The 53,469-nt window shown below is 63.9% G+C and carries 50 protein-coding genes and 1 tRNA gene (1 of these 51 only partly in view); 34 read left to right on the top strand and 17 right to left on the bottom strand.

Annotation, left to right across the window (positions count from 1 at the left end; translation table 11 throughout):
- The first annotated feature begins 737 nt into the window (after positions 1–737).
- From SO156_RS22490 to SO156_RS22475, 4 genes are all read left to right on the top strand, one after another.
- Positions 738–1,448 carry a Crp/Fnr family transcriptional regulator gene (locus SO156_RS22490; protein ID WP_498536264.1) on the top strand — a complete coding sequence of 237 codons (711 nt, stop codon included), beginning with the start codon at positions 738–740 and terminating at the stop codon, positions 1,446–1,448.
- 184 nt (positions 1,449–1,632) lie between these two features.
- Complete coding sequence (locus SO156_RS22485) at positions 1,633–2,340, top strand: Crp/Fnr family transcriptional regulator (RefSeq protein ID WP_458148278.1); 708 nt, start codon at positions 1,633–1,635, stop codon at positions 2,338–2,340.
- Between the two features lie 65 nt (positions 2,341–2,405).
- A complete protein-coding gene (locus SO156_RS22480) occupies positions 2,406–2,780 on the top strand; it encodes an Hpt domain-containing protein (protein WP_458148277.1) in 375 nt (124 codons plus the stop codon).
- Between the two features lie 112 nt (positions 2,781–2,892).
- Positions 2,893–3,141: a hypothetical protein gene (locus SO156_RS22475; protein ID WP_458148276.1), complete on the top strand. Its 249-nt coding sequence runs from the start codon at positions 2,893–2,895 to the stop codon at positions 3,139–3,141.
- Positions 3,142–3,175: 34 nt separating this feature from the next.
- On the opposite strand, the gene SO156_RS22470 is transcribed toward SO156_RS22475, so the two are convergent.
- Complete coding sequence (locus SO156_RS22470) at positions 3,176–3,790, bottom strand: LuxR C-terminal-related transcriptional regulator (RefSeq protein ID WP_458148275.1); 615 nt, start codon at positions 3,788–3,790, stop codon at positions 3,176–3,178.
- Between the two features lie 339 nt (positions 3,791–4,129).
- Here SO156_RS22470 and SO156_RS22465 point away from each other — a divergent pair, with 339 nt between their 5' ends.
- On the top strand, positions 4,130–5,293 hold the full coding sequence (locus SO156_RS22465) for a hypothetical protein (protein WP_498536263.1): 1,164 nt from the start codon (positions 4,130–4,132) through the stop codon (positions 5,291–5,293).
- A 9-nt stretch (positions 5,294–5,302) separates the two neighbouring features.
- Here the strand turns inward: SO156_RS22465 and SO156_RS22460 are convergent, their stop codons facing one another.
- A complete protein-coding gene (locus SO156_RS22460; protein ID WP_458148273.1) occupies positions 5,303–5,482 on the bottom strand; it encodes a hypothetical protein in 180 nt (59 codons plus the stop codon).
- A gap of 152 nt (positions 5,483–5,634) precedes the next feature.
- Between SO156_RS22460 and SO156_RS22455 the strand changes: the two genes are divergently transcribed.
- From SO156_RS22455 to SO156_RS22445, 3 genes are all read left to right on the top strand, one after another.
- A complete protein-coding gene (locus tag SO156_RS22455) occupies positions 5,635–6,966 on the top strand; it encodes an MFS transporter (protein ID WP_498536262.1) in 1,332 nt (443 codons plus the stop codon).
- A 298-nt stretch (positions 6,967–7,264) separates the two neighbouring features.
- Complete coding sequence (locus tag SO156_RS22450; protein ID WP_498536261.1) at positions 7,265–7,690, top strand: hypothetical protein; 426 nt, start codon at positions 7,265–7,267, stop codon at positions 7,688–7,690.
- Between the two features lie 285 nt (positions 7,691–7,975).
- Positions 7,976–9,190 (top strand): EAL domain-containing response regulator, encoded by a 1,215-nt coding sequence (locus tag SO156_RS22445; protein WP_458148270.1) that lies wholly within the window; start codon positions 7,976–7,978, stop codon positions 9,188–9,190.
- Positions 9,191–9,808: 618 nt separating this feature from the next.
- Here the strand turns inward: SO156_RS22445 and SO156_RS22440 are convergent.
- Together SO156_RS22440 and SO156_RS22435 are read right to left on the bottom strand one after the other, a co-directional pair.
- Complete coding sequence (locus SO156_RS22440) at positions 9,809–10,180, bottom strand: hypothetical protein (RefSeq protein ID WP_498536260.1); 372 nt, start codon at positions 10,178–10,180, stop codon at positions 9,809–9,811.
- A 554-nt stretch (positions 10,181–10,734) separates the two neighbouring features.
- Complete coding sequence (locus SO156_RS22435; RefSeq protein WP_498536259.1) at positions 10,735–11,595, bottom strand: DMT family transporter; 861 nt, start codon at positions 11,593–11,595, stop codon at positions 10,735–10,737.
- Between the two features lie 117 nt (positions 11,596–11,712).
- On the opposite strand from SO156_RS22435, the gene SO156_RS22430 reads away from it, so the two are divergent.
- Entirely contained in the window at positions 11,713–13,122 is a 1,410-nt protein-coding gene (locus SO156_RS22430) for an aminotransferase-like domain-containing protein (protein ID WP_498536258.1), read from the top strand.
- Between the two features lie 150 nt (positions 13,123–13,272).
- Here the strand turns inward: SO156_RS22430 and SO156_RS22425 are convergent, their stop codons facing one another.
- Entirely contained in the window at positions 13,273–13,998 is a 726-nt protein-coding gene (locus SO156_RS22425) for a hypothetical protein (RefSeq protein WP_498536257.1), read from the bottom strand.
- Here SO156_RS22425 and SO156_RS22420 point away from each other — a divergent pair.
- Entirely contained in the window at positions 13,966–14,988 is a 1,023-nt protein-coding gene (locus SO156_RS22420) for an LLM class flavin-dependent oxidoreductase (protein WP_498536256.1), read from the top strand. The genes SO156_RS22425 and SO156_RS22420 overlap by 33 nt on opposite strands.
- Before the next feature lie 53 nt (positions 14,989–15,041).
- Here SO156_RS22420 and SO156_RS22415 read toward each other — a convergent pair.
- Both SO156_RS22415 and SO156_RS22410 read right to left on the bottom strand, forming a co-directional pair.
- A tRNA-Ser gene (locus tag SO156_RS22415) sits at positions 15,042–15,131 on the bottom strand.
- A 643-nt stretch (positions 15,132–15,774) separates the two neighbouring features.
- Positions 15,775–16,935: an ROK family protein gene (locus tag SO156_RS22410; RefSeq protein ID WP_498536255.1), complete on the bottom strand. Its 1,161-nt coding sequence runs from the start codon at positions 16,933–16,935 to the stop codon at positions 15,775–15,777.
- Positions 16,936–17,272: 337 nt separating this feature from the next.
- On the opposite strand from SO156_RS22410, the gene rplU reads away from it, so the two are divergent.
- From rplU to SO156_RS22395, 3 genes are all read left to right on the top strand, one after another.
- Complete coding sequence (gene rplU / locus SO156_RS22405) at positions 17,273–17,647, top strand: 50S ribosomal protein L21 (protein WP_458148263.1); 375 nt, start codon at positions 17,273–17,275, stop codon at positions 17,645–17,647.
- Between the two features lie 103 nt (positions 17,648–17,750).
- Entirely contained in the window at positions 17,751–18,020 is a 270-nt protein-coding gene (gene rpmA, locus SO156_RS22400) for a 50S ribosomal protein L27 (protein WP_027554523.1), read from the top strand.
- 140 nt (positions 18,021–18,160) lie between these two features.
- Positions 18,161–18,754 carry a GNAT family N-acetyltransferase gene (locus tag SO156_RS22395; protein WP_458148262.1) on the top strand — a complete coding sequence of 198 codons (594 nt, stop codon included), beginning with the start codon at positions 18,161–18,163 and terminating at the stop codon, positions 18,752–18,754.
- A gap of 79 nt (positions 18,755–18,833) precedes the next feature.
- Here SO156_RS22395 and SO156_RS22390 read toward each other — a convergent pair whose 3' ends face one another.
- Entirely contained in the window at positions 18,834–19,748 is a 915-nt protein-coding gene (locus SO156_RS22390; RefSeq protein WP_498536254.1) for a DMT family transporter, read from the bottom strand.
- 117 nt (positions 19,749–19,865) lie between these two features.
- On the opposite strand from SO156_RS22390, the gene SO156_RS22385 reads away from it, so the two are divergent.
- Complete coding sequence (locus SO156_RS22385; protein ID WP_458148260.1) at positions 19,866–20,345, top strand: MaoC family dehydratase; 480 nt, start codon at positions 19,866–19,868, stop codon at positions 20,343–20,345.
- 3 nt (positions 20,346–20,348) lie between these two features.
- Here the strand turns inward: SO156_RS22385 and SO156_RS22380 are convergent, their stop codons facing one another.
- Complete coding sequence (locus tag SO156_RS22380; RefSeq protein ID WP_498536253.1) at positions 20,349–21,347, bottom strand: ABC transporter substrate-binding protein; 999 nt, start codon at positions 21,345–21,347, stop codon at positions 20,349–20,351.
- A gap of 147 nt (positions 21,348–21,494) precedes the next feature.
- Between SO156_RS22380 and obgE the strand changes: the two genes are divergently transcribed.
- Both obgE and SO156_RS22370 read left to right on the top strand, forming a co-directional pair.
- Entirely contained in the window at positions 21,495–22,547 is a 1,053-nt protein-coding gene (gene obgE / locus SO156_RS22375; protein ID WP_458148258.1) for a GTPase ObgE, read from the top strand.
- A gap of 69 nt (positions 22,548–22,616) precedes the next feature.
- Entirely contained in the window at positions 22,617–24,248 is a 1,632-nt protein-coding gene (locus SO156_RS22370; RefSeq protein WP_498536252.1) for an alkaline phosphatase family protein, read from the top strand.
- A gap of 409 nt (positions 24,249–24,657) precedes the next feature.
- Here the strand turns inward: SO156_RS22370 and SO156_RS22365 are convergent, their stop codons facing one another.
- Both SO156_RS22365 and SO156_RS22360 read right to left on the bottom strand, forming a co-directional pair.
- Complete coding sequence (locus tag SO156_RS22365; RefSeq protein WP_498536251.1) at positions 24,658–26,943, bottom strand: xanthine dehydrogenase family protein molybdopterin-binding subunit; 2,286 nt, start codon at positions 26,941–26,943, stop codon at positions 24,658–24,660.
- The gene (locus SO156_RS22360; protein WP_084808318.1) at positions 26,940–27,431 is read right to left on the bottom strand and encodes a (2Fe-2S)-binding protein; all 492 of its coding nucleotides are present in this window, start codon (positions 27,429–27,431) and stop codon (positions 26,940–26,942) included. Before SO156_RS22360 ends, SO156_RS22365 begins: the two co-directional genes overlap by 4 nt.
- Positions 27,432–27,868: 437 nt before the next feature.
- Here SO156_RS22360 and SO156_RS22355 point away from each other — a divergent pair, with 437 nt between their 5' ends.
- The 3 genes from SO156_RS22355 (at position 27,869) to SO156_RS22345 (ending at position 29,859) form a co-directional block, all read left to right on the top strand.
- The gene (locus SO156_RS22355; RefSeq protein WP_498536250.1) at positions 27,869–28,654 is read left to right on the top strand and encodes an alpha/beta fold hydrolase; all 786 of its coding nucleotides are present in this window, start codon (positions 27,869–27,871) and stop codon (positions 28,652–28,654) included.
- Positions 28,655–28,657: 3 nt separating this feature from the next.
- Positions 28,658–28,996 (top strand): hypothetical protein, encoded by a 339-nt coding sequence (locus tag SO156_RS22350; protein WP_498536266.1) that lies wholly within the window; start codon positions 28,658–28,660, stop codon positions 28,994–28,996.
- A 191-nt stretch (positions 28,997–29,187) separates the two neighbouring features.
- Positions 29,188–29,859: a dienelactone hydrolase family protein gene (locus tag SO156_RS22345; protein ID WP_498536249.1), complete on the top strand. Its 672-nt coding sequence runs from the start codon at positions 29,188–29,190 to the stop codon at positions 29,857–29,859.
- Positions 29,860–29,881: 22 nt separating this feature from the next.
- Here the strand turns inward: SO156_RS22345 and SO156_RS22340 are convergent, their stop codons facing one another.
- Complete coding sequence (locus SO156_RS22340; protein WP_498536248.1) at positions 29,882–31,657, bottom strand: sigma 54-interacting transcriptional regulator; 1,776 nt, start codon at positions 31,655–31,657, stop codon at positions 29,882–29,884.
- Between the two features lie 418 nt (positions 31,658–32,075).
- On the opposite strand from SO156_RS22340, the gene SO156_RS22335 reads away from it, so the two are divergent.
- From SO156_RS22335 to SO156_RS22320, 4 genes are all read left to right on the top strand, one after another.
- Positions 32,076–33,551 carry a benzaldehyde dehydrogenase gene (locus SO156_RS22335; RefSeq protein ID WP_498536247.1) on the top strand — a complete coding sequence of 492 codons (1,476 nt, stop codon included), beginning with the start codon at positions 32,076–32,078 and terminating at the stop codon, positions 33,549–33,551.
- Positions 33,552–33,645: 94 nt separating this feature from the next.
- Positions 33,646–34,746 carry an NAD(P)-dependent alcohol dehydrogenase gene (locus SO156_RS22330; protein WP_498536246.1) on the top strand — a complete coding sequence of 367 codons (1,101 nt, stop codon included), beginning with the start codon at positions 33,646–33,648 and terminating at the stop codon, positions 34,744–34,746.
- 19 nt (positions 34,747–34,765) lie between these two features.
- A complete protein-coding gene (locus tag SO156_RS22325; protein ID WP_498536245.1) occupies positions 34,766–35,656 on the top strand; it encodes an alpha/beta hydrolase in 891 nt (296 codons plus the stop codon).
- A 101-nt stretch (positions 35,657–35,757) separates the two neighbouring features.
- Positions 35,758–36,240, top strand: a complete 483-nt coding sequence (locus SO156_RS22320; protein ID WP_458148248.1) for a hypothetical protein — start codon at positions 35,758–35,760, stop codon at positions 36,238–36,240.
- Positions 36,241–36,279: 39 nt separating this feature from the next.
- Here SO156_RS22320 and SO156_RS22315 read toward each other — a convergent pair whose 3' ends face one another.
- The 5 genes from SO156_RS22315 to SO156_RS22295 all read right to left on the bottom strand — a co-directional run bounded on the left by SO156_RS22315 (position 36,280) and on the right by SO156_RS22295 (position 39,789).
- Positions 36,280–36,945 carry an SGNH/GDSL hydrolase family protein gene (locus SO156_RS22315; protein ID WP_458148283.1) on the bottom strand — a complete coding sequence of 222 codons (666 nt, stop codon included), beginning with the start codon at positions 36,943–36,945 and terminating at the stop codon, positions 36,280–36,282.
- A gap of 109 nt (positions 36,946–37,054) precedes the next feature.
- The gene (locus SO156_RS22310) at positions 37,055–37,441 is read right to left on the bottom strand and encodes a contact-dependent growth inhibition system immunity protein (protein ID WP_458148247.1); all 387 of its coding nucleotides are present in this window, start codon (positions 37,439–37,441) and stop codon (positions 37,055–37,057) included.
- Positions 37,442–37,746: 305 nt separating this feature from the next.
- Positions 37,747–38,499 carry a polysaccharide biosynthesis/export family protein gene (locus SO156_RS22305; RefSeq protein ID WP_458148246.1) on the bottom strand — a complete coding sequence of 251 codons (753 nt, stop codon included), beginning with the start codon at positions 38,497–38,499 and terminating at the stop codon, positions 37,747–37,749.
- A 182-nt stretch (positions 38,500–38,681) separates the two neighbouring features.
- A complete protein-coding gene (gene msrA / locus SO156_RS22300) occupies positions 38,682–39,338 on the bottom strand; it encodes a peptide-methionine (S)-S-oxide reductase MsrA (protein ID WP_458148245.1) in 657 nt (218 codons plus the stop codon).
- 133 nt (positions 39,339–39,471) lie between these two features.
- Positions 39,472–39,789 carry a hypothetical protein gene (locus SO156_RS22295; protein WP_458148244.1) on the bottom strand — a complete coding sequence of 106 codons (318 nt, stop codon included), beginning with the start codon at positions 39,787–39,789 and terminating at the stop codon, positions 39,472–39,474.
- 387 nt (positions 39,790–40,176) lie between these two features.
- Here SO156_RS22295 and rpsT point away from each other — a divergent pair, with 387 nt between their 5' ends.
- From rpsT to SO156_RS22240, 11 genes are all read left to right on the top strand, one after another.
- Positions 40,177–40,443, top strand: a complete 267-nt coding sequence (gene rpsT, locus SO156_RS22290) for a 30S ribosomal protein S20 (RefSeq protein ID WP_458148243.1) — start codon at positions 40,177–40,179, stop codon at positions 40,441–40,443.
- Between the two features lie 1,312 nt (positions 40,444–41,755).
- Entirely contained in the window at positions 41,756–43,174 is a 1,419-nt protein-coding gene (gene dnaA, locus SO156_RS22285) for a chromosomal replication initiator protein DnaA (protein ID WP_458148242.1), read from the top strand.
- A 252-nt stretch (positions 43,175–43,426) separates the two neighbouring features.
- Positions 43,427–44,545 (top strand): DNA polymerase III subunit beta, encoded by a 1,119-nt coding sequence (gene dnaN / locus SO156_RS22280; RefSeq protein ID WP_458148241.1) that lies wholly within the window; start codon positions 43,427–43,429, stop codon positions 44,543–44,545.
- Positions 44,546–44,803: 258 nt separating this feature from the next.
- Positions 44,804–45,169: an endonuclease domain-containing protein gene (locus tag SO156_RS22275; protein WP_458148282.1), complete on the top strand. Its 366-nt coding sequence runs from the start codon at positions 44,804–44,806 to the stop codon at positions 45,167–45,169.
- A gap of 90 nt (positions 45,170–45,259) precedes the next feature.
- Entirely contained in the window at positions 45,260–46,396 is a 1,137-nt protein-coding gene (gene recF, locus SO156_RS22270; RefSeq protein ID WP_498536244.1) for a DNA replication/repair protein RecF, read from the top strand.
- A gap of 433 nt (positions 46,397–46,829) precedes the next feature.
- Positions 46,830–49,265 (top strand): DNA topoisomerase (ATP-hydrolyzing) subunit B, encoded by a 2,436-nt coding sequence (gene gyrB / locus SO156_RS22265; protein ID WP_498536243.1) that lies wholly within the window; start codon positions 46,830–46,832, stop codon positions 49,263–49,265.
- Positions 49,266–49,283: 18 nt separating this feature from the next.
- A complete protein-coding gene (murA, locus tag SO156_RS22260) occupies positions 49,284–50,579 on the top strand; it encodes a UDP-N-acetylglucosamine 1-carboxyvinyltransferase (protein ID WP_498536242.1) in 1,296 nt (431 codons plus the stop codon).
- Positions 50,580–50,800: 221 nt separating this feature from the next.
- A complete protein-coding gene (locus tag SO156_RS22255; protein ID WP_498536241.1) occupies positions 50,801–52,189 on the top strand; it encodes an MATE family efflux transporter in 1,389 nt (462 codons plus the stop codon).
- Positions 52,186–52,668 carry a DUF2867 domain-containing protein gene (locus SO156_RS22250; protein WP_458148236.1) on the top strand — a complete coding sequence of 161 codons (483 nt, stop codon included), beginning with the start codon at positions 52,186–52,188 and terminating at the stop codon, positions 52,666–52,668. Before SO156_RS22255 ends, SO156_RS22250 begins: the two co-directional genes overlap by 4 nt.
- Positions 52,668–53,318 (top strand): 2-hydroxychromene-2-carboxylate isomerase, encoded by a 651-nt coding sequence (locus tag SO156_RS22245; RefSeq protein ID WP_498536240.1) that lies wholly within the window; start codon positions 52,668–52,670, stop codon positions 53,316–53,318. Before SO156_RS22250 ends, SO156_RS22245 begins: the two co-directional genes overlap by 1 nt.
- A gap of 95 nt (positions 53,319–53,413) precedes the next feature.
- Positions 53,414–53,469, top strand: partial view of an SMI1/KNR4 family protein gene (locus SO156_RS22240; protein WP_498536239.1) — the start only. It continues 1,255 nt past the right edge of the window; only the first 56 of its 1,311 coding nucleotides appear in the window; its start codon is at positions 53,414–53,416; the stop codon falls past the right edge of the window.

The following is a 53,469-nucleotide window of genomic DNA, read 5'->3' as shown; positions in this document are numbered from 1 at the left end:
TCACCAGCTGATTGTCGACGGTGTCCAGGCTCTCGCTGGTCTCCGTCAAAAACTCCCGCAACAGATCATCCATGGAATACGCCTTACCAACCTCGGACTCGCTGCCGGCTTCCCGGCCTTGTTCGCGACTGCCTAACGGCCGCTCGCGACCGGCATCTTTGCCAGGCGGAGGGTGTCGTGGTGACGCCTGACCGCCTTCTCACGATCGGACGCAATGCCCTCCCCTCGATCGTTAGACATCGCATTTCACGGCCGCGTTAATTTCGGCCTCCGTGCTAATACGGATATTGAAGACAACTTTGTCGTTTGGCGCTGCGCCGTGGCGGCTTGCGACAAAAACCGGACGCTGGCGTCGCGGCACGCTCCGCAAAAGAAAGCCTCGGCGGTGAAAGGCGCTATGCCGGCGCCGCGCGGATGAATCAAATCATCAGCTTCCGTCACCGCCCATTAGGTCGGTGATTGCTGTCCCGCTCGCGACGCGTGCGATGGGCATTTGAGGTAAACAGACCCTTACCCCATGATGGTTCGCGCAGGATCCGACGCGCCTACTCCCCCGTTGCGATTCAGCAATCGGCGTAGCTTCTCATTTCCGTCGCAAATGCGGCGAGGCGACCTGCTCACCAACGTGTAAATAGACCAATACACAACTTGCGTTGTATCGTGGATCAGCCGTGCAACAGCACCACGACACGCAGCGCGCGGCGTGACGACGAACCGCAGCGCCGGATTGATTTCGCATGACTGCAAGCGGTCGCCCAGCCAATCAATTGCTCAGGACGCTCGATGCAGCAGACTTCGCGCTGCTGGAGCCCCACCTCGCGACCGTCAAGCTGGTCAGGGAGATGCTTCTGGGCGTGGACGGCGCTCGGCCAAGGCAGGTCTACTTCCCGCTTCGCGGCGCGGTCTCGATGACGGTCAATCTCGCAGAGGGGCAGACGATCGAGGTGGCGATGCTGGGCCGCGACAGCGTCATCGGCAGCGGCGCAGCGCTGGCCGGCTCGGCCGCGCTGGCGGACGCGTTCGTGTTGTTTCCTGGCACGGCGGTCAGCTTGGACTGCACTGCATTTTGCGCTATCGCCAATCAAAGCTCGCGGTTCCGTCGCCTGATGGTCCGGCACGAACAGGCGCTGCTGGCCCACGCACAACAATCGGTGCTGTGCAACACGCTACACCCAGCCGAAGCGCGCCTTGCGCGTTGGCTGCTGCGCGCCCGCGACCTCTGCGACAGCGCGACCGTTCCACTGACACAGGAGTTGCTGGCGCAGATGATCGGCGTGCGACGCAACGCGATCTCGCTGGTGGCGCATTCGTTGCAGCGTGCCGGCATCATCCGCTACAGCCGCGGCCAGATCGAAATCACGGACTCCCATGCGTTGGAGGCAACATGCTGTGCGTGTTACGGCGCGGTGAAACATGTCTATGGACGGCTGCTGGTATCCGCTCCATGAGCCGGCAGGCTGCGTCGTGGTGACGCAATTACATGTGCATGCCGACGTGCACACAGGCTGCTCACGCCCCTGGGAACGCTATATGCCCAATTGCCAACATATCCCGGAAGGCACATGATGCGCGCCATAAACCCCGTGTGAGGATGGCGGATGCTTCGCCGGCTGGGAACGACGGGAGGCAGTTATGGAAACGATGGTGCGTCCATCCAATGGTTTCCTGTCTGCTTTGTCGGCGGATGATTATGAATTGATCCGCCCGCACTTGCGCATCACCGATCTGGCTCATGAGGCCGTGCTGGTGGAGACGGGCGAAATACTCAAGCGCGCCTACTTTCCGCATCGCGGCGTGATCTCATTGGTCGTGGAACTCACCAGGGGCGAGCATGTGCAGGTCGCGATGATCGGCCGCGACAGCCTGCTCGGAGCATTTTCAGCGATGGGCGATGCGAGCGCGCTGAACGGCGCGGTGGTACTGGTCGGCGGCACGGCCTCGGTGATGGACCTCGACCGGTTGCAGGCGGCGGCCGACCGGAGTTCCTCATTGCGGACGCTGCTGACGCGCCACGGGCTCGCGGTCTATGCGCAGGTCCAGCAGACCGCCGGCTGCAATGCCGCTCATCCCGTGGAGTCGCGGCTGTCACGGTGCCTGTTGCAGATCCACGACCTGTCGGGTGACGTCAGGCTACTGCTGACCCAGGAGAACCTGGCGCAGATGATCGGCGCACGGCGCAACAGCGTCTCGCTGGTCGCCAACACGCTGCAACATGCCAATTTCATCCACTACAGCCGCGGCCACATCCAGATCAACAATCTCGACGGGCTGCGCCAGACCGCGTGCGAATGCTACGCCAGGGTGAAGGCACAGTACGACCGGCTGCTTGGGCCGCGATGATCCGAAAGCCGCCACCAGGCATGAAATTTTACAGGGCGTAGACATTCAGCTGCTAGAACCGTCTCATGCGCGAAGCTGCTGCCCTGCTCTCTGCCGAATTCTCCCCTGCCGACGAGCCGGCACTCGACCCCGGCGCCTTCCAGGCGCTGGTGCGCGAGATCGGAGAGGACGGGGCCGGCGAAGTCCGCGCCGTGTTCCGGAGCGAGACCGATGCGCGCCTGAAGCTGCTCGGCGGTCTCGACCTTGCGCAGCAGCGCGCTCGGATCGAACGCGAAGCCCATTCGCTGAAGAGCGCGGCGCGCAGCTTCGGCTATCAGCGGCTCGCGGCGCTCGCCCAGCAGCTCGAACGAGACGCGGCTGCGCTCGACGACGAGGCCTACCGCAAGCTGGTGGACATGATGGCGAAAGCCTACGCCGCAGCACGCGAGGCAGACGCCTGATCCCTCGCGCAAAATCCCGCCGTACTTCTACGGCTTGGGATTTTCACACATGGCTAATCAACATTTGGCTAATCATAGGTGGCGATCGTCGCGCGAGACCAGGAGGGTTTCCATGTTCACCTATGAAACCGCGGACCAGAAGGAAGTCCGCCGCTTCCGCATCGCTCAGTTCAACGGCCGCATGGCGACGGTGAAGTCGGGCGAGGAGACGGTGACCGGCTTCGTGCGCTCCGTGCTGGAAAAGGAATCGAGCATCCCGCCGTGCTGGACCATCACGATCATCCCGAGCGCGCCGAAGGACGAGATGAAGCCGTTGCGTCCGAGCTCGCGCGTGCGTCCCTTCGCAGACGACTATTACTGACATTGGGCTGGCAGCCGGCCCGCCGCCTCCCGCCTCAATCGATCGAATGCAGCAGCGCTGCGCGGACCAGATCCGCGGTGTTGCGCGCCCCGAGCTTGCGCATGGCCTCCGCGCGATGGCTCTCGAAGGTGCGGGGGCTGATCTGCATGCGCAGCGCGCCCTGCTTGTTCGAATAGCCTTCGCTGATCAGCCGCAACACCTCGCGTTCGCGCCGGGTCAACCGCTTCGAGCCGTGCGAGCCGGAGGGTTCGCTGCTGGCCGGGCGCAGGGCGAGCGGCGCGCGGGCGGCCTTCGCTTCGGCGTCGTCGGTCCCTGACACTCCGTTCCGCGGCGCGCCGCCGAGCTGCTTGACCAGCGAGCAGACACGCTCGGTCTGCGCCAGTGCATTCTCGACCACGCGCTGCAAATAGGCCCGATCGGCGGACACCGGGGAAAGCTGGTCGCTGTGGTGCTTGATCTCGCCCATATAGAGGAGAAGGGCGGTCAGGGGGCCGTTGAGCTCGAGGGCGATCGCAGTGGCGGTCTCCTCGGAGGCCTTGGCGCGGGCGGCGTTCAACCGGGCGAGTTCGAGCTCTTCGTGCGGAGAACTGCTGCTTTCGTACCAAGCCGGCGATCGCGAATCAGCGATCGGATCATTCTGATGCCCCATGTGATTCGTTTAGCGGAACCCGGGCCGAATCGTGGTTAACTTTTCGTTCCGTAAGACTACGGTGATTTTGACAGTTTTGTGCTAGATCCCGGGCGATGGCGCAAGTCATGCTTGCCGAGACGGGCAGCGGGCCGCGCGTCGGTTGCAAAACCTGCCTAAATCTCAGGCATCTTCCGGACTCCGCTGTTAACGTCAGAGCGGCGGCGGACGGCCATGCCGTACGACTTTACCAATTAATTAACAGTGACTTGCTTTTCTGGGGCGCAGTTGAGAGCGCGCAAATGCCTCCACGCGACGAACCAGTCACGGTTCCGGAAAAGTTGCGGAAAATTGCGTGCCATGAGTCAGGTCGAACAGCTCTGGGAATTTTTGCAGCGGCTGACGCCGCTGTCGCGAAGCTGTCTGCTCAGCGAGCTCGAGCGGCTGGAGCTGTGCGGCATCGATATGCCGGGCTCGCCCGACATCCAGGCGAAGCTGCGCGCCGAATTCCGCAAGGACGGCTCGACCCAGGCGCGCGCCACCAATCCGTCGCGCTCCTTCTTCGCTCCGCTCGAGCCGCTCTTGATGGACGGGGCGCCCGAGCACGCGAATCTGGGACGGATCTCGCGCAACACGCTGACGCCGATCTGGGAGTGGATCTGCCGCGACCTGCTGCCGACCATGGCGCGCGACTACATCAAGGCGATCAACGACCAGGTCGCCGCCAATAACCCGAAGGACGTGCAGAAGACTGCGACCGCGTTCCAGATCAAGGTCATCAAGGTCCTCGAGAACACGCTCGCTTCGCCCGACGGCACCGAGCTTGCCCGCGCCAAGCTCGGGCAATACACCGCCTCGCGCTTCGCCTTCGACGACGTGACCAAGATGCTGCAAGTGCTGCGCGCGAACGCCGCGCTGGTGAAATTCAACGAGAAGCTGCCCGAGAATTTCTCGAAGTTCGACGATGGCCAGGTGGCGCAGATCACCGCACGCCTCGATGCCTTCAGGAAGGCCAATCCCGAGGCCCTGCCCTTTGCGCTGGCGCTGGTGGCGCGGCGGCTGAAGACGCCCTGGCAGCTGATCCGCCTCGCCACCAGGGCCGCGCCGACCAAAACCGCCGCCGACATCGCCGCCACGCCCTATGCCATTACGGTTCCGATGGTACTCGACCGGCTCGACGACAAGCGCCTCGCGCTCCGGGTCGCGCTCAAGCATAACAGGGTGCTGATCGCACGCGACCTGCTCGCCGAGATCTATGACACCGAACATGCGCTCAAGGTCCGCATCGACGAGATCGAGCCGTCCGAGTGGGGCATCCGCCTCCAGCAATTGATGGATGCAATCGCTTCCCTCGTGGCCGCCGAGGTCAGCCGCTTCCCGGCCAATGTCGGCCATATCCTCGGTTCGCGCCGCCTGCGCAGCCATGACTCGCTTGCGGGCAAGCTGACCTACCTGGCCTGGAAGGGGCGCGATGCCGTGCAGGACGGTGCGGCGGCGTTCCGGAAGCTGATCGGGCAGAGCTGAGCTTTTCGGCTAGTTCCGCGGCCCGCGCGGCAGGCTCAGGAAACGATCGATAAATCGTCCCGACAGCACGAACCAGAACCACCACGTCATCATACGCCGCATCGTCATCGCTGCGATCCTCACGCAGCCCATCACCGCATGACCGCATTCATAGCGCAGGTGCGGCAAGACGCATGTGAGGTACTTCACACTCGGCCGCCCGCTGAACCGGGTTCCTCCATAAGTCGAACCCGACGGAGGCAATCGTCTTGGAACCGTGACGGCGGCTCGGAAGTTTTTTCGCCAAAACAACCCCATGCACAGTAGGGGCTCGGGGCGGCCTCCAAGGAAAGGCTCCCGCCATGTCCCTCTCCCATGTCGATCCGGTCTCGCTGCCCGACAGCGAGCATCAGCTTCAACTGCGCCGCGCCGTGATCGCCTCTACCATCGGCACCGCCATCGAGTGGTACGATTTCTTCCTCTACTCGACGGTCACCGGCCTCGTTTTCGCAAAACTGTTCTTTCCGCATTCCGATCCGTGGGTTGGCACGCTCGAGGCCTTCGCGATTTATGCCGTCGGCTTCGTCGCCCGTCCCGTCGGCGCGGCCATCTTCGGCCATTATGGCGACCGCATCGGCCGTAAATCGACGCTGATCGCCACGCTGCTTCTGATGGGGCTCGCCACCTTCGCTGTGGCACTGGTCCCGACCTATGAGAGCATCGGGATCTGGGGCGCGGTCCTCCTGACCGTGCTGCGCTTCATCCAGGGCGTCGGCGTCGGTGGTGAATGGGGTGGTTCGGTGCTGATGTCGATGGAATGGGCACGCAACGATCACTCGCGCGGCCTCATCGCCTCTTGGCCGCAATTCGGCGTGCCCTGCGGACTGTTCCTGGCAAACCTCGCCGTGCTCTCCTTCAGCCAGATGTCCGGCGAGCAATTCTTGGCATGGGGCTGGCGCGTGCCCTTTGCGCTGAGCCTCATCCTGGTCGGCGTCGGCCTCTACATCCGGCTCGGCATTATGGAGACGCCGGTGTTTTCCAGGCTGGTCGCGGAGCAAAAGGTCGAGCGCACGCCGATGCTGCAGGTGATCAAGGAGCATCCGAAGGAGATTTTGCTGTCGGCCTTTGCCCGCATGGCCGAACAGGCGCCGTTCTACATCTTCACAGCCTTCATCTTTGCCTACGGCGTCAAGACGCTGAACGTGTCGCGCGACTTCCTGCTCACCGCGGTGCTTGCGGCCTCGGTGCTGTCCTTCGTCTCGATCCCGCTGTTCGGGCATGTGTCCGATCGCATCGGGCGCAAGAACATGTACATGATCGGCGCGGCCGTGACCGGCGTGTTCGGCTTCATCTATTTCCGCATGCTCGATACCGGATCGGAGCCGGTCATCTTCCTCGCCATCATATTGTCGCTGATCCCGCATGACATGATGTACGGGCCGCAAGCCGCGCTGATCGCTGAAAGCTTCACCGGACGCCTGCGCTACAGCGGCGCCTCGCTCGGCTATCAGCTCGCCTCCGTCATCGCCGGCGGTCCGGCGCCCCTGATCGCGACCTGGCTGTTCGGCACCTTCCAGTCGGCAACCGCGATCGCCGCCTATGTCGCGCTGTGCGCCGTGATCAGCCTGATCGCGACCGCGGCGATGACCGACTACACCGGCAAGAACATCTCAGGCGAATACCGAACGAGCTGACGCGACAACGGAAATGGCCCCGTCATCCCCGCGCGAGCGCGTAGCGCTCGTCGCTGGAGGTGCGAGCAATGCAGTGCATCTGCACTGCGTTGCGAGCCTCGAAGGGATGAACGGCCCCAATGCTGCAGCCGGGCCGTCGCCCTTCGAGGCCTCCGCTGCGCTCCGGCACCTCCAGCGACAATGGCTTCGCCATTGCGCGGGGGTGACGGTGATAGACCTGTGCACACGATCCGCTACGTGCGAGAGACGTATGCATCGCCGAGAGACGTATGCATCGCCTGGAAGGAAGGAATTTCATATGAGATCAGTGAGAACGACGTTGACGATGGCCGCATTGCTGGCCGGCGCAGTGGCGATCAAGTCCGCGGCCATTGCACAGACAGCGCCGCCATCGGGCAACGCCGCGCCGACCGCCGACAATGCCGTCATGCTCACGGTGTTCTTCAAGCACGACCAGTCGCGTCCGCTGAGCGAGCTGAATGCCCAGCTCGAGAGCCAAGGTTACTACAAATCCTTCCCGCCAGCGGGCGTCGAGGTGGTGAGCTGGTACGTGATGATGGGCATCGGCCAGGTGGTCACGCTGCGCCTGCCGGCCTCGCGGCTGCGCGAGGTCAATCGCATCATCGAGGACAGCGCGTGGGGACCCTATCGGACCGAATTCTATCCGACCTACGATTACAAGGCGGTTGGCATGGCGCGGCACGACAAGGCTGCCAGCAACTGATACCGGCGTTATCCTATGAGGCGACATCGCGCGCGGTGTCGCCTCTTCACTGGGTCAGGTGAGTTGCCGCTTCGCGGGCACGACACCGCGGATATCACAACGATTGCAGCACCGCATGCGCGAGACAAACGCGAGTGTGAAGATTTCTTCAACGGCATTCGTACAATTTTACATATGATGAGGGCTTTAACGTTACCCAAATAATTCAACAATGATGCTGAAGCTCTCCATATTTGGAGCCGCGCTCACCGTTATGAAGCTGTCACGGAACGGGAGTGCTGTGCGATGGACGAGGGGCTGGGCGAGCTCGCCGGACGGAAGACTGTAACCTTTGGACGGCGGAAAGTGACGCCACGCGCCTGCGTGGCCGACGGGAAGCGGCACTTGCGCGCATTCATGAGCGAGGTGCTGGAAGATCTCGGCTTCGTCACCAGCGAATGCGGCAATGCCGACGAGCTCCGGGGCTTGCTCGCCACCGAGTTGCCTGACCTCATCCTGCTCGGCATTGCCGTCGACGGCATCGAGCCCGGGCGATTTCTCGAGATCCTGGTGCGCGAGGAGTTTGGCGGCAAGGTCTTGGCCGTCGGCGCGCGCGAGTCGATCATCGTCAAGGCGGTGCAGCAGGTCGGCGAGGAATATGGCCTTGCCATGCTGCCGCCGCTGACGACCCCCTTTGCCGCCGAGACGCTGCGCGACCGCATCGCGATGCTGCTGCCGGACGAACCGGCGCCGAGCCCTGCCGTACATGTCGGCGAAGCCTTGCATGCCGGCTGGCTCGAACTCTGGTACCAGCCGAAGATCGACGCGCGCACCTTGATCCGCTGCGGCGCCGAGGCGCTGGTGCGGATGCGGCATCCGACCTGGGGCGTGGTGCCGCCGGCCTATTTCATTCCTGAGGAGCGCGATCCGCACTTTCGCGAATTGTCCGAGTTCGTGATCGAACGCGTCCTGCAGGACTGGCATTATCTCGTCGAGCGGCAGAGCCCGGTCGATCTCTCGATCAACCTGCCGGCCTCTTTCCTGCGCGAGGGACAGGCCGTGCGCGATCTCTGCCGGCGCATGCCCACGCATCCTGCTTTTGGCGGGCTGACGATCGAGATCGAAAGCGCCGAGGTGATCCGGGATCTCGACCTGCTGCTCGACGTTGCCTCGGAGGTGCGCTTTCACAACATCGGGCTCGCCATCGACAATGTCGGCACCAACTGGCCGGAGCTGATGGGTCTCGACCGGTTTCCCTTCGTCAAGCTCAAGGCCGACCGCCATTTCGTCACCGGCAGCAGCAACGATGCGCTGAAGCGCACCGTGTGCCGCCACATCGTCGAGCTCGCCCGCGACTACGGCGCGCGCAGCGTCGCCGAAGGCATCGAAAGCCGCGCCGACCTCGTCGCCGCCAACGAGATCGGCTTCGACCTCGTGCAAGGCTATCTGTTCGGCAAGCCGATGCCGCTGAAGAAATTTGCCAGGAGCGCACTGACGCGGACGGTGATGGGACAGGGGTGAGGCTGCGGCCTCACGCCAACCGCCGCGCGAAGGCGACGCAGACGACCACGCGCGCGGTCGCCGCGTCGACCTCCCAGGGAAAGATCGTTCGCCTAGAGCATGTTCAAATAAGGTCTAGTTGCATCCGCAAAGTAAGTGCGCTCCCTCTCCCGCTTGCGGGGGAGGGCTGGGGTGGGGGTGTTTCCGCAATGGACACTCCCGATATGGAGAGAGCCCCCACCCGGCGCTTCGCGCCGACCTCCCCCGCAAGCGGGAGAGGCAGAGCGAGCCCGCGGCCAATCGATTCAACCAAAAGCATTCCGCTTCTAGCGACAGACCCATACGCCGTTGACCATCACGCGGGCGCAAGTTGGCGCCGCGACGGCGGCTCCAACCGTCGCTGCACCTACGGCCGCTCCACCGACCACGGCACGGCGCGTCGTTCGACGCGCGACGCCGGCGACGCTCACTGGCGTCGCGGGCCGCCCGACGCGGGCCTGCGCGCTCTGAATCGAGAATGAAAGTCCATCTCCTTCTGACCACTGCACAGAGCTTATCGCTGCACAGGCGATAACGGCGCCGGCAAACCACAGTCTCGTTCCGCATTGCATGACAGCCTCCCTTGTTGGTTCGACAGACCTACTTCGCGTCTCGCTTCTTGCTTGCTCGCCTCTGCGGGCCTCCGGACGGCGGACTCGCGGGGTCGCCTTCCTGGATACAAGTGAGGAGATCGACGTAGCTTTGAGCGAAGGCAATTGAAGTCGCCTCCTTTTCGCAGCGATCACGAACAGGACCGGCATTTGCCGACCAAAGAACATCCAGCTGCTGCTGAGCCTTCGTTTCATCGCTCATGCAGCTGTCGAAACTCTGCCCCAAGGCGATTCCATTCGCCTTGTCATCGGCCGCCGTGCCCTTGCAGAGCACCTCAACATTCAAATGGGGGACTCGATCGGAAACGGGCGTCACCAATTGGCCTCCGAGGAGTGCCGCCGACAACAGTGCGATCTTCATCTTGACCTCCCTCGGGTCCTGCTAAACCTTGATCCGCTCCTTCCACCGCTCCCGTTTGCCGGTCCTTTGCGGTCAGCTGCTCGCAACCTTCCTGACAGCCGGCGGAGACCAGGTGCCGTTGAGATAATCGAAGGCTCTTTCTCGTTGGGCCAATACATCCGCAGCATCAGAATGAACTTGCCGGCGGGTGCGGGCAGCCAGTTCGACTCCAAATTCAGTTGACTATGCATGCCAGCAACGATCGACGGATCACTTTCAGTCGTTCGAAAGGATCCGATTACTGCCTCACCCCGCCGCAGCAGCGAGACGTGCGGGGTAGTACTCTTTATGCGAATGCAGTGCTCATCATCGCAAAGGCAGCAACAGCAACGATGGGGACGTACGATGCATCGCCCCCGGTATTCGGCAACTCATGCAAGCAGCCACGACGTGCCAGAGCAGGCGTTGATCCAGATCAACGTTGGTGATCGCGTCGCAATGGCACCAGATGGCGGTGACCCGCATGAAGATCGCGCTGACGCGGACGGAGACGGTACGGGGGTAAGGCGACGGCCTCAGGCAAACCGCCGCGCAAACGCGACGCAGACGACCACGAGCGCGGTAGCTGCGATCATCGTCCACGCCACTGGCTCGTGCAGGACGAGGCCAGCCAGCGCGAGGCCGAAGAACGGCTGAAACTGTTGCAACTGACTGATGCTGGCGGTGCCGCCGAGAGCGAGGCCGCGGTACCAGAACACGAAGCCGACGAACATGCTGAAGACGGAGACATAGGCAAGGCCGATCCAGGCCGGCGCGCCGATGTTGTCCCATGTTGGAGGCAACGACATGATTGCGACCGGCAGCATCAGCGGAAGGGCGAGAATGAGCGCCCATGAGATGACCTGCCAGCCGCCGAGCCGGCGTGACAGCGTCGCGCCTTCGGCGTAGCCGAGGCCGCAGAGCAGGATCGCGGCGACCATCAGCAGATCGCCGCTGAGTGAGCCCGCGCCGCCGCCCGACAGTGCAAAACCCGCAACCGTCGCGCTGCCGAGGATCGAGAACAGCCAGAACGGCAATCGCGGCCGCTCGCCGCCGCGCAGCACGGCGGAGACGGCGGTTGCAAGCGGCAACAGACCGATGAAGACGATCGAACGTGCCGAGGTGATGTGCAGAAGCGCCAGCGCCGTCAGCAGCGGGAAGCCGACCACGACGCCCAGCGAGACGATGGCGAGCGAGGCAAGGTCTTTTCGCGCGGGTCTCTGTTGATGAAGCAGGGCAAGCAGCGCCGCTCCCAACAGCGCGGCGATCACCGCGCGCGCCGAGGTCAGGAAGGTTGCGGAAAAGCCGCCGACCGCGACGCGCGTCGCCGGCAGCGAGCCACTGAAAATGACGACGCCCAGAAGTCCGTTGCCCCATCCGTTGCCGGCCGATTGCATGTCGCCTCGCTTTCCCGTGGTCGACCTTGGCCTTTTGAGGGTGGCAGAACCAGCGACAATCCCATACAATCTGGTCAAACTGTATTGGTATGGAAGCCCATACACTTGGACGAGCTGATGCAAACCAGAGGCCGCGGCGGGGCGCGCACCCTAGAGGTGATGAGCGCCATCCGCGCCAAGGTCGCGGGCCGCGCGCTTGTCCCGGGCGATCGCCTGCCCTCGATCCGCAAGCTGGCCACGAGCATGGGCGTTTCGCCCTCCACCGTGGTGGAAGCCTATGATCGCCTCGCAGCGGAAGGCGTGATCCGTGCCCGTCGTGGCTCCGGCTTCTACGTCTCCGCGACAACAATGCCACCGCTGGCGCTCACCGATGTCGAGCCGCGCCGCGACCGCGCCGTCGATCCGTTCTGGGTGTCACGGCAATCGCTCGATGCCGATTCGGCCACGCTCAAGCCCGGCTGTGGCTGGCTGCCGGCGGACTGGATGCCGGAGGCGGCCTTGCGCCGTGCTTTTCGCGCGATCGCCCGTAGCGATGACAGCGTGCTCACGGACTATGGCTCTACGCGCGGCTCGATCGCAGTGCGCCGGTATCTGCTGGCCCGCTTTGCCGAGGACGGCATCGAGGCCTCGATCGACCAGCTCGTGCTCACGGGCTCGGGCACGCAAGCGACCGACCTCGTCTGCCGCTTCCTGCTGCGGCCCGGTGACACGGTGCTGGTCGATGATCCCTGCTACTTCAATTTTCGCGCACTGCTGCGCGCGCATCAGGTGAAGATCATGGGCGTGCCCTACACGGCGTCGGGCCCCGACGTCGCTCGATTCGAGGCGATCCTCGCCGCGGAGCGGCCGCGCCTCTACATCACCAATTCCGCGCTCCACAATCCGACCGGCGCGACGCTGTCGCTGCAAACCGCGCATCGCGTCTTGAGCGCCGCCGCTGCACATGATGTGACGATCATCGAGGACGATATCTTTGCCGATTTCGAATCCGAGCGGTCGCCGCGCCTTGCCGCCCTCGACGGACTCACCAACGTCATTCGTATCGGCAGCTTTTCCAAGACGCTCTCCGCCTCGGTACGTTGCGGCTATATCGCAGCAAAGCCCGACTGGATCGAGCATCTCGTCGACCTCCAGGTCGCAACCAGCTTTGGCGGTCCGAGCCCGGTTGCGACCGAGGTGATCGCGAAGGTGCTCGCGGGCGGCAGCTACCGCAAGCACATGGATGAGCTCAGGCAAAAGCTGTTACGCACCCGGCGCGAGGTGGCGCGCAAGCTCGCGGCGCTGGGCCTCGAGCCGTGGCTGATGCCGAGCGGCGGATTTTTTCTCTGGTGCCGCCTGCCCGACGGACTGGATTCGACGGAAATCGCCCACGCAGCGCTTGCCGAAGACGTCGTGCTTGCGCCGGGGAATGTCTTCAGCGTGTCGGAGACGGCCAGTGCCTTCCTGCGTTTCAATGTGGCTCAGTCGACGGAGCCGCGAATCTGGGACGTGCTGCGCCGCGCGTTGAGCGCGAAGAGACGTCATTAGAGCATGATCCGGAAAAGTGTGGAGCGGTTTTCCGAAAAGATCATGTTCAAACAACAACCTAAAGCGCGATGACGATTCATCCCAGTCTCATCGCGCTTTAGGACGCGGATATTGCCTCGCCCAGGGCCCGCAAGGGTTAGCGGTCTTGCGTCACCTAACGCTTGCCGTAAGCAGGCCAGAGGCTGTCTGGCGGAGGTCGCGAAACGCGACATTGAGTTTTTCCAGATTATCCTTCTGGTTGCCGCCCTCGTTGATCAGAATCAGGAGACGGTCGACAGCCTTCATCTTTTCCATGGTCAGATCGAAGGCGGCTGCGGTTTCCTTGTCCCAGAAGCGCTGGACCCATGAGCGGTAGACGTATTCCTTCCTTGAAATCGTGTTCATCACCTCATTGTACTCTTGCGCAATAGCGCTCTTGTCGTCGCTACTTGCCCATGTGCTGCCGTAGTAGACCTTCACGAGCCGGTCGATGATAAAGACGAAATGACTGATATCGATCGCCATCTCTTCATAGTACTTGGCGCGCATGTCGGCCCGGTTCAGGGCGAACTTTATTTTCTCCACAAGACGCGTCGAAAACAATCCGAGCACGGTCAAGACGATGCCAACGAACCAGGCACCGGCCTGGTTCGCAAACGAATAGAGAAAGTGAGTAAGCCAGTCCGCCATCGCATCGTTTCCCGGACCGCCAGGCAAACCGTGTGAACTTCGGCACCAAGTCTTGCTTGGAGGAGCGACACCAGAGGTTGAAAAATAGCTGGAGCCGCCCATTTCGAGCAAGCTCGAAACAGTCGTTTCGCAATGACCATCGTAAACCGGCCCGGACATAACTAGATTGGCAGCATGAAAAAGATCGGCTTTCTCTCGTTCGGGCACTGGACGCCCTCGCCGCAATCGCAGACCCGCTCGGCTGGGGATACGCTGTTGCAATCCATCGAGCTCGCGATGGCCGCCGAGGAGCTGGGCGCGGACGGGGCCTATTTCCGCGTCCATCATTTCGCGCGTCAGCTCGCTTCTCCCTTTCCGCTGCTGGCAGCGGTCGGGGCAAGGACCAGCCGTATCGAGATCGGCACTGCCGTGATCGACATGCGCTACGAGAATCCGCTCTACATGGCGGAGGATGCAGGTAGCGCCGATCTGATCGCCGGCGGACGGCTGCAGCTCGGCATCAGCCGCGGCTCGCCGGAGCAGGTGATCGATGGCTGGCGCTATTTCGGCTATCAGCCGGCCGAAGGCCAAAGCGACGCGGACATGGGCCGGCGTCATGCCGAGATTTTCCTCGACCTCCTGCGCGGCGAAGGTTTTGCAAAGCCCAATCCGCAGCCGATGTTTCCGAACCCGCCCGGCCTCTTACGCCTCGAGCCGCATTCGCAGGGCCTGCGCGAGAGGATCTGGTGGGGTGCCGGCTCGAACGCCACCGCCGTCTCGGCGGCCAGGCTCGGGATGAACCTGCAAAGCTCGACGCTCAAGAACGACGAGACGGGCGAGGCCTTCCATGTGCAGCAGGCCGCCCAGATCCGTGCCTACCGCGCCGCCTGGAAGGAGGCCGGCCACGTCAGAGAGCCGCGCGTCTCGGTCAGCCGCAGCATCTTCGCGCTGATGGATGATCGCGACCGCGCCTATTTCGGGCGTGGCGGCGAAGCAGAGGACCAGATCGGATTCATCGACCCGCACACGCGTGCGATCTTTGGCCGCAGCTATGCTGCCGAGCCGGATGTCCTGATCGAGCAGCTCCGCAAGGACGACGCCATCACGGAAGCCGACACGTTGCTGCTCACTGTCCCGAATCAGTTGGGCGTCGCCTACTGCGCCCATGCGATCGAAGCGATCCTGAAGCACGTCGCGCCGGCGCTTGGGTGGCGGTGAGGCAAAGCCGTTCGAGGGCTGTAGGCGGACGGCTTACCGGAATGGCGTTCGGATGGCGGAGAGGGAGGGATTCGAACCCCCGATAGGCTTGCACCTATGCCGCATTTCGAGTGCGGTGCATTCAACCACTCTGCCACCTCTCCTGAAGGCGCCAAATCGGGGTAGCCCCGTGCGGTCGGGGCGTGTTCTAGGCGAGGATGACGGGTCAGACAAGGCGGGCGGGACGAAAATCCCGCGCCTCGTGGATGGTGCGCGCAGGAAAGCTGCTGCAAAACCGGTCCGAGAGCCGGTTTCGCGCCAATTTGCACGGTCCTGCACCAGCGCCGGATCGGGCGCTCACTCTCCGAATGGAGCGCCGAGCAGGGCCAAAGCCGTCAGCACGACCGGCAGCGTTCCCAGGACGATGACCGTGATACGAAACACCAGATCGTTCCCCATGCGGTAATACTAGACCTGAGAGAACGGGTGCAAAGTGCAGATTGTGCCAAAACGTAGCAAACCCAGCGGAGCGCAACCAAGCCCTGTGGAAGCGAATCACAATGGAAGCGACGGGGCTGGGAAGCAACGGGGCTGGGAAGCAACGGGCCGGCGCCGCGACAGCCGCACGGGTGGGACCGCCAGACGCGGTAAACACTGGCGGTCCCGTTGCCGCTCATTGAAATTGCAGGCCGAGAAGGGCGGCTTCGCCGGCCGGCGTGAGGCGACGGATGGACCGTAGCGACCGCGCGGCGTGCTGCAACGCAATCCGCGCCTTAACCTAACCAGTCAAGGTTACTCCTCGTCGTTCTACCTGCTCTCCTTGTTGTTTTCCTTGTTGGCTTCCTTATTGGTTTCCTTGGCCTTCTTCTTCCCGTTATCCGTGGAGTTACGGTCCTTGCCGTTCGCCCCCTCCTTGCGGCGGTTGGTGAAGCGCGCATTGCCGAGCCCGGTGCCGATGGTGAGAACGCCCCAGCGCTCGACGTCCTGCATGAACGGCACCTCGGAAAGCCCCTGCACAACGCCGTCATTGTGCATCAGGATAGCGGTGTCGTGCTCGCCGATGACCGGGATGCCTTCGACCAGGCTCGCCGGTAGGTTGAACTTGCTGCTCTCCCAATTGCCGGGGAGATTCTGTGCGCCTTTCTCGATCGAGCCGTCCTCCTTGATCACGCCGGGACAGGCAATGCCGATGAAAGGCGCGAGCCTCAACCCCTCGGTGTCGGCCACCGCGATCAGCTCCTTCAGCATCTTGGTGAGCCGCTTTACCGCACCTTCGCGGGTCGGCTCGTCGTCGGCGTGACGCCACAGGTCGGACTTCCAGACGCAGGCCTTGGAGAGATCCTTCGCCTTTTTCCAGCGGGTCTCGACCACGCCGCAGCGGATATTGGTGCCGCCGATATCGACGGCGAGGATGCTGTCATGGGCCTCGAAAATCCAGGACGGCGCCAGATGCAGCGCGCCGATCAGGGCCGCCTCGTCCGGGTGGAAGCGGATCGGCAGCATGTCGCCCTTGAAACCCTCGGCCTTCAGGATGATGTCGGCGCGGGCGATCGCGAGTTCGCCCAGGCGGCTGTCGCGAAAACCGCCACCGACCACGATGCGCTCGGTCTTCGCCCAGGCTTTTGTCTTCAGGAAGCGACGGGTGACGTAGGCGAGCTCCTGGGCAAAATCCTCGATCGCGCTGTGCACCACGGCGGAGGCCTCGGTATCGTCGCCGATCAGCATGTCATCCAGCGTCTTCTTGGCGATCTTGTCCGAGGGCTCGTCGCCAAAGGGGTCCTCGCCGGTCTTGCGCAGCGGCTTGCGCCAATGGTCCAGGATGGCCCGGAATGCGCTTTTGCTGGCGCGGTCCCCGAGAAAGCCGTCCTCGTCCTTCAGCTCGGCGTTAAAACTGTCGACGTCCACCGACGGCAGGCGGGCAGCGCCGTGCTGCGCGATCCCCGTCGTCAAAACCAGCTCGTCTGCCATGGAGCCCTTGCCCGCTTTGAAATCCGGGATGACAACGGCGGGGGAACTCGTTGGTTGCAGGTGCGGCCAATTATCCGTGCCAGCCGGCCTGACGGCAAAAACCGCGCAAATGCTTCAAATTCGGAGCCTTTTTGGCCCGGTTTTCCTTGACTCCGGTCGTTCGGCCGCTATAAGTCCCCGCAGCAGGCGCGGGGCGTTGCTCGCGCCGCTTGTTTTTGCGTGGATTTTGAGGGTCATACCCCACCCGCGCAGAACGCTGAAAACCCATAGCGACTGACAAAAAGCCGGCCCGGACGAAAGTCCGAAAGGCCGGGATTGAACACGAAGGAAGAGAACGATGTTCGCAGTCATCAAAACCGGCGGCCGGCAGTACCGCGTCGTTCCGGATGATGTCCTGGAAATTGGCAAGATCGCCGGCGAAGTCGGCACGATCGTGCAGTTGAGTGAAGTTTTGGTGGTCGGCGGCGACACGCCGGTCCTGGGTGCCCCGACGGTTGCGGGCGCGTCCGTGGCAGCTGAGGTGCTCCAGCACAAGCGCGGGCCGAAGGTCATCGCGTTCAAGAAGCGCCGCCGCAAGAACTCGCGCCGCAAGCGCGGCTATCGCGACGAGATCACCGTGCTCCGCGTCACCGAGATCCTGACCGAAAACGCCAAGCCCACCAAGGGGCCGCGTCCGAAGAAGGAGAAGGTGGCGAAGGAAGCCGCTGAATAGCGAAACTTTGATCACGCCAATTCACAAATTGATGCGTGAGAAATTGTGAAATGATTCCGTCAAGGAATTGATCTAGAGATACGCAGGATTTCGGAGACGAGCCATGGCTCACAAAAAAGCAGGCGGTTCATCGCGCAACGGACGCGATTCGAAGGGCAAGCGCCTCGGCATCAAGGTGTTCGGCGGGGAGCGTGTGATTCCCGGCAACATCATTGCGCGCCAGCGCGGTACCACCTGGCATCCCGGCCTTAATGTCGGCATGGGCACTGACCACACTCTGTTCGCCAAGGTTGAAGGCCGCGTTGCGTTCCAGGCTAAAGCCAACGGCCGCACATTCGTATCGGTGCTTCCGATCGCAGAGGCGGCTGAATAATACGGTGGATCAAATTGGAGTCCGCCGGGTCCTGACCAAACCGGCGGAGTCCTTGAGATCAAAAGATCGAAGGCTCCAGGGGAGGCGGGAAACCGGCCTCCCCTTTTCGTTTTGACTCAAAGTCTTTGACGGAGCCGGACATGTTGCAGGACTTTTCGAGCACGATCTTGCGCGAGGCGAGACCTCATGTCGTCGCCACCGAGCGGCTGACCTTGCGCAAGCCGACGCTCGCCGACGTCAAGGCGATCGCGCGCCTCGCCAACGACCGCCGCATCGCCGAGAACACGCGCCGCCTGCCGCATCCCTATTCGCACGACGATGCCGTGGAATTCGTCCGCGCCACTGCGGAGCTCGGCAGCGAGACCGCGTTCCTGATCGAGCATGACAATGCGCCCGTCGGCATGATCGGAATCGACTGTTCGACGCCGGATGCAGCCGAGCTCGGCTACTGGCTCGGTGTCGAGCATTGGGGAAGAGGCTTTGCCACCGAGGCTGCGCGCGGGGCGATCGACTTCTTCTTCGAGGAGTTTTCGGAAGATCATCTCTACGCCGGCGCGCGCGTCACCAATCCGGCCTCGCGCAACGTGCTGGAAAAGTGCGGCTTCCAGTGGAGCGGCGTCCAGCTGCATCGCTTCTACGCGCTGGGCTCCTCGACGCCCGTCGACTGCTTCCGCCTGTCGCGCGGCGTGTGGTCCTCGCTGAAGAGCTGGAGCAGCGCGAGGCGGGTCAGGTAAGGCGCGAGCGACGCCACAGTCACGATCGTCGTCCCGGGCTCGCGCTTCGCGCGTTCCGGGCCGACGGTCGCATTTGCACTCACACCGGCGGATTAACCTGCGTGTCCTGCCGACCCAAGTCCCGTTCGCGCAGGAAGATGTAGAAGCCCGCGCCGATGATGATGGCGGCGCCGATGATGGTGGCGATCGAGGGGACGTCGCCGAACACGACGAAACCGAAGATCACGGCCCAGACGATCATCGAGTATTGATAGGGCACCACCACGCTCGCGGGCGCGAGCTTGAGCGAGCGGTTGACGCACAGGAGCGCGGCGACCGAGGTGCATCCTGCCAGCGCAAAGACCACGAGACTGCCCGCGCTCGGCGGCACCCAGTGAAACAGGGACAGGGCGAGCCCGAGCAGGAACGTGCCGCCGAACTGTGAGGAGGCCATCACGATGTCGGGCGTCTCGCGAAGTGAGCGCGTGACCAGCATCAGCGTCGCAAACGACAGGCTGCCGCCGAGCGCGATCAGCGCCGGTAGGCTGACCGTCTGCGCCGACGGGCGGAGCGCGATCAGGACGCCGCAGAAGCCGATCAGGATCGCGGTCCAGCGCCGCCAGCCGACCTGCTCGCCCAAGAAGATCGCGGACAGCGCGGTAACGAAAATGGGACCTGCTAGATAATAGGTGATGACGTCGGCGAGCGGCAGATAGACGGTCGCGAGGAAAAAGGCCGCCACCTCCAGCGTCGAGAGCACCACGCGGAAAAGCTGCAGCCACGGCCGCTCCAGATGGGTGAACTCGTGGCGCTGCCGCCAGATCGACGGCGCCAGCACGAGCAAGGCCGCGCAGGCGCGCAGAAACAAGAGCTGCCCCACCGAATAGGTCGCGACGATGAACTTGCCCATGGCATCGCCGAACGAGAACAGGAAGATCGACAACACCATGAGCGCGATGCCGGCCAGCCGCGCCGAGCGGTCGTCGTAGGCGGAGAGTTTCTTGAAGAGAGGCATTGGCGCCTTTTAGCTGCGTGGATGTCCGGGACAAGCCCGGTCATGACGAATTGAACGTATTGTCGCACTCTTCGCGTCGCGGTAGCGATTGGTATCTTCGGCAAGAGAGCAGCAGATATGACCGCGTTCGATCCGACCCGGCATCGCATGATCCCCACGCAACGCTGGTTTGAGGATTTCGCCCTCGGCGAACGCTTCGTGCTCCCGAGCCGCACGCAGACCGCGGCCGTGTTCGCCGCGTTCCAGACCGCGAGCGGCGACACCCACCCGGTGCACTATGACGTCGAATATTGCCGCGCCCGCGGCATGCCGAACCTGCTCGCTCACGGCTTCCAGACGCTGATCCACACCGCGCCCGGCGCAGGCCTGTTTCCCTTCATGGTCGAGGAGTCGCTGGTCGGCTTCCTCGAGCAGTCGAGCCGCTTTCTCAAGCCGGTGTTCGCCGACGATACGATCTATCCAGCGCTGGAGGTGACCGAACTCGTGCCGGGACGCACGACGGGCGTGGTGACGCTCGCGAGCACCGTCTACAATCAGCGCAAGGAGCTGGTGCTGGAGGGGACCCAGAAATTCCTGATCCGACGGCGGTCGACCTGACTGCTATTCGATCACGCGATCGGCGCTCGCGAGTAGCGTCGCGGGCACATCCAGCGACAGTGCCTTCGCCGTCCTCAGATTCAACGCCAGCTCGAACTTGGACGCCTGATAGAACGGGATATCGCCGGGATACGCGCCGCGCAGAATGGCATCGATGTTGTTGGCGGCGCGCTTGTTCAGTTCGACGAGGTCGAAGGAATAGGTCATGAGACCGCCGACATCGACGAATTCCGACAGCGGGTAGATGGCAGGAAGTGCTGCGGCCGCGATCTGTGCCGTGATCACCGTTCGCTTCGCCATCACGTCAGGACTGTCACCGATCATGACTGCGTCGGCGCCGCTGGGACGAATTCCTGCGATCAGGTCCCGGTAGCTCGCCTCGGTCGTCGGAAATTCGACCAGGTATGGAATGACCTCGGTTCCCGTTGCGGTCGCAGCGGCGCGGACGCTCGGTCCCTGTACACCTTCCCACGCACCACGCAGCGTGACGTAGGCGAGCCTAGAGAGTTTTGGATAGATCTCGCGGAGCAGCGCGATCCGCTTGCCGTGGATCGACGGGCCGGTATCGACGCTGACGCCGGTGAAATTTCCGCCTGGACGTGCGATGTTCGCGGCGATCCCCTGCGCCACCGGATCGGCGGTCAGGGCCACGATCGGAATTTTGTCCGTGGCGCGCTTGAACAGAAGCGCGCCCGGCCCGACGATGTAGATCACGTCGGGATTGCTGCGGACGACCTCCTCGACCAGCGCAGGCGCACCGATGCCCGCCTTCTCTGCGCCCCAGCGCTCGACAGTGAGCGTATCGCCGCTGACCTGGCCAAGCCGGCGCAGTTCGGCGAACAGGGCGCGGTAGTACCGATTGGTGCTGTCCTCGTGCATCAGCGATGACGGCTCCGACGGGCTGTAGATCGCAAGCCGCTTGCCGCCGGGCGCCGTCTGTGCGCCGGCCCGCGACAGCATGGCGACCGACACGGCGCCTGCAATGAACTCCCGCCGCCTCATTTCCACTCCCTGCTCCCCCCCCGCCTATATCACGTCGACCGCCGGACGCCCCAACGGTTAAGCAAGGGCCGAAAATCACTTAAATTTCGGCCTCCGCCCGGACAAGTTCGGGTTGCCGCGCCCGCTCCCCTGCCCTACCTATGGCCCATGAAATTCCTCGACGAAGCAAAGGTCTATATCCGCTCCGGTGACGGCGGGAACGGCTGCGTGGCGTTCCGCCGCGAGAAGTTCATCGAGTTCGGCGGTCCCTCCGGCGGCAATGGCGGCCGCGGCGGCAATGTCGTCATCGAAGTCGCCGACGGGCTGAACACGCTGATCGACTATCGCTACCAGCAGCACTTCAAGGCCCAGAAGGGCGAGAACGGCATGGGCTCGGACCGCCACGGCGCCAACGGCAAGGCGATCGTGCTGAAGGTCCCAATGGGCACGCAGATCTTCGATGAGGACCGCGAGACGCTGATCCACGACTTCACCAAGGTCGGCGAAAAGTTCGTGCTCGCCGAAGGCGGCAATGGCGGGTTCGGCAATGCGCATTTCAAGTCGTCGACCAACCGCGCGCCGCGCAACGCCAATCCCGGCCAGCCCGGCGAAGAGCGCTGGATCTGGCTGCGGCTGAAGCTGATCGCGGATGCCGGCCTGGTTGGGCTTCCCAATGCCGGCAAGTCGACCTTTCTCTCCAAGGTCAGCGCGGCAAAGCCAAAGATCGCCGACTATCCCTTCACCACGCTGCATCCGCAGCTCGGCGTCGTGAATGCCGACGGCCGCGAATTCGTGCTGGCGGATATTCCGGGTCTGATCGAGGGCGCGCATGAGGGCGCCGGCCTCGGCGACCGCTTCCTCGGCCATGTCGAGCGCTGCCGCGTGCTGCTGCATCTCGTCGACGCGACCTGCGAGCACGCGGGCAAGGCCTACAAGACGGTGCGCAAGGAGCTCGATGCCTATGGCGGGCTGCTGACCGACAAGATCGAGATCGTCGCGCTGAACAAGATCGACGCGGTCGAGCCGGATGAATTGAAAAAGCAGAAGGACCGCCTGAAGCGCGCTGCCAAGAAGACACCGCTGCTGCTCTCCGGCGCCACCGGCCAGGGCGTCAAGGAAGCATTGCGCGTGCTTGCAGACGTGATCGGCGAAAGCCCGGTGTCCAGCAAGGCCAAGAGCGCGGCCGAAGCGGAGCCGTGGTCGGTCGACGTCGAGCGTTGAGTCCCGCTGCTTGTCTTCGCCGCCGCGTTAGCGCAGCATCAAGCAATCAATAAGAAGCAGGGCCGAGGCATGTCGCGCGCGAAAAACGTTCTCTGGATCATGTGCGACCAGCTTCGCTACGACTATCTCGGCTGCACCGGTCATCCGACGCTGAAGACGCCGAACATCGACGCCATGGCCAAGCGCGGCGTGCTCTTCTCCAAGGCCTATGTGCAGTCGCCGATCTGCGGGCCGTCGCGGATGTCGTTCTACACCGGGCGCTACATGCGTTCGCACGGCTCGCACTGGAACGGCTGGCCGCTGCGCGTCGGCGAGCCGACGCTCGGCGATCACTTGGGCAAGATCGGCGTGCGCAACGTGCTGGTCGGCAAGACCCACATGGCGCCCGACCTCGAAGGCATGAAAGCGCTCGGCATCCCCTTGGAATCGATCATCGGCGTGCACGTCGCCGAATGCGGTTTCGAGCCCTATGAGCGCGACGACGGTCTGCATCCGACCGGCCGGCCGCGTCCGAAATACGACGCGTATCTGCGCGGCCAAGGATTTGAGGCGACCAATCCCTGGGAGCATTGGGCCAATTCAGGTGCTGCCGACGACGGGTCTTTGCAGAACGGCTGGTTGCTGGTCCACGCCGACAAGGCCGCGCGCGTGCCGGACGAACATTCCGAGACGCCCTACATGACGCGCCGCGCGATGGACTTCATCACCGAGGCAGAGAGCGATGGACGGCCGTGGTGCCTGCACCTCTCCTACATCAAGCCGCATTGGCCCTATATCGCGCCCGAACCCTACGCGAGCATGTACAAGACGTCGGACATGCTGCCGGCGATCCGCTCCGAGCGCGAGCGGCAGAACCCGCATCCGGTGTTCGGCGCCTATATGGACATGCGCTACTCCCGCAACATGGCGCGCGACGAGGCCCGCGAGAAGGTGATCCCGACCTATATGGGCCTGATCACGCAGATCGACGATCAGATGGGCGTGCTGATGAAATTCCTGGAGGCGCACGGCCTCTTGGAAACTACCATGATCGTGTTCACCTCGGATCATGGCGATTATCTCGGCGACCACTGGATGGGCGAGAAGGATCTGTTCCACGAGCAGTCGGCGAAAATCCCGCTCATCATCATCGATCCCTCGAAGGACGCCGACGCGACACGCGGCACGACATGCGATGCGCTGGTCGAGGGCATCGATCTTGCGCCGACCTTCGTCGATTATTTTGGCGGCAAGGTGCCCGGCCACATTCTTGAGGGCCGTTCGCTATTGCCGCTGCTGCGCGGCGACAAGCCCGAATGGCGCAAGGTCGCGTTCTCCGAATATGACTACGCCATGCAGGACGTGCGGCTGAAGCTGAATCAGCCGATCGAGCGCTGCCGCCTGTTCATGGTGTTCGACGGCCGCTGGAAATATATCCACGCCACCGGCTTCCGCCCGATGCTGTACGACCTCGAGACCGATCCGGATGAATTCATTGATCGCGGCGATGATCCTGGTTGCGCCGGCATCATTGCAAGGCTTCAGGCCGAGCTGTTCGACTGGGCGCTGCATCCAAGCGGTCACATCACCACCCCCCCTGATAAGATCGCGACCTATGCCGACAATCAGCTCCAGGTGAAGGGCGGGTTCCTGATCGGCATCTGGGATGAAGCAGAGCTTACCTCGATCCGCGACGGCATCGCGCAGCGTGCGAAGCTGTAGGACCTTTGTGGTGAGGAGGCGCGCAAGCGCCGTCTGGCGGACGATGCTCCGCATCGCCGCGAGAACCATGAGAGCCCTGCTGCTGCACCGCGGCCTTCATCCTTCGAGGAGCCGCTCCGCGGCTCCTCAGGATGAGGAGCAAGAAAGAGTTGCACGGCTCTCTCAACGCTTCATGCCCGGACTTGTCGCGGGCATCCATGTCTCACCCCAAACGCGGAAGCGCGTGGACAAGCGGGTGATCCAGTATTCCAGAAGCGGCGATGGGATACGGCGAGGCTGCGGAGTACTGGATGCCCCGTCTGCGCCTGCGCGGGGCATGACGCTGAGTGTGTGGCAAGACGGATCGCACAAAAAATCCGCCGGAGGGTGCCCTCCGGCGGATCGTCTCAATTACAGCCAGTGGCCTGCCTTACGCCTTCATGTTGCCCTTCACGGCTTCGGCCGTGATGGGCAGGCTGCGGACGCGCGCGCCCGAGGCGTTGAAGATGGCGTTGCCGATGGCCGGAGCGACCACCGTCACCGCTGGTTCGCCGACGCCGGTCGCCTTCTCGCCATTGGCGATCACTGCGACCGCGACCTCCGGCATCTGGCTCATGCGCAAGGGCGTGTAGCTGTCGAAGTTGGTCTGCTCGATGCCACCGTCCTTCAGCGTCGCCTTCTCGTACAACGCAAGCGACAGGCCCCACAGCGCCGCACCCTCGACCTGGGCGCGGATGTTGTCGGGATGCACCTGCGTGCCGACGTCGGTCGCAACCGTGAGCTTCTTCACCGTCACTTCGCCCGAGGGCGCCACGGCGACGTGCGCGACGCAAGCCGTCCAGCTTGCGGTCGCACGTTCCTGCGACGACACGCAGGCCACGCCCATGCCCTCTCCCTTTGGCAGCTTCTTGGTGCCGTAGCCGGCAAGGCCCATCGCGGCGAGCAGCGTGTTGCGCAGCCGCTGCGCGCCGCCGTCGTTCTTGCCCGCGCCATCGAGCAGCGAGATGCGGAACTGGGCGGGGTCCTTGCCCGTCGCAGCCGCGATCTCGTCGATCATGCTTTCGACGGCCCAGAAGGTCCAACCCGGCGCCACCGAGCGGAGCTGACCGGACGGGGTGGCGTTGTGCGCCATCTCGTTCTTGATCGCCCGCACATAGTGGTTGGGTACGGTGTAGAAGAAGTCCGACCCGTTCACCGTGAAGGCATCGAGCGGCCCCTTCTTGTCGACCGAGGGTGACAGGAAATCGGGGATTCCCCAGCGTGCGGTCGGCCAGGCCGAGACCACATCGTGGCTGAGCGCGGTGAGCTTGCCATCGCCGTCCACGCCGGCCTTCACCTTCTGGTAGGTGAGCGGACGCGAGAAATCCATCGTCATGTCGTTCTCGCGCGAGTAGATCACCTTGACCGGCTTGCCCACGGCCTTGGCCGCCTGCACCGCCGGCACCATCATGTCGGCATCGAGCCGCCGGCCGAAGCCGCCGCCGAGCCACATCTGGTGCATGACCACGAACTTCGGATCGATCCCGGCGGCACCGGCGGCGATCGCGCCGGAGCGCGTGGCGAACTGGTTGCCGGAATAGATGTGCAGGATCTCGCCCTTGAACTCCGCTGTGGCGTTCATCGGCTCCATCGGCGCGTGGATGTTGATGTTGGTGGTGTATTCCGCCTCCAGCACCTTGGCCGCCGAGCCGAACGCCGCCGAGGGATCACCGTCCTTGACGAAGTACTGGCCGGAATCGTCGAGGCCCTGGAGCCGCTTCGCCTCGTCCAGCAACGACTGGCTCGACAGCTTCGCGTTCGGACCACCGTCATAGGCGATCTTCAACGCGTCCGCGGCCTTGCGCGCGTTGGCGTAGGTGTTGGCGACAGCCACGACCCAGCCCGAGGTGGTCTGCGTCTTGTCGTCGATGGTGATCGCCTTGATGAAGCCCGGCACCTTCTTGGCGTCGCTGTCGTCGACCGATTTCACCGTGGCGCCGAAGCGCACCGGCGGCGTCACCACCTTGCCGTAGAGCATGCCCGGCAGCATGACGTCGATGCCATACTTGGCCGTGCCGTTGGTCTTGGAGGGGATGTCGAGCTGCGGCACCGACACGCCGATCATGGTGTACTGGTCCGGCGTCTTCAGCGTGATGGCCTTGAGCTCGTCGGCCGTGAAGGTCTTGGTCGCCTTGCCGCTCTTTACCACGTCGGCAAAGCTCATGTGCTTCTTCGACTTAGCGTGCGAGATCACGGAATCGCGCACCACGAGCTCGCTTGCCGGCACGGCCATCGCGGTCGCGGCGGCGTCGGTCAAGGCTATGCGACCCGCGGCACCCGCACGGCTCATCGCGTCGAAGTTCATCATGGTCGACCAGCTGCCGCCGGTGATCTGCGCACCGAGCACGGGGTCGTTGAACTTCGGGTCGTTGGAGGCGAGCTGCACGCGCATGTCGCTCCACTTCGCGCCGAGCTCTTCGCAGACGATCTGCGCCATGGTGGAGGCGATGTGCTGGCCCATGTCGGCCTTGCCGCAGGTCACGGTGACGAGACCTTCCGGCGAGATCGCGTACCAGACGCTCGGCTCGAAATTGACCGGTGCGGCCGCAAGCGCCTCACTGACGCCGGGTACGCCGGCATAGCCGAGCACGAGACCGGTGGCCGCAGTGCCGACCAGGAACGAGCGGCGGCCGAGATCAGTCGTCTCGGGGGTGACGTTCTTCACGTGCTGGTTCATGTGGGCCTCCGCTCGTTGCCGGACGCGGACGCGGTGCGCATCTCGGTTGCGGCACGCATGATCGCCTTCTGGATCCGTGAATACGTCATGCAACGGCAGAGATTGCCGTCCATGTGCGCGACGACCTCTTCCTTGGTCGGGTTCGGATTCTTCGCCAGCAGCGAAGCGGCCTGCATGATCTGCCCGGATTGGCAGTAACCGCATTGCGGGACCTGCTCGGCGATCCACGCCTTCTGCAAGGGGTGATCACCCTTGGCGGAGAGGCCTTCGATGGTGGTGATCTTCTTGCCGGCGACGTCGCCGACCATAGTCTGGCACGAGCGGACGGCTTCGCCGTTGACGTGCACGGTGCAGGCGCCGCACAGACCGGCACCACAGCCGAATTTCGTGCCAGTCATCTGCAATTGCTCGCGGATCGCCCAAAGGAGCGGCGTATCGTTTGCCGCATCCACGGACATACTCCGCCCGTTGATGGTGAGAGTAGGCATGGTTTTCTTCCCCTGCCGGTGCATGAAGCCGCTTACGGCGGCAACTTGTCTGGCCGACACCCACCGGGCTGGCGTCGGCCTTGGGCGCAAGAATGATCGCGTTCGTTTGCGGAGGCAAATGCAATCTGGAAGCGATCGAACAAGCACAACGCGCGCATCACCTTTGTGCGTTGCGACAACGCGTTCGTGCAAACCGGCTGACGGAATAAGCGGCAAAATTCATGCGACGCATGCATGCCATCACGGCGAGCTAGTATCCTCGAAGTAACCCGTCGCGCTAGGATGTTCGAAGCGAGCGAAATTCGTAGGGTTAGCCCGCGGCTGCGCGAAGCGCAGTCCGCTAGGCTAACCCACCTCTTCTTGTGCGGCGACAAAAGCGGTGGGCTACGCTGCGCTAACCCACCCTACAAAATGACAAACGAACACGGCTGAGCGCGATGCCACAGATCGATCGAGACGGAGTTGCGATCCACTACGAAGTCCACGGCAGTGGGCCGCCGCTGCTCCTGACCCACGGCTATTCCTCGACCTCCGCGATGTGGCACGGGCAGATCGATGCACTCGCCAGGCACACCACGCTCGTGCTGTGGGACATGCGCGGTCATGGCCAGTCGGACTATCCCGACGACCCCAATGCCTATAGCGAAGCGCTGACCGTCGGCGACATGGCCGCAATCCTCGACGCGATCGGCGCGCAGCGCGCCATCATCGGCGGGCTGTCGCTCGGCGGTTACATGTCGCTCGCCTTCTATCGCGCACATCAGAAGCGCGTGCGCGCGCTCTTGATCATCGACACCGGTCCGGGCTTCAGGAAGGACGATGCGCGCGAGGCCTGGAACGCGCGCGCACGCGCCACAGCCGACAAGCTCGACCGCGAGGGTCTCGACGTGCTGCAATCGGCGACCCGCGAACGCGCGACCGCCAGCCACCGCAACGCCAAGGGGCTTGCGCTCGCCGCGCGCGGCATGCTGACCCAGCGCGACGCGAAGGTGATGGAGCTCTTGCCCGACATCAAGGTGCCGTCGCTGATCGTGATCGGCGCCGACGACACGCCGTTCCTCGCCGCGTCCGACTACATGGCGGCCAAAATCCCCGACGCACACAAGGTCGTGATCCCTTCGGCCGGGCATGCCGTCAACATCGATCAGCCGCAGGCTTTTGTTGACGCGGTGGTCCCCTTCCTGAAAAATCTGCCGCACGAGGCGGGCCGCGAAGGGATCTGAATGATGAAGCCGACGATGGTGACAACTGTCGCGATAGTGCTGGGCATGATGACGGCCGCGGCCCGAGCCGAGCAATGGGTGCCGCCGCGCCAACCCTTCGTCACGACATTGTCGAACACCGCACCGTTGGCCTTCGGGATGGATGCCGCCCAGGCGGCGCAAGCGTTGGGCCAGCCGCTGCAATATGTTCGCGGACGCCCCGGCAACGAGATCTACCTCGCCTTGCGCAATCTCGGCGGCAGCCGGCTCATCCCCTACCGTCACCGCCTGTTCCTGCAATTCCGCCATGGTCGCCTCGCAGGCTGGAAGGAGGACTACGGCGAGAACTGGATGTGGGAGTAGGACGCAACAGAGCCCTCCCCTCATCCTGAGGAGCTTGCAAAGCAAGCGTCTCGAAGGATGAAGGCCCCGCTGCTGCCGCTCGGCCTCCATCCTTCGAGACGCGCACAAGAGCGCGCTCCTCAGGATGAGGGGAGAGAGCGAAATCTCGGAACCAACAATTCACTCAACAACCAACAACGAAGGACAACCTCGTGGGACAGGACATCAGGCTGACGGCCTCCGACAATTTCCAGCTCGGTGCGTATCGTGCCGACCCCACTGGCGCGCCGAAAGGCGCGGTGGTGGTGATCCAGGAGATCTTTGGGGTCAATCATCACATCCGCTCGGTCTGCGACCGGCTCGCCAAGGAAGGCTATGTCGCGATCGCGCCGTCGATCTTCGATCGCACCTCACCCAATTTCCAGTCGGGCTATTCGCCCGACGAGATCGCCGAGGCGCGCAAATTCGTCGCCAATCCCGACTGGGCGGCGATGCTGCGCGATACGCAAGCCGCGATCGAAGCGGTGAAGAGCGCCGGCCCGGTCGGCATCATCGGATTCTGCTTAGGCGGCAGCATCGCCTATGTCGCAGCGGCGCGGCTCTCCGGCCTCTCGGCCGCGATCGGCTATTATGGCGGCGCCATCGTGCGCTTTGCCGATGAGAAGCCGAACGTACCGACACAGCTGCATTTCGGCGAGAAAGACGCCGGCATTCCCCTGACCGACGTCGAGACCATCAAGGCCAAGCGGGCAGACGTCGAGGTCTTCATCTACGCGAGCGCTCAGCACGGCTTCAACTGCGACGAACGGCCGAGCTACGACAAGGCCAGCGCCGACATCGCCTGGCCGCGCAGCATGGCGTTCTTTGCGACGCATTTGAAATGACGAAGGCATCTTCTCGATCCGGCTAGGGCCGCACGCCAAGCCTCCGCAGCCGGTAGTCGAGCTGCGCCCGGCTGATCCTCAGAGCACGCGCGGCGGCCGAGACGTTGCCGCCGGCACGGGCAAGGGCCGCCTCATAGGTGGCGCGCTCCACATCCGCAAACGATGCTCCATGTTGGGACGACGGCGCAGCTAGCGCGTCCACCGGCTCAATGCCGTCTGCCTGAAGCGGCATCCGTCCAAGCCGTCCCTCGCTGGTAAGCTGGATCGAGAAGGGCGGCAGGAGCTCAGAACCGCTGAACAGATGGGCCACATCGATCATGCCGCCATCATCAGCATAAACGACGCCACGCTCGATCAAATTCTGCAATTCGCGGATGTTGCCGGGATAGTTATATTTGAGCAGCGCGTCGGTCGCACGACGGCTAAAGCCGGTGAGGCGACGGCCGTGCCGCGCACAGTAGACGCCGAGGAAGTGCGCCATCAGCAGCGGAATGTCGTCGCGTCGCTCGCGCAGCGGTGGGATCGCGATCGGAAAAACGCAGAGACGGAAATAGAGGTCCTGTCGGAAGCGTCCGGCGGTCACCTCCGCGCTGAGATCGACGTTGGATGCCGCAGCCACCCGGACATCGAGAGAGATGGTCTTTGTGCCACCGACGCGCTCGATCTTCCGCTCCTGGAGCGCGCGCAACACCTTGCCCTGCGCCGAATAAGTCAGCGAGGCGATCTCGTCGAGGAATAGCGTGCCGCCCGAAGCGCGCTCGAAGTAACCTGCGCGTGACGCGATCGCGCCGGTATAGGCGCCCTTCTCGACTCCAAACAGCTCGGACTCGACAAGCTGCTCCGGAATCGCGGCGCAGTTGATCGCGACGAACGGGCCCGCGCTGCGCCGGCTCATCGCATGCAACTGGCCTGAGAACAGCTCCTTGCCAACACCGGACTCGCCGACAAACAGCACGGTTGCATCGGTGGCAGCGACACGCTCGAGCTGACGCCGCGTGCGAACGAAGGCTGCCGAAACGCCGACCGCAACATCGCCTTTGGCGTCGACCTCGGCAGGAGCCTCCTGTTCGGCAACAGAAACGGCCGCGGCATAAAGAGGGCGGCTCTTCCATTCCAAACCGAAATATTGCCGCTCCGGAGCATTGTCGCCCCAGGCGTCGGCATGCTGACCGATAACGACACAGCGCGGCGCCCCCATGCCTGCGCACTCAATCTCGCGAAAGATCACCGGCCTGCCGAACAGTTTTGTGGTGTAGCCCGAGGGATAGCCAGCCTGGAGCCAGCACACCGGCTCGGTGGCGAGACCATAGCTGGCGACATGCTCGGCCGCTTCCGACGAATCGTCCCAGTAGAACTCACCGAAATAGGTGCCCCTGTCGCGATCAAACTCGAAGTGCCGCGTCGTGACCTTGACGAAACCCTCCAGCGTGTGGACACGCGGTCCCGCAGCCAGCGCGTGGGTCAGGTCTTCGTTCGGAAAGCGTTTCTGGATCAGCGCGGCGTCACGCGCGCCCTGCATGTAGCCCACCCGCATGAAGATCGCCTTGGCGGTTTCCATCCCGAAGGCGTCGATGATCTCGGCGCGCAAGCGCCCGAGCACCTGCGATTGCATCAGGATCATGCGCTGGTCGTTGAGCCAGATGCGGCCATCGCCGAGCGCGAAATGCAGGGACTCCGCAAGATCGTCGAAGGTCGGCGGCGCGCCGGTTTCGATCTGGCTGCTGGCCCCGCGCTTGAGGATCCCCTTCGCGCGGCGCGATGCCTCGGCCAGCGAGACCAACGATTCCTTCTCCGACACGAGCCCCCCGAATTTCATTAAATGATAAAATCAAGCTTAGAGAAACTTCTCCATTTCAGGAAGTGTCCGCCCCGGTCACCCTGCCCGCCGCGGCCCGCCGGCTCTTGAAGTAAATTACTATCCCATTGATGGGCCTTCCATATCTCGACCGGCCGGCGCTCGGCGCATCCGCCCCGCTGCGGCTGGCACCGGCCTTGCTAATTACCTGCCCATTCGCGGGAGGAAGCGAAGCAAGGGGCCCATCCACGGTCTCCACGACAAGATGCGGGAGCATGAATTCCCGTGCGATCGAGCCGGTGATCCATCGCGATCATCAGCACCCGGCCTTGCGCCTTGGCCTCCTCCCTGCACCCGCGGATCGCGCCCCGCGGGCAGTCAACAAGCGCCGCACCATGCGGGCATAAGGGAGGTTTGTTCGATGAACATGCAGGCTCACGATTTCATCGCCGTCGAGCGCTGGCGCGGCAAGGCATTTTTGGGGGAATGGGTCGCGACCGGCGGCGGCACGATGGACATCAGCGATCCTGCAACGCGCGCCACGCTCGGCTCGGTCGGCATCGGGGATGCGACCGACATTGCGAAGGCTGCGCGCGAGGCGCGCCACGCCCAGCCCGCCTGGGCTTCGATGCTTCCGCAGCAGCGCGCTGCAATCCTGAACAAGGCGGCCGATCTGCTCGAGGCGAACGGCGAGGAGCTGATCGGCTGGATCATGCGCGAGAGCGGATCGATCCAGCCCAAGGCTGCAATCGAGATCGAACATGGCGCAGGCTTCGTACGTCACGCAGCGGCTGTCGCGCTCGAACCCAACGGACTCCTGCTGCCGTCGATGGAAGCGGGCCGCTCGAACATCGCCAAGCGCGTTCCGCATGGCGTGGTCGGCGTGATCTCGCCGTTCAACTTCCCGTTGGTGCTGTCGATCCGCGCCGTCGCCGCCGCGCTCGCGGTCGGCAATGCCGTGGTGCATAAGCCCGATCCACGCACGGCTGTGTCGGGCGGCATCATCATCGCGCGCATTTTCGAGGAAGCGGGCCTGCCGAAGAGCGTGCTTCAGGTCGTGCCGGGTGGCACGGCCGCGGGTGAAGCCATGTGCGCCGATCAAAACATCGCAATGATCTCGTTCACCGGCTCGGCCGCCGGCGGCAGCAAGGTCGGCGAAGTCGCCGGCCGGCATCTGAAGAAAGTGCAGCTCGAGCTCGGCGGCAAGAATTCGCTGATCGTGCTGGACGATGCCGATCTCAACGTCGCGGCCTCCAACGCCGCCTGGGGCGCATTCCTGCACCAGGGCCAGATCTGCATGTCGACCGGCCTCGTGCTGGTGCAAAAGAGCATCGCCGAAGGCCTGGCGAACCGGATTGCCGAAAAGGCGCGCCATCTGCCGGCCGGCGATCCGTCATCGGGCCGCGTCGCGCTCGGACCGATCATCAGCGACGCGCAGGTCGCAAAGATCCAGTCGATCGTCGACGATGCGGTGGCCAAGGGCGCGCGGCTGCTCGCCGGTGGCAGCCATGACGGCCGCTACTATCAGGCGACCGTGCTGGCCGACGTGAAGCCCGGCATGCTCGCCTTCGAGGAGGAGATCTTCGGGCCCGTGGCTTGCCTCGTCGCTTTCGAGACCGACAACGACGCGGTCACGCTCGCCAATTGCTCCGAATATGGATTGGCTGCGGGGGTCATCTCAGGTTCGGTGGCGCGCGCACGCGCCGTCGGCGAGCGGTTGAATGTGGGCCAGCTCCACATCAACGACCAGACCGTGAATGGCGGCCCGTTCGCCCCCTTCGGCGGCCGCGGCCGTTCCGGCAATGGCAGCCGCATCTCCGGCCCCGCGATCTGGGAAGAGTTCACACAGTGGATGTGGATCTCCGAGAAGCCGCAAGCAACGCCCTACCCGTTCTGACCTTCATCAGGGCGTCCGGCGCACGACGCGCCGGACGAGATGACGAGTCCAACTCCTACCGCAGCAACCGAAATTCGTGACCGGAGACCCCACAATGAAAATCCGTGCCGCCATCGTCCGCGAAAAGGGCGCGCCGCTCAGCCTCGAGAACATCGACCTCGAAAGCCCGCGTGCCGATGAAATCCTCGTGAAGGTCGCCGCCACCGGCGTCTGCCACACCGACCTCGTCGTGCGCGACGGGATGCTGCCAACGCCGCTACCGGTCGTGCTCGGCCACGAAGGCGCCGGCGTCGTCGAAGCCGTCGGGGCCGCGATCACCAAGGTGAAGCCGGGCGATCATGTCGTGATGACGTTCAATTCCTGCGGTGCCTGCCCGAGCTGCCGCGATCACGCGACCACCTATTGCCATGAATTCTTCCCGCGCAACTTCTTCGCCGCACGTGTCGACGGCAGCAGCGGCCTTTCCAGGGACGGCGAGCGCATCAACGGCAACTTCTTCGGCCAGTCGTCTTTCGCGAGCCACGCGCTGTGCCACGAGGCCAATGTAGTGAAGGTCCCGAACGATGTGCCGCTCGATCTGCTCGGCCCGCTCGCCTGCGGCGTTCAGACCGGGGCAGGCGCTGTCCTGAACGCGTTGCGGGTCTCGCCCGGAAAATCCTTCGCCGTATTCGGCGCCGGCTCGGTGGGACTGTCCGCCCTGATGGCTGCGGTTGTGGTCGGCGCGACGACCATCATCGCCGTCGACACCAAGCCGTCACGGCTCAGTGTCGCCACAGCGCTTGGCGCCACCCACACGATCGATCCGACCAAGGTCAATCCGGTCGAGGAGATCATGCGGATCACTGGCAGCGGGCTGAACTTCGCGCTCGACACGACCGGCCTTCCAGCCGTGATCCGCAGCGCCGTCGAGAGCCTCGGCCCACGCGGCGCATGCGGCATCCTGGGCGCCTCCGGGCCGGACGCCGAAATCGTTCTCAACGAGACCCACTTCATGAGCGGCGGGCGCCGGCTCATCGGCATCGTCGAAGGCGAGTCGAACCCGGACACGTTCATCCCGATGCTGATCGACCTTTATCGACAGGGGCGCTTCCCGTTCGACAAGCTCGTGAAGTTTTACGCGCTCGACGAGATCAACAAGGCGATCCACGCCTCGGAAACCGGCGAAGTCATCAAGCCGATCGTACGGATGAGCTAGGCATCATTCAGGAGGAACCATGTCCAGCGAACAACTCTCGGCCATCCTCGAGATCAGCGCCCAATTCCCGCCGCCCGCGAATGCCGGCCCGGCCGAAATGCGCGCCTGGTTCGAAGCCATCAATGCACCAACGCCCATTCCCGACGGGATCGCGATCGAACGCGTCGCGGCGGGCCCTGTTGGCGGCGACCTGATCCGCTATGCCGGCGCAGACGAAAAGCGCCTGATCATCTACTTCCATGGCGGAGGCTTCTTCTTCGGCTCGTCGCGCTCGCATCGGGTCGTGGCTGCAAATCTTGCGCGCCTCTCGGGCATGACGGTTCTCGCCGCCGATTATCGGCTGGCGCCGGAACATCCTGCGCCGACGGCGCATGACGACGCATCCGCCGTCTACGGATGGGCGCTGGATCGCGGCTATGCGCCGTCGGCAATCGCCCTGACCGGGGATTCCGCCGGCGGCAATCTTGCGCTGGCGATCGCGGTGCGGGCACGCGAGGCAGGTCTGCCGCAACCGGGCGCGCTGGTGCTGATGTCGCCCGCGCTCGACTTCACCGGCGAGAGCGAATCCTATCGCACGATCGCGGATGCGCCGCTGCTCACGCCGCAACTGATGGCGCTGTTCACCAATGTCTATGTCGGACAGGGTGATCCGAAATCACCGCTGGTGACGCCGTTCGACAGCGACCTGTCGAAACTGCCGCCGACCCTCATTCATGTCGGCTCTTGGGAATTGCTGCGCGACGACAGCGTCCGGATCGCTGAAAGGCTGCGCAAGGCCGGCGTGAGGACCGATCTGAAGGTCTGGGAAGGCATGTGCCATTCCTGGCAGCTCTTCGCGCCGATGCTCGACGAGGGCATGGCCTCGATCCATGAAGCCGCCGCCTTCGCGAAAACCCAACTGAAGGCGTGAGCAGCATGCCGCGCCCGCCTCGACGGAAATCGGGTGGGCGCGGCGCGGGCCGCGGCTATAAGGCTTGCAGCATCACGTTGTCGCAAGCCGAGAGGTTGCTCATGCCGCAGCAAGCCACAGCCCGCATCATCCGCAATCCGTTTGGCACGATGGACGTACCCGACGCGGCCGATCGGGAGGTCACGGATTATGCCGCAACCGTGATGCTCGCGGGCGAGGCGGACGACAGCAACGCGGCACAATGGGCTTCGATCCCTGCACCATCTGATCCTCTCGACGGCGCCTGGGCGAGCCGCTGGAACGGCGGTGCCGATCCGACCATTCCGGGCGATGCGCCGGGCAAGTGGAAACAGGGCCGGGCCGAGCTCCGGGTCGCAGGGAATCGGATCTATCTGCGCTTCGACTGGGACGATGGCCGAAGGCACGGGCTCATCGATTCCGCGCGCGACGGTGCACATCGCCTGATCGGAAAATACATCAACTTGACGGACCCCGGCATCACGCGTCCCTGGGTAGGACTCGTGGTCGACGCGGCGCGCATCGACGGATGCTTTCCGAACGGGCGACTCGATTTCAGGCGGTGAAGCGCGAGCCATGACCGGCGCAAGCTTCACTACCGACATTCACTGTGCTGTGCGTGAAAAGATCTCTAGAACTTTGTCAGCCAGAGCGTTGCCGAGATCCGCATTGTTTTGCCCGGAGAAATGGATTCCATCCAGACCGCCGGTCGAGATCACGCTTCCGGCGTCGAAGAACTCGACCTTCATGAAGTTGGCCAGGGACCTGAACTGTGTCGCAAGCTCTGCCGTCTTCTCGCGGCCACCCTCAAACATTCCCTGGAGCCAGGGATCGGCTACGGGCGCAAGTGGAGGCGGCGCCACGACGAGCACCTGCGGGGCCCCGTAAACCGTGCCAACGCCACCAGTCGAAGTGAGCACCTGGCCGACCAGCTTCGACATGCCGACCGCAATCTCATAGGCCGTGCGATGATAGTAACTCTTCGCATCGTTCGTTCCGAGCATGATGATCACGAGGTCCAGCGGAAGGTGACTTGCCAGAGCGGAGGGCAGATAGAGGGATCCGTTCAGGCGCGGATCAACCGGATCATCGATCGCCGTCGTTCGCGCACTCAGACCTTCCTCCACGATTTCGTAATCCGACCCAAGCTTGGAGGCCATGATCCCCGTCCACCGCTCTGGATAAGGAAATCTCGTCGTTGGCGCTCCCTCGCGAACAGCAATCCACCCCCAGGTGAGAGAGTCGCCAAAACACAGAATTCGCCTGCCCATGAGAACCTCGCTCAGTTGAACTAGGAACGGATGCTGCGGAAGATTGCGGCGAATAGAACTAGCACTGCCTCCCGCACTCCGCAGCCCAATTCGGCACTTCCCGGTTGCATCAGGCTGACAAGAACGCTTGGCACTCATCGGCAATCTTACCGCCGCGGGGCACGACAGCCCGAGCAATCAACGCGAGCCGTTCCAATTCGACTGAGTTGTCAGACCAATATGCTTTGTCAACACGCAACAAGGCGCTTAGGAGGTCACCGGGGAAAAATTCCGTTTCCAACAGCGGCTCATTTGAAACCAGCTGAAGTGCTTTTGGAACGAGTATTGATAGCCCGATCTTCTGACTGACCAGCATACGCAGATCGCCCGAGGTGAAATCCTTCAACGGCGTTCGACGCAACCGCAAGCACCTCGCCACCATACCTGTCGGAGCCGTCTCCGGGTCCCCCCAATTCTGCCCATCAATTTGCTCGAGCGTTCGGAGCTCATCAAACATCGGCATCCCCACAGTTCCGGCGACCTTAGAATACTGTGTCAGGTCCTTCTTGTCTTTTAGGCGTGACAGGATTTTCCGTGTGGGGTCAATCGCGTTGCTTCGTCCCCGCAGCTATGGCGTCCAGTCAACTCTGATGAACGGACGTCTTCAGCGCGGATCGTCACGGCTCTCTCAGCATGTCATCCCCATTGCGCAATGGGGATGCGCCGACAGGCGCAGGCCGGAATCCATCGCGCCTGGAGTCGGCGGCAAGATGGATTCCGGGCTCGCGCCTCGCGCGCCCCGGAATGACGATGAGGAGAGATTTAGAACCAGCGCTCGCCGACGTAGACGGTGTCGCCGGGGCCGACGGCGGTGCCGAGCGGCACCACGGCACGCATCGCGCCACCGGCATCGCTGCGGGTCACGGTGACCACGTCGCGCTTGGCGCGCGGCGAGAAGCCGCCGGCGATCGCGACCGCGCTCTCGACCGTCATGTTCGGCACATAGGGATATTGGCCGGGCGCAGCCACTTCGCCCAAGATGAAGAAGGGACGATAGGATTCGATCTCAACCGCCACTGACGGTTCCCGGATGTAGCCGTTGCGCAGGCGCGCGGCGATTTCGGAGGCGAGCCCGGCCGTGGTGCGGCCGCGCGCCGGCACCGCACCGATCAGCGGCATGGTGATCGCGCCGCCGGCATCGATCGCGTAGGTGTTGGTGAGACCTTCCTGGCCGTAGATCACGACGCGCAGCTTGTCGCCGGCATCGAGATGATAGGATGCGTCATAGCGCACCCGCATCGGCGCAGGCATCGGCGCGGCATAGCCGGCCGCTTCGGGCGCGGGAGCTGCGGCAAAGGAATTGCGAAGCGCGCTGATGGCACCGCCACCGGAATTGTCGACGACGGCGACCGGCTGCGGCCCGGCGGGTTGACCGTAGGCCATGTAATCGAGATCGCTGCGCGGCTGCGCGACGGCGACGGGACCGACGGTTTGCATGCAGCCGCCAAGGGCAAGCGCGGCGGACGCTGCCAAGATCGACAATCGAAACGCGCGCGCAACCCGCACTGGAGCCATCCCTAGAACCGAGATGGCTCCAGTCTTGCACCCGTCATGGTTAATAAAGCGTTGAGGGCAGATTACCGGCGTGCGTCACGCTGTCATTCCGGGGCGCGCAAAGCGCGAACCCGGAATCCAGAAGTTGTGGCGCGAGATTCCGGGTTCGATGCTTACGCATCGCCCCGGAATGACGGTGTGGATCACGCGCTCACACCGACGCCGATCGGGCAGGAGACGCCGGTGCCACCCAAGCCGCAATAGCCGGCTGGATTCTTGGCGAGGTATTGCTGGTGGTAGTCCTCGGCGAAATAGAACTCGCCGGCGGGCGCGATCTCGGTGGTGATGGCGCTGAGTCCCTTGGCTGCGAGTGCCTTCTGATAGAGCGCCCTGGACTCGTCGGCCGCCTTCTTCTGCGCATCGCCATAGGTGTAGATCGCGCTTCGATATTGCGTGCCGACGTCATTGCCCTGACGCATGCCCTGCGTTGGGTTGTGGTTCTCCCAGAACGCCTTCAAGAGCCGCTCGTAGGAGATCTTCTTCGGATCGTACACGACCAGCACCACCTCGGTGTGGCCGGTGCGGCCCGAGCAGACCTCTTCATAGGTGGGATTGGGCGTATGGCCGCCGGCATAACCGACCGCGGTGACGTAGACGCCCTCGCCAAGCTCCCAGAATTTGCGCTCGGCACCCCAGAAGCAGCCGAGCCCGAACACGGCCTGCTCGAGACCCGCGGGGTAAGGCGGCTTGAGCTTCTGGCCGTTGACGAAATGGGTGGTGGCGGTGGGTAAAGGCTGCGCACGGCCCGGCAGCGCCTCGGCTGCGCTCGGGAGTGCAGTGGTCTTGCGCATGAACAGCATGGTCGGATCTCCGAAACGAGTTGTCCGTCGCCCAAGCAGGGGCGCCTGAGGCGGCGTGCTCGCGATACCAGTTGAATATAGGCAATTACGCCTGGAGAGGCAGCCCTGTTACGTCGCCGCCTTTCCGGGGTCGTCAGTCCCGCGAATAGCCGATCAGGGGCTTCCGCGGCCGGAACAGGATCATCAGGAGGATGCCGAGAATGCCGAGCACGGCGAAAACCGGCTGGTCCAGGATCAGCCGGATCACCGAGGTCCAGAGCCAGGGGGCCTTGGCCTCGACCCAGGTCCGGAACGCCTGCTGGCTGGACTGATGGATATCGTTCCAGAACTGGCCGAACCGGGTGAACCGCAGGGTCTGGTCCGCCACCCAGCGGGCGCCGTCATAGACCATGAAGATGAAGCCGCCAGCCAGCAGCAACAGGCCGATCAGTCGGAAAAAGCCGCGGATCATGCATCACCCTAAATAGGCCCGTCCGGCCGGGACGAAGCGAAACGCCGCAAGCCAATACCGGGGCGAGAGCGGAAATTCAACCTCGTCAGTACGTTACGGAAGTTCCCGCGTTGGGAGGGGAGCCTTTCCGGCCCCCGAAGCCGTTGACGGTGCCGTAGACCCCCTCTATAAGGGCGCCAACTGGCGGCGGGCGCAATCCCGCCGCCGCTGTTCTTTGAGCCGAGTGAGGCCACCGTATAAGGCGATAGCCGTAAGGCTGGCGCGCGGGTTCTAAAGAACAGCCTTAGCAATCGAACACCCTAAAACCGAGCGTCGATTTCGCGGTTCAAGCAGCCGGCGCTAATCCGAGCAAGAAGCGACCGGTCACCGCAGAGGATTTTTGAGACTATGGCCAACACCACTTCCGCCAAGAAGGCGACGCGCAAGATTGCCCGTCGTACCGCCGTCAACAAGTCGCGTCGCACCCAGATGCGCGGCGCAGTCCGTACCGTCGAAGAGGCGATCAAGTCCGGCGATCGCACCGCTGCGCTGAAGGCGCTGGCGAACGCCGAGCCCGCCTTGATGCGTGCCGCGCAGCGCAACATCATTCACAAGAACAACGCGAGCCGCAAAGTGTCGCGGCTGACGCATCAGATCGCCAAGCTCGGCAAGTGATCTGACCGCATATCGCATAACGCGGATGAAGCCCGGCACGCGCCGGGCTTTTTCGTTTTGTTGCTGCGCGCGGCGGCGAGCGATGCGCCTCAGCAGGCGCGTCTGGCTCGGCGCTCCGCGATCGGAGCTCTTGATCCGAGCTCTGTGACAGGAGCTTGCTGGCAGATGAAGGCACTTTGATCGAAGCTTCTGGAAAAATTCTTCGGCGCTATTTTACCTCCCGTAATTTTACCTGCCGGCGATTCTGTCACACTGGAAACTTTCATCGCAGTTGCGAAAAGCTTGTGTGGACACAGCAGAACGGCTTCCTGCCTCGCCATTATTTTGCCCACCGTAGTTTCCAGGGGAGCCGTGCGACGACAGGGTTACCCTGCAAAACGAGACTCGAAAAACGATGTCTCGATAATCACTTATCCACATAGTGACGGGAAGCATTTGGAAAATTGGCTCGCACGGCACTCGCGTGACGCTTTTGTAAATTTTTTTTGCGCGCCGTCGGAGAATTGTCACATGACGCGCATTGCCTTCGATTCTGCACGGCGATTCAAAAACTTGGTTCTCGACCCTGTGAACAACTCTGCGCGCACGTTAACGCAGATCAGGATTTAAGCTCCTCAACTGTGAATCAATTCCGTTGCGAGTCTCCCCGCATCGTGTATTTCTTAAAGCCGTCCGCAGCGCCCACGATCTTGAGACCAGCGCGGTTTTGGAAACGGGGCGAGCGTGCAAATCGGCGGCGGTGTGCACGTGGGCGACGCTTTACCAAGCGATTGTCGGTTTGAAACCCATAGCAATATGGGAACGGTGGTGCTTTGTGCAAATTTCTCCAAGCGGGGCATTCGTGTCTCGTTTGCGTTCAGGCGCGACGGAGAGACGGCAACGGGCGACCCGACAAGCGCAAAGGCAGCGCCACCCGGACGAGTTAGGAACGACGGGCGGACTTCGCGTTGGGAATGTGGAGTTCCTGCACGAAGTTCATAGGCGACACGCAGGACCTTGCCGTGCGCAATCACGGCAGGACGGGGAGGCACCATGTCGAACGAACGTAACGCGGTATTGAATCACACATCATCATCCAACGATGCCGTTTCGAATTCGTCGTCCGACCAGCCTCCGGCGAGTCCTTCCGCGCTGAGTACGCGCTGACCTCGCGAACCCTCCATTCTTGACATCACTGGTCTGCCTCGCGGCGTTCGCGCCGAACGGATGACCTTTGCCTTCAGGATGGCCTCGCTTGAGGTCGTGCCGTGGCAGGAAACCTGCAACGGCACTCGCAACGCAACACCTTATCTCCAAAGAAAAGTTACAAACGATGACATCGGAACAGGATCGCTGGTCACGCGTGAAGGGGCGACTGCGCTCGAGCGTTGGTGAGGACGTCTACACGAGCTGGTTTGCGCGCATGGATCTCGAAGGGGTGCAGGACGAGAGCGTGCGGCTGTCGGTCCCTACGCGCTTCCTGAAAAGCTGGATTCAAGCCCACTATGCCGAGCGCGTGCTCTCCTGCTGGCAGGCCGAGATGCCGGAAGTGCATCGTATCGACCTCACCGTGCGCACCGCTGTGCGCCCGACCATTGCGCTCAAAGAAGCGCCAGCGCCGATCGAGGCCAAGCGCATGGACGGCCGTCCCTCGGCCGAGCTGCGCGCCACCGCGATCGCGCCGGTCTCCGCCAGCCATGACGCGCTCGGCGGCTCGCCGCTCGATCCGCGCCTGACCTTTGCAAGCTTCGTCGTCGGCCGCGCCAATACGCTGGCGCATGCGGCGGCACGCCAGGTCGCGGAAGGACGCCGCGGCGATCCCGTGATGTTCAACCCGCTCTACATCCATGCCGGCGTTGGCCTCGGCAAGACGCATCTGCTCCAGGCAGTGACCTGGGCCGGCAATTCCGGCAGCGAGCGCAAGGTGCTCTATCTCACCGCGGAAAAATTCATGTACGGCTTCGTCGCCGCGCTGAAGACGCAGACTGCGCTCGCCTTCAAGGAAGCGCTGCGCGGCATCGACGTGCTCGTCATCGACGACCTCCAGTTCCTCCAGGGCAAGTCGACGCAGGCCGAGTTCTGCCACACGCTGAATGCGCTGATCGATGCCGGCCGCCAGGTCGTGATCGCCGCCGACCGCCCGCCGTCGGATCTCGAGAGCCTGGACGATCGCGTCCGCTCGCGGCTTGCCGGCGGCCTCGTGGTCGAGATGGGATCGCTCGGGGAGGATTTGCGGCTTGGCATTCTCAAGTCGCGCGTCGCAGCCGCCCGTGCCCATCATGCAAGCTTCGACGTGCCCGAGGAGGTGCTGAACTATCTGGCGCGCAGCATCACCCATAACGGCAGGGACCTCGAGGGTTCGATCAACCGGCTGCTTGCTCACTCGAAGCTGAACAACCAGCCGGTGACGCTGGAGATGGCCGAGCGCGAGGTGCGCGACCTGATCCGGCCGCAGGAGCCCAAGCGCATCAAGATCGAGGACATCCAGCGCGTGGTGGCGCGGCAATATAATGTCAGCCGCTCCGACCTCCTGTCCTCGCGCCGTACCGCCAACGTGGTCCGGCCACGGCAGGTCGCGATGTACCTCGCCAAGACGCTGACCCTGCGCTCGCTGCCGGAGATCGGCCGCCGCTTCGGCGGACGCGACCACACCACCGTGCTGCACGCGGTGCGCAAAATCGAGGCACTGGTCAGCAAGGATACGGCGCTGTCCGAAGAGGTCGAATCCTTGAAGCGGCAGCTTCAGGAATAAACCCCTAGAGCCATTCCGAGCTGCCATTGATCGTCCCGGCTTCGCCGCCGGGACGGGGGCAAAATCGGGATGTAAATCGTGGGGAACAGCACCCCAATCCCTTGAATCGGATGGCTATACGCGCCACCTTGCGCGACCCTGACGGCTTTGATCATATCGGCTGGATGATCCGGCTCTGTCGGGTTTCTTCCGTGCCGCGGCGCCGTTTTCGGCCGCCCGGCTTTTCCATCCTGGGATCGGGCGGGTAGTGCAATGAAGGTTACGGTCGAACGCGCGCAACTCCTGAAATCGCTGGGCCACGTCCACCGCGTGGTCGAGCGGCGCAACACGATCCCGATTCTCGGCAACGTGCTGGTGCGCGCAGAGGGCGCAAAATTGTCGCTGAAGGCGACCGACCTCGATCTCGAGGTGACGGAGACGCTCGCCGCGGAAACCGCGACCGCGGGTTCCACGACCGTGCCGGCGCACATGTTCTACGACATCGTGCGCAAGCTGCCCGACGGCTCGCAGATCGTGCTGGAAGGCGACGGTGATCGCTCGGTACTGGCGATCCGCGCCGGCCGCTCGCGCTTCACGCTCCAGACGCTGCCGGAAAATGATTTTCCCGATCTTGCAGCCGGCGACATGTCGCACTCCTTCAATCTTGCCGCCAAGGACGTGAAGCGGCTGATCGACCGCACCCAGTTCGCGATCTCGACCGAGGAGACGCGCTATTATCTCAACGGCATCTATCTGCATGCCGCAGGCTCTGCCAAAGCGGCGACCTTGCGCGGCGTCGCCACCGACGGCCACCGCCTCGCCCAGCTCGACCTGGTGCAGCCCACGGGCGCCGCCGGCATGCCCGGCGTGATCGTGCCGCGCAAGACCGTCGGCGAGGTGCAGCGCCTGATCGAGGACAGCGAGGCCGAAGTCACGATCGAGCTGTCGCAGGCCAAGATCCGCTTCACCATCGGCAATGTGGTGCTGACCTCAAAGCTGATCGACGGCACCTTCCCCGACTACGGCCGAGTCATCCCGCAGAACAACGACAAGGAGCTGGTCGTCGACAAGAAGGACTTCGAGGCCGCGGTCGACCGTGTCTCCACCATCTCCAGCGAGCGCGGCCGCGCGGTGAAGCTATCGCTCTCCGCCGGCAAGCTGGTGCTGTCGGTGACCAATCCGGATTCCGGCAGCGCCACCGAAGAGCTCGAAGTCGAATACGCCTCGGATGCGCTCGATATCGGCTTCAACTCGCGCTATCTGCTCGACATCGCCGCCCAGATCGAGGGCGAGGTCGCAACCCTCAAGCTCGCCGACCCTGGCTCGCCGACCCTCGTCCAGGACCGCGACGACAAGAGCGCACTGTACGTTCTGATGCCGATGCGGGTGTGAGGCGCGTGGATCCGCGCCGATGCGAAGCAATCTCTCATGACCTAGGAGCGATGCGCATTGCTGTGCCCTCTCCCCTTGCGGGAGAGGGCAGCTCCGACATCAGCGACAACCTCGCGGGGGTGAGGGGTCCTCTCTCCGCACATTCGATGCGGAAGCAACCCCTCACCCGCCGTCGCTTCGCGACGGCACCCTCTCCCGCAAGGGGAGAGGGTGAAGCGCCGCCAACACTTCACGAACAGTGCACGAGGCGAGGAAGCCGTGCCACAGGACCCGCACCATCGGCCGACCGCCAAACATCTCCGCCAATTTGCGAAGAATATGCGGCACGAACCGACCAATGCAGAAGCCGCAATGTGGCGCTTGCTCAGGGATCGACGGCTTTCTGCCTTCAAGTTTCGCCGACAAGTCCCGGTCGAGAATTACATTCTCGACTTCGTCTGTTTTGAGAAGCGGCTTGTGATCGAGATTGACGGCAGTCAGCACGCGGAATCGAAAGGCGACGCAACCCGTGAAGCAGCGCTCTCAGCCGAAGGATTTCAAACCGCCCGCTACTGGAACAACGATGTGTTGCAACAGCCTGCGGCCGTATTGGAGGACATCCTTGCAAAGCTCAGTGCGCGGTAAGATACCCCTCACCCGTCGCCTCACTTCGTGAGGCACCACCCTCTCCCACAAGGGGGAGAGGGTGAAGAGTCCGGTTTGCGCGAATAAAGCATGACCCCCTCCCGCATTCATCGCCTGACGCTGACGCAGTTTCGCAATTACCGGGCGGCGGGGCTCGAGACGGCGGCTGACATGGTGGCGCTGGTCGGACCCAATGGTGCGGGCAAGACCAATTGCATCGAGGCGATCTCGTTTCTGTCGCCGGGCCGGGGCTTGCGGAGGGCGACGCTGGAAGACGTCGCCGACAATCAGGGCGACGGCTCCTGGGCCGTATCGGCGCAGGTCGAGGGCGCGCTGGGCCTTGCCACGCTCGGCACCGGCATCGATGCGCCGCGCGCCGACAGCGCGGTGAGCCGGCGCTGCCGCATCGACCGCGAGCCGGTCAATTCGGCGAGCGCCTTCGGCGACCACATCCGCATGGTGTGGCTGACGCCGGCAATGGACGGCCTGTTCATGGGCGCGGCCTCCGAGCGGCGGCGCTTCTTCGACCGCCTGGTGCTCGCGATCGACAGCGAGCATTCGGGGCGCATTTCCGCGCTCGAGCGTTCGCTGCGCTCGCGCAACCGGCTGCTCGAAGTCCGCAATTATGACGACCATTGGTGCGACGCCATCGAGCGCGAGACCGCCGAGCTTGCGGTCGCGGTCGCAGCGACGCGTGGCCAGACCGCTGCAAAACTCACCGAGATGCTCAATGCCCGCGCGCAATCCTCCGCCTTCCCATCGGCGCAGATCGCGCTCGACGGTTGGATGGAAAACGCGCTGCTCACGGAGACTGCAACCGCGGTCGAGGACCGCTACCGCCAGATCCTGCGCGACAACCGTCCGCGCGACGCGATCGCCGGACGCACCACGGACGGACCGCATCTCACCGATCTGCAGGTCGTCTACGCGCCAAAGGGAATGCCGGCGCGCGATGCCTCGACCGGCGAGCAGAAGGCGCTGCTGATCGGGCTCGTGCTGGCGCATGCAACGCTGGTTGCCGAGATGACCGGCATCGTGCCGCTCTTGCTGCTCGACGAGGTCGTCGCGCATCTCGACCCCAATCGCCGCGCCGCCCTGTTTGCCGAGCTGCAAAAACTCGGCGCGCAGGTGTGGCTGACCGGCGCCGATCCCGCCGCCTTTGCCGAGATCGGCGGCTCCGGAGAGGTGTTCGACGTCGAGAACGGGGGCATCACGGCCCGCCGGTAGGGCGTCACCCTTGAACCTGACGGGTTACCGCAGCGACTAGTTTCTCGAGGCCGCGCCGACAGCGGCTGAGCAGGCGGAGTTGACGTTCACATCCCCGGAGGGGCCGGCCACCCTCAAGCTTGGCCGCGCCAAGGGCGAGACCACGGTCAGCCTCGTGCAGCGGAGTACGCAGGCCGCGGCCAAGGCCGATATCCTGCCGATGCCCGGAAAAGCGCGGTCATTTTCGACGCGAAAAAGCGCCCTCGAATCGGGCTTTTTGCGTGCTTCAGAATCGGCCCTCGATCGCCTTGAAAGCCGGCTAAAAATCCCTATCTCGTCAAAGGGTTGCGGGAGGATACTTTGCGCTAGGCGCAATCCTCCTTTCATGGCACAAATACCTCCCAAATCAGCGCCTTTTGCGCCGCTGATTCGGACGTCACCTCGAAGGCCTCTCATGACAGAACCTGCTCGGCAGCCGCGTGCCGAAAACGAGCCCTCCAACGCGAGCGAATACGGCGCGGAATCGATCCGCGTGCTCAAGGGTCTCGATGCCGTCCGCAAGCGTCCGGGCATGTATATCGGCGACACCGACGACGGCTCGGGCCTGCATCACATGGTCTACGAGGTCGTCGACAACGCGATCGACGAAGCGCTGGCTGGCCACGCTACGCGCGTCGACGTGATCCTCAATGCCGACAATTCCGTCACGGTGCGTGACGACGGCCGCGGCATTCCCGTCGACATCCATAAGGGCGAAGGCATCTCGGCGGCCGAGGTCATCATGACCCAGCTCCACGCCGGCGGAAAATTCGACCAGAACTCCTACAAGGTCTCCGGCGGCCTGCACGGCGTCGGCGTCTCCGTCGTCAACGCGCTGTCGAGCAAGCTCGGGCTTCGCATCTGGCGCGACGACAAGGAGCACTACATCGAGTTCGCCCATGGCGATGCCGTCGCGCCGCTGAAGGTCGTTGGCGATGCGCCGGGCAGGCGCGGCACGGAAGTGACGTTCCTGGCCTCGACCGAGACCTTCAAGAACGTCGAATATGATTTCGCGACGCTCGAGCACCGTCTGCGCGAACTCGCCTTCCTCAATTCCGGCGTCAACATCATCCTCTCCGACATGCGCCACGCGGTCGAGAAGCGTGAGGAGATGCATTATTCCGGCGGCGTCGAGGAGTTCGTCAAATATCTCGATCGCAACAAGAAGGCACTCGTGCCGGCGCCGATCATGGTGCGCTCGGAAGCCAACGGCATCGGCGTCGAGGCGGCGCTGTGGTGGAACGACAGCTACCACGAGAACGTGCTCTGCTTCACCAACAACATCCCGCAGCGTGACGGCGGCACCCATCTCGCCGGTTTCCGCGGCGCGCTGACGCGCCAGGTCAACGGCTATGCCGAGGCCAACGCGAAGAAGGAAAAGATCGCGCTCACCGGCGATGACTGCCGCGAAGGCCTCACGGCCGTGCTGTCGGTGAAGGTGCCCGATCCAAAATTCTCGTCGCAGACCAAGGACAAGCTGGTGTCCTCGGAAGTGCGTCCCGTGGTCGAGAACGTGCTCAATGAGGCGCTCCAGGCCTGGTTCGAGGAGCACCCCAGCGAAGCCAAGATGATCGTCGGCAAGGTGATCCAGGCGGCCGCTGCCCGCGAGGCCGCGCGAAAGGCGCGCGAGCTGACGCGCAAGAGCCCGCTCTCGGTCTCCTCGCTGCCCGGCAAGCTCGCCGACTGCCAGGAGAAGGATCCGGCGAAGTCGGAGCTGTTCATCGTCGAGGGCGACTCGGCCGGCGGCAGCGCCAAGCAGGGCCGCAACCGCGAGTTCCAGGCGGTGCTGCCGCTGCGCGGCAAGATCCTCAACGTGGAACGCGTGCGCCCCGACAAGATGCTGTCGTCCGAGCAGATCGGCACGCTGATCACCGCGCTCGGCACCGGCATCAGCGACGACTTTTCGGTCGAGAAGCTGCGCTATCACAAGATCATCGTGATGACGGACGCCGACGTCGACGGCGCCCATATCCGCACGCTGCTGCTGACCTTCTTCTACCGGCAGATGCGCGACATCATCGACGGCGGCTATCTCTACATCGCCCAGCCGCCGCTCTATAAGGTCAGCCGCGGCAAGTCCGAGCAGTATCTGAAGGACGAGCGGGCGCTGGAAGACTATCTGATCGATGCCGGGCTCGACGATTGCGTGTTCAGCTCCGGAAACGGCGGCGATCGCACCGGCCGCGACCTGCGTTCGCTGGTCGACGACGCCCGCGTCGTTCGCAGCATCCTGCGCAATCTGCACAGCCGCTATAACCGCAAGGTCGTCGAGCAGGCCGCGATCACTGGTGTGCTGAACAAGTCGATCTACGGCAATCCCGAGAACGCCGCCGCGGCGGCGCAATACATCGCGAGCCGTCTGGACAACCAGGCCGAGGAGGTCGAGCGCGGCTGGGTCGGCCAGTTCGTCGAGGGCCAGGGTTTCCTGTTCGAGCGCACCGTGCGCGGCGTCAAGGAAGCGGCCATCATCGACGACGCGCTGCTCGGCTCAGCCGAAGCCCGCAAGCTCGACGAGTACACGACGAAGCTCCAGGACGTCTATGCCCGCTCCGGCAAGCTGCGGCGCAAGGACACCGAGCACTTGGTCCACGGCCCCGTCGATCTGTTCGAGGCCGTCACTGAAGCCGGCCGCAAGGGCATCACGCTCCAGCGCTACAAAGGTCTGGGCGAGATGAACCCGGAGCAGCTCTGGGAAACCACGCTGGACACCGAAGTGCGCTCGCTGCTCCAGGTGAAGGTCAAGGAGGTCGACGAGGCCGACGATATCTTCACCAAGCTGATGGGCGACGTGGTCGAGCCGCGCCGCGACTTCATCCAGGAGCACTCGCTGAGTGCGACGATCGACATCTAGGCAACAGGGGCAGAGGCAGTGGCGCCCATTCAGTATATCGTCGAGGGCGGTCACCGGCTCTCGGGCTCGATCGAGCCATCCGGCAACAAGAACTCGGCGCTGCCGATCATCGCCGCTGCCCTGCTCACCGAACATCCGGTGACGCTTCAGAACGTGCCGCGCATTCGCGACACCGAGACGCTGGTCGAGCTGATCCGCTCGGTCGGCGCATCGGCCGAATGGCGCGAGCGCAACACGCTCGTCATTCACGCCAAGAGCATCCGCGCCGCCGATCTCGATCCTGAGCTCTGCGTCCGCATCCGCGCCTCGATCCTGCTCGCAGGTCCCCTGCTCGCCCGTTGCGGCGAGGTGATGCTGCCGCCGCCTGGCGGCGATGTCATCGGCCGGCGCAGGCTGGACACGCATGTGCTGGCGCTGGAGCAGTTGGGCGCCAAGGTCACTGCGACCGACCGGCTGGAATTCCGCGCGCCAAAACTGACCGGCGCCGACGTGTTCCTGGACGAGCCGAGCGTCACCGCGACCGAGAACGCACTCGTTGCGGCCGTGGCCGCCGACGGCGTCACCTATTTGCGCAACGCCGCCTCCGAGCCGCATGTGCAGGACCTCGCCAACTTCCTGGTCGCGCTCGGTGCGAAGATCGAGGGCATCGGCACCAACACGATGATCGTGCATGGGCAGGCGACGCTGGGCCCGGCAACGTATGCGATCCAGCCCGACCATATCGAGGTCGGCTCGCTGATCGGGCTTGCCGCGGTGACGCGCTCGCCTTTGCGTATCGTCCGTGCGGGCGTCGAGCATTTGCGCTCGATCCGCATGGGCTTCGAGCGGCTCGGCATCGTCTGCCGCGTCGAGGGCGACGATCTGATCGTGCCGTCCAACCAGACCCTGAAGATCCAGGACGACTTCGGCGGCCACGTGCCGAAGCTGGAGGACCAGCCCTGGCCGGCCTTCCCGGCCGATTTGATGTCGATCGCGATCGTCACCGCCACGCAATGCGAAGGCGTGATCCTGATGTTCGAGAAGATGTTCGAGTCCCGGATGTTCTTCGTCGACAAGCTGATCGCGATGGGTGCGCGCATCGTGCTGTGCGACCCGCACCGCGCGATCATCGCGGGGCCCAGCCGCCTGCGTGGCGCCTCGATGATCTCGCCCGACATCCGCGCCGGCATGGCCATGCTGCTCGCTGCCGTCTGCGCCGAGGGAACCTCGACGATCAATAATGCCGACCAGATCGAGCGCGGCTACGAGCGCATCGACGAGCGGCTGAACGCGCTCGGCGCCAAGATCAAGCGTGTGCCGGAACGGAAGGGCTGATCTTCGCCTCTCCCCGCCTGCGGGGAGAGGCCGGATTGCATCGCAGATGCAATCCGGGTGAGGGGGAGCCTCCGCGAGTCCAACTGCCACCATTTTTGCGGAAGCAGCCCCTCTCCCCGTAAGAACGGGGAGAGGGAGAAGAGGCAGGTCCCGGCTCGCGCTTCGCGCATCCGGAGCAAGAGAGCCATGTTTTCGACGCGCCGCGATGCTAAGCCTCGCCCATGCTCGAAACCGTCCGACGCCAATCGCAGCAACTCGCCGCGCCCAACCACCTCGCCGACGAATTCGGCGAGACGTTGCGGCTGGCCGTGCCGATGATGCTGACGCAGCTCGGGCAGATCGCGATGATGACGACCGACCTCGTGTTGATCGGCCGGCTCGGCGAGGACGCTGTGGCGGCCGCCGCGCTGGCGCACACCGTCTACTTCATCAGCTTCACCTTTGGCCTCGGCCTCGTCGCCGCGGTGGCACCGCTGGCGGCGCAAGCCTTTGGCGCCGGAGACGTCAGGCGCATACGGCGCTCCCTGCGCGTCGGGCTGTGGGTCGCGCTGTTCATCTCGCTGCCGATGATGGCCTCGCCGCTCTACGGCGAAGAGATCCTGCTGGCGCTCGGACAGACGCCACATTCGGCCGCGCTTGCGCAGCGCTATCTGTTCGGGCTTGCCTGGGGCATCGCGCCGGCGCTCGGCTTCATTGCACTGCGCGGATTCATGGGCGCGGTGAACCGGCCGCAGCCGCCGCTGTGGATCACCTTTGCCGCAATCCCCGCCAATGCAGTGCTGGTCTATCTGTTGATCCACGGCCTGTTCGGCCTGCCGCAGCTCGGCCTGCTCGGCGCGGGGCTCGCGACGACGCTGATCAACTTCGGCACCTTCTTCGCTGCGCTGGCCATCGCCGCGTTCCGAAAGCCGTTTTCGGACTATCATCCGCTCGTGCACCTCTGGCGTGGCGACTGGCCCTTGACGCGCGAGCTGCTCATGATCGGCGCGCCGATCTCGTTTGCGCTGCTGATGGAATACGGCATGTTCTCCTCGGCCGCGCTTCTGATGGGACTGATCAACACCACCGCGCTTGCCGCCCACCAGGTCGCGCTGCAGGTCACCGCCGTCCTGTTCATGATCCCGCTCGGCATCGGCATGGCGGCGACGGTTCGGGTCGGACACGCGTTCGGCCGCAACGAGCCGGCCGCGGTGAAGCGCGCTGGCCTGGTCGCAACGCTGCTCGGAATCGCACTCGTCGCGGCGCTAACGCTTGCCATCGTGATCGGGCGATATGCGCTGGCGCGCCTGTTCTTCGGTGGTGGCGAGACGAGCTCGGAGACGATCGAGCTGACCGCGACACTGCTCCTGGTCGGTTCGACCTTCTTCATCGCCGACGGTCTCCAGACCATCATCGGCGGGGCGCTGCGCGGCCTCAATGACACCAGGATGACGCTGGTGTTCGCCATCATCGGCTATTGGTGCGTCGGCTTCCCGAGCGCATGGCTGCTCGCCTTCAACGCGCAGCTCGGCGCAGTCGGTGTCTGGATCGGGTTGTCGCTCGGGACGTTCGTCTATGCCACCCTTCTGATCTTGCGCTTCCAGCGGCTGGCGCGCAGATTGGGGGCATGACGTCCGTCCGCGAAGTCACCCCCGAGGTTGACGCCGACGCACTGCTCGCCGGCGCACAATTCATCGACGCCCATCGCGTCGCGATCGGCGGGAAGGCGCTCACCGCCCGCGAGGCCTGCGTCCGGATGGTGCTGCACGGGCCGCGCTGGATCGACGCGCTCTTGCGCCTGCGCAATATCCTGGTGATGCCCTTCGGGCTGAAGACGTCGGGCGAGGGCGCGCCGGCGCCGGGCGGCCTGATCGGCCTGTTTCCGGTGGTCAGCGAAACGCCGGAGCGCCTCGTCGCCGGCTTCGACGACTATCATCTCGACTTCCGCCTCGTGGTCGATGTCGCCGGCGACGCGACGCAGAAGCAGGTGACCTCGACCACGCTGGTGCGGACGCATAATCTGCTCGGCCGCACTTATCTCACGCTGATCAAGCCCTTCCACAAGCTGGTGGTGCGCGGCATGATGGGGCGGATCGTGGAGGCAGTCTGATGACCCTCTCAGTCGACCTGTTCTTCTCCTTCCGCAGCCCCTACAGCTATCTCGCGCTGCCGAGGACGCTGAAGCTCGTCGAGGAGTATGATCTCGCGGTGAATTTGCGGCCGGTCTATCCGCTGGCGGTCCGCGTGCCCGGCTTCTTCAAGAGAACCAACCGGCAGTTCATCCCCTATATCATTCTCGACAGCAGCCGCGTGGCGCAGCACGAGAACATTCCTTTCCGCTTTCCCCATCCCGATCCGGTCGTGCAGGACAGGACGACGCTGGAGGTCGCGGCAGAGCAACCCTACATCCACCGCCTGACCCGGCTCGGCGCCATGGCCCAGCTCGAAGGCCGCGCGCTCGCATTCGCCTCCGAGATCGCGCGGGTTCTATGGGACGGTTCGGTGGCGGGATGGAACGAGGGCGATCACCTCGCACGCGCTGCCGAGAAGGCGGGCTTCGATCTGGCCGCGATGGATGCGGCCATCAGCGCCGATCCAAACCGCTACGAGCAGGTGATCGCCGACAACGAAAAGGATCACGCTGCCTCCGGCCATTGGGGCGTGCCGACCTTCGTGTTCGAGAAGGAGCCGTTCTTCGGCCAGGACCGCATCGATCTCCTGGTCTGGCGCATGCAAAGCAAGGGCCTGGCGCGACGTTAACCCCGCGGCCATGAACCAGTTTCTCCGCGCAAGCGACTGAGACCTGACGGCCGGCAGCTGTGCCGACCGACGTCTTGCTCGCGTTCGGAGATCGCATGTATCTGGCCAAATTCTTCCATCGTCCGCCCGGTGATAACGATCGCGAGCTGCT

Source organism: Bradyrhizobium sp. UFLA05-125 (assembly GCF_059803515.1).
The sequence above is the reverse complement of the archived record's forward strand: the minus strand, read 5'-3'. Positions and strand labels throughout refer to the sequence as shown.

Bases quoted from the DNA above. Each gene is read 5' to 3' on its own strand.
- SO156_RS22490 (WP_498536264.1), top strand. From the start codon at position 738: ATGACTGCAAGCGGTCGCCCAGCCAATCAATTGCTCAGGACGCTCGAT.
- SO156_RS22485 (WP_458148278.1), top strand. From the start codon at position 1,633: ATGGAAACGATGGTGCGTCCATCCAATGGTTTCCTGTCTGCTTTGTCG.
- SO156_RS22480 (WP_458148277.1), top strand. From the start codon at position 2,406: ATGCGCGAAGCTGCTGCCCTGCTCTCTGCCGAATTCTCCCCTGCCGAC.
- SO156_RS22475 (WP_458148276.1), top strand. From the start codon at position 2,893: ATGTTCACCTATGAAACCGCGGACCAGAAGGAAGTCCGCCGCTTCCGC.
- SO156_RS22470 (WP_458148275.1), bottom strand. From the start codon at position 3,790: ATGGGGCATCAGAATGATCCGATCGCTGATTCGCGATCGCCGGCTTGG.
- SO156_RS22465 (WP_498536263.1), top strand. From the start codon at position 4,130: ATGAGTCAGGTCGAACAGCTCTGGGAATTTTTGCAGCGGCTGACGCCG.
- SO156_RS22455 (WP_498536262.1), top strand. From the start codon at position 5,635: ATGTCCCTCTCCCATGTCGATCCGGTCTCGCTGCCCGACAGCGAGCAT.
- SO156_RS22450 (WP_498536261.1), top strand. From the start codon at position 7,265: ATGAGATCAGTGAGAACGACGTTGACGATGGCCGCATTGCTGGCCGGC.
- SO156_RS22445 (WP_458148270.1), top strand. From the start codon at position 7,976: ATGGACGAGGGGCTGGGCGAGCTCGCCGGACGGAAGACTGTAACCTTT.
- SO156_RS22440 (WP_498536260.1), bottom strand. From the start codon at position 10,180: ATGAAGATCGCACTGTTGTCGGCGGCACTCCTCGGAGGCCAATTGGTG.
- SO156_RS22435 (WP_498536259.1), bottom strand. From the start codon at position 11,595: ATGCAATCGGCCGGCAACGGATGGGGCAACGGACTTCTGGGCGTCGTC.
- SO156_RS22430 (WP_498536258.1), top strand. From the start codon at position 11,713: ATGCAAACCAGAGGCCGCGGCGGGGCGCGCACCCTAGAGGTGATGAGC.
- SO156_RS22420 (WP_498536256.1), top strand. From the start codon at position 13,966: ATGAAAAAGATCGGCTTTCTCTCGTTCGGGCACTGGACGCCCTCGCCG.
- SO156_RS22410 (WP_498536255.1), bottom strand. From the start codon at position 16,935: ATGGCAGACGAGCTGGTTTTGACGACGGGGATCGCGCAGCACGGCGCT.
- rplU (WP_458148263.1), top strand. From the start codon at position 17,273: ATGTTCGCAGTCATCAAAACCGGCGGCCGGCAGTACCGCGTCGTTCCG.
- rpmA (WP_027554523.1), top strand. From the start codon at position 17,751: ATGGCTCACAAAAAAGCAGGCGGTTCATCGCGCAACGGACGCGATTCG.
- SO156_RS22395 (WP_458148262.1), top strand. From the start codon at position 18,161: ATGTTGCAGGACTTTTCGAGCACGATCTTGCGCGAGGCGAGACCTCAT.
- SO156_RS22390 (WP_498536254.1), bottom strand. From the start codon at position 19,748: ATGCCTCTCTTCAAGAAACTCTCCGCCTACGACGACCGCTCGGCGCGG.
- SO156_RS22385 (WP_458148260.1), top strand. From the start codon at position 19,866: ATGACCGCGTTCGATCCGACCCGGCATCGCATGATCCCCACGCAACGC.
- SO156_RS22380 (WP_498536253.1), bottom strand. From the start codon at position 21,347: ATGAGGCGGCGGGAGTTCATTGCAGGCGCCGTGTCGGTCGCCATGCTG.
- obgE (WP_458148258.1), top strand. From the start codon at position 21,495: ATGAAATTCCTCGACGAAGCAAAGGTCTATATCCGCTCCGGTGACGGC.
- SO156_RS22370 (WP_498536252.1), top strand. From the start codon at position 22,617: ATGTCGCGCGCGAAAAACGTTCTCTGGATCATGTGCGACCAGCTTCGC.
- SO156_RS22365 (WP_498536251.1), bottom strand. From the start codon at position 26,943: ATGAACCAGCACGTGAAGAACGTCACCCCCGAGACGACTGATCTCGGC.
- SO156_RS22360 (WP_084808318.1), bottom strand. From the start codon at position 27,431: ATGCCTACTCTCACCATCAACGGGCGGAGTATGTCCGTGGATGCGGCA.
- SO156_RS22355 (WP_498536250.1), top strand. From the start codon at position 27,869: ATGCCACAGATCGATCGAGACGGAGTTGCGATCCACTACGAAGTCCAC.
- SO156_RS22350 (WP_498536266.1), top strand. From the start codon at position 28,658: ATGAAGCCGACGATGGTGACAACTGTCGCGATAGTGCTGGGCATGATG.
- SO156_RS22335 (WP_498536247.1), top strand. From the start codon at position 32,076: ATGAACATGCAGGCTCACGATTTCATCGCCGTCGAGCGCTGGCGCGGC.
- SO156_RS22330 (WP_498536246.1), top strand. From the start codon at position 33,646: ATGAAAATCCGTGCCGCCATCGTCCGCGAAAAGGGCGCGCCGCTCAGC.
- SO156_RS22325 (WP_498536245.1), top strand. From the start codon at position 34,766: ATGTCCAGCGAACAACTCTCGGCCATCCTCGAGATCAGCGCCCAATTC.
- SO156_RS22320 (WP_458148248.1), top strand. From the start codon at position 35,758: ATGCCGCAGCAAGCCACAGCCCGCATCATCCGCAATCCGTTTGGCACG.
- SO156_RS22315 (WP_458148283.1), bottom strand. From the start codon at position 36,945: ATGGGCAGGCGAATTCTGTGTTTTGGCGACTCTCTCACCTGGGGGTGG.
- SO156_RS22310 (WP_458148247.1), bottom strand. From the start codon at position 37,441: ATGTTTGATGAGCTCCGAACGCTCGAGCAAATTGATGGGCAGAATTGG.
- SO156_RS22305 (WP_458148246.1), bottom strand. From the start codon at position 38,499: ATGGCTCCAGTGCGGGTTGCGCGCGCGTTTCGATTGTCGATCTTGGCA.
- msrA (WP_458148245.1), bottom strand. From the start codon at position 39,338: ATGCTGTTCATGCGCAAGACCACTGCACTCCCGAGCGCAGCCGAGGCG.
- SO156_RS22295 (WP_458148244.1), bottom strand. From the start codon at position 39,789: ATGATCCGCGGCTTTTTCCGACTGATCGGCCTGTTGCTGCTGGCTGGC.
- rpsT (WP_458148243.1), top strand. From the start codon at position 40,177: ATGGCCAACACCACTTCCGCCAAGAAGGCGACGCGCAAGATTGCCCGT.
- dnaA (WP_458148242.1), top strand. From the start codon at position 41,756: ATGACATCGGAACAGGATCGCTGGTCACGCGTGAAGGGGCGACTGCGC.
- dnaN (WP_458148241.1), top strand. From the start codon at position 43,427: ATGAAGGTTACGGTCGAACGCGCGCAACTCCTGAAATCGCTGGGCCAC.
- recF (WP_498536244.1), top strand. From the start codon at position 45,260: ATGACCCCCTCCCGCATTCATCGCCTGACGCTGACGCAGTTTCGCAAT.
- gyrB (WP_498536243.1), top strand. From the start codon at position 46,830: ATGACAGAACCTGCTCGGCAGCCGCGTGCCGAAAACGAGCCCTCCAAC.
- SO156_RS22255 (WP_498536241.1), top strand. From the start codon at position 50,801: ATGCTCGAAACCGTCCGACGCCAATCGCAGCAACTCGCCGCGCCCAAC.
- SO156_RS22250 (WP_458148236.1), top strand. From the start codon at position 52,186: ATGACGTCCGTCCGCGAAGTCACCCCCGAGGTTGACGCCGACGCACTG.
- SO156_RS22245 (WP_498536240.1), top strand. From the start codon at position 52,668: ATGACCCTCTCAGTCGACCTGTTCTTCTCCTTCCGCAGCCCCTACAGC.